General features: G+C 71.7%; 46 protein-coding genes and 1 pseudogene (1 of these 47 only partly in view). 25 read left to right on the forward strand and 22 right to left on the reverse strand.

Annotation, left to right across the window (positions count from 1 at the left end; genetic code table 11):
* The 4 genes and pseudogenes from ACZ5CZ_RS01695 to ACZ5CZ_RS01710 all read right to left on the reverse strand — a co-directional run.
* Nucleotides 1–1043: pseudogene (locus ACZ5CZ_RS01695) on the reverse strand (hypothetical protein); the annotation flags it as partial.
* A complete protein-coding gene (locus ACZ5CZ_RS01700; protein WP_385839678.1) occupies nt 1025–1765 on the reverse strand; it encodes an ABC transporter ATP-binding protein in 741 nt (246 codons plus the stop codon). The pseudogene ACZ5CZ_RS01695 and the gene ACZ5CZ_RS01700, both read right to left, overlap by 19 nt.
* Nucleotides 1766–1956: 191 nt before the next feature.
* The gene (locus tag ACZ5CZ_RS01705; RefSeq protein WP_385839677.1) at nt 1957–3321 is read right to left on the reverse strand and encodes an aspartate aminotransferase family protein; all 1365 of its coding nucleotides are present in this window, start codon (nt 3319–3321) and stop codon (nt 1957–1959) included.
* 19 nt (nt 3322–3340) lie between these two features.
* Nucleotides 3341–3859 (reverse strand): Lrp/AsnC family transcriptional regulator, encoded by a 519-nt coding sequence (locus ACZ5CZ_RS01710; protein WP_039656427.1) that lies wholly within the window; start codon nt 3857–3859, stop codon nt 3341–3343.
* A 171-nt stretch (nt 3860–4030) separates the two neighbouring features.
* Here ACZ5CZ_RS01710 and ACZ5CZ_RS01715 point away from each other — a divergent pair, with 171 nt between their 5' ends.
* On the forward strand, nt 4031–5470 hold the full coding sequence (locus ACZ5CZ_RS01715; RefSeq protein ID WP_450784318.1) for a gamma-aminobutyraldehyde dehydrogenase: 1440 nt from the start codon (nt 4031–4033) through the stop codon (nt 5468–5470).
* Nucleotides 5471–5796: 326 nt separating this feature from the next.
* Nucleotides 5797–6990, forward strand: coding sequence for an ABC transporter substrate-binding protein (locus ACZ5CZ_RS01720; RefSeq protein WP_468938252.1), 1194 nt, complete (start codon nt 5797–5799; stop codon nt 6988–6990).
* 4 nt (nt 6991–6994) lie between these two features.
* Here ACZ5CZ_RS01720 and ACZ5CZ_RS01725 read toward each other — a convergent pair whose 3' ends face one another.
* The 3 genes from ACZ5CZ_RS01725 to ACZ5CZ_RS01735 are packed head-to-tail and all read right to left on the reverse strand — an operon-like array spanning nt 6995 to nt 9257.
* The gene (locus ACZ5CZ_RS01725) at nt 6995–7855 is read right to left on the reverse strand and encodes an RNA polymerase sigma-70 factor (protein ID WP_385839673.1); all 861 of its coding nucleotides are present in this window, start codon (nt 7853–7855) and stop codon (nt 6995–6997) included.
* Nucleotides 7852–8403 carry a carboxymuconolactone decarboxylase family protein gene (locus ACZ5CZ_RS01730; protein ID WP_468938256.1) on the reverse strand — a complete coding sequence of 184 codons (552 nt, stop codon included), beginning with the start codon at nt 8401–8403 and terminating at the stop codon, nt 7852–7854. Before ACZ5CZ_RS01730 ends, ACZ5CZ_RS01725 begins: the two co-directional genes overlap by 4 nt.
* 11 nt (nt 8404–8414) lie before the next feature.
* Nucleotides 8415–9257 (reverse strand): polysaccharide deacetylase family protein, encoded by an 843-nt coding sequence (locus ACZ5CZ_RS01735; RefSeq protein ID WP_468938258.1) that lies wholly within the window; start codon nt 9255–9257, stop codon nt 8415–8417.
* A gap of 153 nt (nt 9258–9410) precedes the next feature.
* Between ACZ5CZ_RS01735 and ACZ5CZ_RS01740 the strand changes: the two genes are divergently transcribed.
* Genes ACZ5CZ_RS01740 through ACZ5CZ_RS01750 form a run of 3 tightly spaced genes read left to right on the forward strand, consistent with a single transcriptional unit; the run spans nt 9411 to nt 11969 of the window.
* Nucleotides 9411–10196, forward strand: coding sequence for a GntR family transcriptional regulator (locus ACZ5CZ_RS01740; RefSeq protein WP_468938261.1), 786 nt, complete (start codon nt 9411–9413; stop codon nt 10194–10196).
* Complete coding sequence (locus ACZ5CZ_RS01745; RefSeq protein WP_468938263.1) at nt 10147–11427, forward strand: MFS transporter; 1281 nt, start codon at nt 10147–10149, stop codon at nt 11425–11427. Before ACZ5CZ_RS01740 ends, ACZ5CZ_RS01745 begins: the two co-directional genes overlap by 50 nt.
* 17 nt (nt 11428–11444) lie before the next feature.
* Entirely contained in the window at nt 11445–11969 is a 525-nt protein-coding gene (locus ACZ5CZ_RS01750) for a hypothetical protein (RefSeq protein ID WP_468938266.1), read from the forward strand.
* Between the two features lie 30 nt (nt 11970–11999).
* Here the strand turns inward: ACZ5CZ_RS01750 and ACZ5CZ_RS01755 are convergent, their stop codons facing one another.
* On the reverse strand, nt 12000–12686 hold the full coding sequence (locus ACZ5CZ_RS01755; protein WP_468938268.1) for a glycerophosphodiester phosphodiesterase: 687 nt from the start codon (nt 12684–12686) through the stop codon (nt 12000–12002).
* A 19-nt stretch (nt 12687–12705) separates the two neighbouring features.
* The gene (locus tag ACZ5CZ_RS01760; RefSeq protein WP_385839665.1) at nt 12706–13899 is read right to left on the reverse strand and encodes an adenosine deaminase; all 1194 of its coding nucleotides are present in this window, start codon (nt 13897–13899) and stop codon (nt 12706–12708) included.
* Between the two features lie 33 nt (nt 13900–13932).
* Between ACZ5CZ_RS01760 and ACZ5CZ_RS01765 the strand changes: the two genes are divergently transcribed.
* Nucleotides 13933–14649, forward strand: a complete 717-nt coding sequence (locus tag ACZ5CZ_RS01765; protein ID WP_468938272.1) for a DUF4190 domain-containing protein — start codon at nt 13933–13935, stop codon at nt 14647–14649.
* A 62-nt stretch (nt 14650–14711) separates the two neighbouring features.
* On the opposite strand, the gene ACZ5CZ_RS01770 is transcribed toward ACZ5CZ_RS01765, so the two are convergent.
* Nucleotides 14712–15272 (reverse strand): NADAR family protein, encoded by a 561-nt coding sequence (locus ACZ5CZ_RS01770; RefSeq protein WP_468938275.1) that lies wholly within the window; start codon nt 15270–15272, stop codon nt 14712–14714.
* Between the two features lie 208 nt (nt 15273–15480).
* On the opposite strand from ACZ5CZ_RS01770, the gene ACZ5CZ_RS01775 reads away from it, so the two are divergent.
* The 7 genes from ACZ5CZ_RS01775 (at nt 15481) to ACZ5CZ_RS01805 (ending at nt 23355) form a co-directional block, all read left to right on the forward strand.
* Nucleotides 15481–17022 (forward strand): gamma-aminobutyraldehyde dehydrogenase, encoded by a 1542-nt coding sequence (locus ACZ5CZ_RS01775; RefSeq protein ID WP_468938277.1) that lies wholly within the window; start codon nt 15481–15483, stop codon nt 17020–17022.
* A gap of 116 nt (nt 17023–17138) precedes the next feature.
* Nucleotides 17139–18386 carry a polyamine ABC transporter substrate-binding protein gene (locus ACZ5CZ_RS01780; protein WP_385839661.1) on the forward strand — a complete coding sequence of 416 codons (1248 nt, stop codon included), beginning with the start codon at nt 17139–17141 and terminating at the stop codon, nt 18384–18386.
* 5 nt (nt 18387–18391) lie between these two features.
* Nucleotides 18392–19558: an ABC transporter ATP-binding protein gene (locus ACZ5CZ_RS01785; RefSeq protein ID WP_468938281.1), complete on the forward strand. Its 1167-nt coding sequence runs from the start codon at nt 18392–18394 to the stop codon at nt 19556–19558.
* Nucleotides 19558–20487 carry an ABC transporter permease gene (locus ACZ5CZ_RS01790; RefSeq protein ID WP_468938284.1) on the forward strand — a complete coding sequence of 310 codons (930 nt, stop codon included), beginning with the start codon at nt 19558–19560 and terminating at the stop codon, nt 20485–20487. Before ACZ5CZ_RS01785 ends, ACZ5CZ_RS01790 begins: the two co-directional genes overlap by 1 nt.
* On the forward strand, nt 20488–21288 hold the full coding sequence (locus tag ACZ5CZ_RS01795; RefSeq protein ID WP_385839657.1) for an ABC transporter permease: 801 nt from the start codon (nt 20488–20490) through the stop codon (nt 21286–21288).
* 36 nt (nt 21289–21324) lie between these two features.
* Nucleotides 21325–22755 carry an NAD(P)/FAD-dependent oxidoreductase gene (locus ACZ5CZ_RS01800; RefSeq protein ID WP_468938288.1) on the forward strand — a complete coding sequence of 477 codons (1431 nt, stop codon included), beginning with the start codon at nt 21325–21327 and terminating at the stop codon, nt 22753–22755.
* 141 nt (nt 22756–22896) lie between these two features.
* Nucleotides 22897–23355 (forward strand): hypothetical protein, encoded by a 459-nt coding sequence (locus ACZ5CZ_RS01805; RefSeq protein WP_385839655.1) that lies wholly within the window; start codon nt 22897–22899, stop codon nt 23353–23355.
* Here ACZ5CZ_RS01805 and ACZ5CZ_RS01810 read toward each other — a convergent pair.
* The gene (locus ACZ5CZ_RS01810; RefSeq protein WP_468938292.1) at nt 23352–24035 is read right to left on the reverse strand and encodes a phosphatase PAP2 family protein; all 684 of its coding nucleotides are present in this window, start codon (nt 24033–24035) and stop codon (nt 23352–23354) included. The two genes, ACZ5CZ_RS01805 and ACZ5CZ_RS01810, sit on opposite strands and share 4 nt — an antisense overlap.
* Nucleotides 24036–24415: 380 nt before the next feature.
* A complete protein-coding gene (gabT, locus tag ACZ5CZ_RS01815) occupies nt 24416–25750 on the reverse strand; it encodes a 4-aminobutyrate--2-oxoglutarate transaminase (RefSeq protein ID WP_385839653.1) in 1335 nt (444 codons plus the stop codon).
* A 283-nt stretch (nt 25751–26033) separates the two neighbouring features.
* On the opposite strand from gabT, the gene ACZ5CZ_RS01820 reads away from it, so the two are divergent.
* The 3 genes from ACZ5CZ_RS01820 to ACZ5CZ_RS01830 all read left to right on the forward strand — a co-directional run bounded on the left by ACZ5CZ_RS01820 (nt 26034) and on the right by ACZ5CZ_RS01830 (nt 31757).
* A complete protein-coding gene (locus ACZ5CZ_RS01820; RefSeq protein WP_468938295.1) occupies nt 26034–28460 on the forward strand; it encodes an ATP/GTP-binding protein in 2427 nt (808 codons plus the stop codon).
* 106 nt (nt 28461–28566) lie between these two features.
* Nucleotides 28567–30174: a PucR family transcriptional regulator gene (locus ACZ5CZ_RS01825; RefSeq protein WP_468938298.1), complete on the forward strand. Its 1608-nt coding sequence runs from the start codon at nt 28567–28569 to the stop codon at nt 30172–30174.
* Nucleotides 30175–30311: 137 nt separating this feature from the next.
* The gene (locus ACZ5CZ_RS01830) at nt 30312–31757 is read left to right on the forward strand and encodes an aldehyde dehydrogenase family protein (RefSeq protein WP_385839649.1); all 1446 of its coding nucleotides are present in this window, start codon (nt 30312–30314) and stop codon (nt 31755–31757) included.
* A 15-nt stretch (nt 31758–31772) separates the two neighbouring features.
* Here the strand turns inward: ACZ5CZ_RS01830 and ACZ5CZ_RS01835 are convergent, their stop codons facing one another.
* The 7 genes from ACZ5CZ_RS01835 to ACZ5CZ_RS01865 all read right to left on the reverse strand — a co-directional run bounded on the left by ACZ5CZ_RS01835 (nt 31773) and on the right by ACZ5CZ_RS01865 (nt 40904).
* Nucleotides 31773–32417 carry an isoprenylcysteine carboxyl methyltransferase family protein gene (locus ACZ5CZ_RS01835; protein ID WP_468938302.1) on the reverse strand — a complete coding sequence of 215 codons (645 nt, stop codon included), beginning with the start codon at nt 32415–32417 and terminating at the stop codon, nt 31773–31775.
* The gene (locus ACZ5CZ_RS01840) at nt 32414–34012 is read right to left on the reverse strand and encodes an MFS transporter (RefSeq protein WP_468938305.1); all 1599 of its coding nucleotides are present in this window, start codon (nt 34010–34012) and stop codon (nt 32414–32416) included. The genes ACZ5CZ_RS01835 and ACZ5CZ_RS01840 overlap by 4 nt, the downstream gene beginning before the upstream one ends.
* Nucleotides 34013–34070: 58 nt before the next feature.
* On the reverse strand, nt 34071–35195 hold the full coding sequence (locus ACZ5CZ_RS01845; RefSeq protein WP_468938307.1) for a type III polyketide synthase: 1125 nt from the start codon (nt 35193–35195) through the stop codon (nt 34071–34073).
* A 57-nt stretch (nt 35196–35252) separates the two neighbouring features.
* Nucleotides 35253–36515, reverse strand: a complete 1263-nt coding sequence (locus ACZ5CZ_RS01850) for a beta-ketoacyl-[acyl-carrier-protein] synthase family protein (protein ID WP_468938310.1) — start codon at nt 36513–36515, stop codon at nt 35253–35255.
* Complete coding sequence (locus tag ACZ5CZ_RS01855; protein ID WP_385839643.1) at nt 36493–36771, reverse strand: phosphopantetheine-binding protein; 279 nt, start codon at nt 36769–36771, stop codon at nt 36493–36495. Before ACZ5CZ_RS01855 ends, ACZ5CZ_RS01850 begins: the two co-directional genes overlap by 23 nt.
* 353 nt (nt 36772–37124) lie before the next feature.
* A complete protein-coding gene (locus ACZ5CZ_RS01860) occupies nt 37125–37904 on the reverse strand; it encodes a polysaccharide deacetylase family protein (RefSeq protein ID WP_385839642.1) in 780 nt (259 codons plus the stop codon).
* A gap of 168 nt (nt 37905–38072) precedes the next feature.
* Nucleotides 38073–40904 (reverse strand): glycoside hydrolase family 3 C-terminal domain-containing protein, encoded by a 2832-nt coding sequence (locus ACZ5CZ_RS01865; protein ID WP_468938314.1) that lies wholly within the window; start codon nt 40902–40904, stop codon nt 38073–38075.
* A gap of 367 nt (nt 40905–41271) precedes the next feature.
* On the opposite strand from ACZ5CZ_RS01865, the gene ACZ5CZ_RS01870 reads away from it, so the two are divergent.
* From ACZ5CZ_RS01870 to ACZ5CZ_RS01890, 5 genes are read left to right on the forward strand one after another with little or no spacing between them, the layout of a single operon-like run.
* Entirely contained in the window at nt 41272–42963 is a 1692-nt protein-coding gene (locus ACZ5CZ_RS01870; RefSeq protein WP_468938317.1) for an extracellular solute-binding protein, read from the forward strand.
* 27 nt (nt 42964–42990) lie between these two features.
* Entirely contained in the window at nt 42991–44037 is a 1047-nt protein-coding gene (locus tag ACZ5CZ_RS01875; RefSeq protein ID WP_385839639.1) for an ABC transporter permease, read from the forward strand.
* Complete coding sequence (locus ACZ5CZ_RS01880) at nt 44034–44972, forward strand: carbohydrate ABC transporter permease (RefSeq protein WP_385839637.1); 939 nt, start codon at nt 44034–44036, stop codon at nt 44970–44972. Before ACZ5CZ_RS01875 ends, ACZ5CZ_RS01880 begins: the two co-directional genes overlap by 4 nt.
* Before the next feature lie 35 nt (nt 44973–45007).
* On the forward strand, nt 45008–47257 hold the full coding sequence (locus tag ACZ5CZ_RS01885) for a glycosyl hydrolase family 95 catalytic domain-containing protein (RefSeq protein ID WP_468938322.1): 2250 nt from the start codon (nt 45008–45010) through the stop codon (nt 47255–47257).
* Between the two features lie 43 nt (nt 47258–47300).
* A complete protein-coding gene (locus ACZ5CZ_RS01890) occupies nt 47301–48014 on the forward strand; it encodes a glycoside hydrolase family 12 protein (RefSeq protein WP_468938325.1) in 714 nt (237 codons plus the stop codon).
* 56 nt (nt 48015–48070) lie between these two features.
* Here the strand turns inward: ACZ5CZ_RS01890 and ACZ5CZ_RS01895 are convergent, their stop codons facing one another.
* Both ACZ5CZ_RS01895 and ACZ5CZ_RS01900 read right to left on the reverse strand, forming a co-directional pair.
* Nucleotides 48071–50110: a glycoside hydrolase family 31 protein gene (locus tag ACZ5CZ_RS01895; protein ID WP_468938327.1), complete on the reverse strand. Its 2040-nt coding sequence runs from the start codon at nt 50108–50110 to the stop codon at nt 48071–48073.
* Nucleotides 50111–50196: 86 nt separating this feature from the next.
* On the reverse strand, nt 50197–51210 hold the full coding sequence (locus tag ACZ5CZ_RS01900) for a LacI family DNA-binding transcriptional regulator (protein WP_385839632.1): 1014 nt from the start codon (nt 51208–51210) through the stop codon (nt 50197–50199).
* Between the two features lie 386 nt (nt 51211–51596).
* Here ACZ5CZ_RS01900 and ACZ5CZ_RS01905 point away from each other — a divergent pair, with 386 nt between their 5' ends.
* Nucleotides 51597–53534, forward strand: a complete 1938-nt coding sequence (locus ACZ5CZ_RS01905; RefSeq protein WP_467547120.1) for an acyl-CoA dehydrogenase family protein — start codon at nt 51597–51599, stop codon at nt 53532–53534.
* Between the two features lie 24 nt (nt 53535–53558).
* On the opposite strand, the gene ACZ5CZ_RS01910 is transcribed toward ACZ5CZ_RS01905, so the two are convergent.
* Nucleotides 53559–54026 (reverse strand): hypothetical protein, encoded by a 468-nt coding sequence (locus tag ACZ5CZ_RS01910; RefSeq protein ID WP_385839630.1) that lies wholly within the window; start codon nt 54024–54026, stop codon nt 53559–53561.
* A gap of 224 nt (nt 54027–54250) precedes the next feature.
* Between ACZ5CZ_RS01910 and dxr the strand changes: the two genes are divergently transcribed.
* From dxr to ispG, 3 genes are all read left to right on the forward strand, one after another.
* Nucleotides 54251–55522, forward strand: coding sequence for a 1-deoxy-D-xylulose-5-phosphate reductoisomerase (gene dxr, locus ACZ5CZ_RS01915; RefSeq protein ID WP_468938333.1), 1272 nt, complete (start codon nt 54251–54253; stop codon nt 55520–55522).
* Entirely contained in the window at nt 55519–56820 is a 1302-nt protein-coding gene (locus ACZ5CZ_RS01920) for a M50 family metallopeptidase (RefSeq protein WP_385839627.1), read from the forward strand. Before dxr ends, ACZ5CZ_RS01920 begins: the two co-directional genes overlap by 4 nt.
* 194 nt (nt 56821–57014) lie before the next feature.
* Nucleotides 57015–57348, forward strand: partial view of a flavodoxin-dependent (E)-4-hydroxy-3-methylbut-2-enyl-diphosphate synthase gene (gene ispG, locus ACZ5CZ_RS01925; RefSeq protein ID WP_385839626.1) — the start only. Its footprint extends 824 nt past the window's final position; the window shows 334 of its 1158 coding nt (coding positions 1–334); it begins with the start codon at nt 57015–57017; the stop codon falls past the right edge of the window.

Raw genomic sequence — 57348 nt, forward strand, 5'->3', positions numbered from 1 at the left:
TCCGCGTCCGCACCTACCCCTCCGGTGAGGGAACCCGCGCGGGGCCGGGAGCCGCCCGCACCTCCCCGCCCGGCCGCGGAGCCCGCGTGGGCCGGGGTGTCGTCCGCGTCCGCACCTACCCCTCCGGTGAGGGAACCCGCGCGGGGCCGGGAGCCGCCCGCACCTCCCCGCCCGGCCGCGGAGCCCGCGTGGGCCGGGATGTCGTCCGCGTCCCTGCTTCCCCGCCCGGCCAGGGAATCCGCGTGGGCCGGGGAGCCGTCAGCATTCCTCTCTCCCCGCCCGGCCGCGGAGCCCGCGTGGGCCGGGGTGTCGCCCGCGTCCCTGCCTCCCCGCCCGGCCACGGAATCCGCGTGGGCCGCGGAGCCGTCGGCACCCCCGCGCGCCGGGGTGTCGTCAGCACCCCTCTTGCCGTTCGCCGGGCGGCGTGTGCCCGCGCGGAAGCGGCCGTAGGCGCCGAATGTCTCCTTCGGTGGGGTCTTGCTGGAGGCGCCGAAGCGGCCGAAGTGGCGGGGGTGCTGGGCCGGGGGCCGGGGGTCCTTGGGGCGGAGGGTCAGGGCCACCGTGACCGTGGCGGTCGCCGGGAGCAGGGCCAGCAGGGTGAGGGAGGCCGGGAGGGGCAGTGGGCGGCCCGCGGCCAGGAAGTCCGTGGCCGCGCCGTCGAAGGGCAGGCCCGTCAGATCGCCGCGGAGGTGGAGGAAGACGAGCAGGGCCAGCAGCGAGCCCAGGGTGCAGGACAGGGCCGTGGTCAGCGACGCGATCGCCATCATGCGGGCGGGGCCGAGGCCGACGGCGGACAGGCCGGAGCGCGGCCGGGTGCTCGGGTCGGTGCGGGCGACGGCGAGCGCGAGGTACACGGTGGCGGCCAGCGGCACCACGCACCAGGCCAGCCGCAGCGCGGCGGCGCCCGCGGCCTCGGGGTGGTTCAGGGCGTAGCCGAGGCAGGACAGCAGGAGGAAGCCGGTGCCGGCCGAGGCCGCGGTGACCAGCAGGCGGCGCAGCTGGACGGCGGGCCGGGCGGCGCGGGTCAGACGGAGAGCGAGCACGCGGCCCGGCCTTCCGGTTCGGCGGTGTCCGGCAGCTGGACGGTGTGCACGCGACGGCCGTCGAGCAGGGTCACCGTGCGGTCGGCGAGGGCGGCGGTGTCCGGGTCGTTCGTGGCGAGGACGACCGTGATGCCGTGCGAGCGGGCCGCCGTGGTGAGGGTGCGCAGCACATGGGTGCGGTCGGCGCGGTGCAGCGGGGCCGTCGGCTCGTCGGCGAACAACACGGTCGGGGTCGTGGCCAGCGCCCGGGCGATCGCCACGCGCTGGCGTTCGGCCTGCTGGAGTTCGTGCGGGCGGTTGCGGGCGCGGTCGCCGATGTCGAGGCGTTCCAGCCACTCCAGCGCCGCCACCTTGGCCCGGCGGCGGCCGGAGCCGCGGAGCATGAGGGGGAGCGCGGCGTTCTCCCAGACGTTCAGCTCGGGCACCAGGACCGGCTCGGGGTCGATCCAGCCGAAGCGGTTGCGGCGCAGCCGTTCGCGGGCGATCGGGCCGAGGGTGTGGACAGGCGCGCTGTTGAACCAGACCTCGCCGGTGCGCACCCGCACCAGCCCGGACAGACAGCGCAGCAGGGTCGTCTTGCCGCAGCCGCGCGGCCCGGTGACGGCGAGGATCTCGCCCTCCCGCACACCGAGCGAGACCCCGGCCAGCCCGGGGGAGCCGTCGGGGTGCCTGAAGTGCAGCGAGCGTGCCCAGAGCACGTCGTTGTCCGGCGGGGCCTCCATGGGCGTACACCTCGGTTCTGATCCGTTTCCCCGTGCCTTTTCCTCCGTGTGGGGGAACGAAAGGCTGGGCCGATCGGTCACTGGCACGCTAGGCAGGCGGCGACAGGAGCCCGGACAGCACACGGCCCCGGGCCGCCGTTCTCACTCGAACGGACGGCACCGGGGCCGGGGTCGATCAGCCGGTCGGATGATCAGAGCTTGGTCCACGCCTCCGTGAGGGTGGCCCGCAGGATCTGCTCGATCTCGTCGAAGGTCTCCTGGTTGGAGATCAGCGGCGGGGCGAGCTGGACGACCGGGTCGCCGCGGTCGTCGGCACGGCAGTACAGGCCGTTGTCGAACAGCGCCTTGGAGAGGAAGCCGTACAGGACGCGCTCGGTCTCCTCCTCGTTGAAGGACTCCCGGGTGTTCTTGTCCTTCACCAGCTCGATGCCGTAGAAGAAGCCGTTGCCGCGGACGTCGCCGACGATCGGCAGGTCGTGCAGCTTCTGGAGGGTCTGGAGGAAGGCGCCCTCGTTGTCCAGCACGTGCTGGTTGAGGCCCTCGCGCTCGAACAGGTCGAGGTTGGCGAGGCCGACCGCCGCCGACACCGGGTGGCCGCCGAAGGTGTAGCCGTGCAGGAAGGTGTTGTCGCCCTTGTAGAACGGCTCGGCGAGCCGGTCGGAGATGATGCAGGCGCCGATCGGGGAGTAGCCCGAGGTCATGCCCTTGGCGCAGGTGATCATGTCCGGGACGTAGTCGAACTTGTCGCAGGCGAACATGGTGCCGAGACGGCCGAAGGCGCAGATGACCTCGTCCGACACGAGCAGCACGTCGTACTTGTCGCAGATCTCGCGGACCCGCTGGAAGTAGCCGGGCGGGGGCGGGAAGCAGCCGCCCGCGTTCTGGACGGGCTCCAGGAACACGGCCGCGACGGTGTCGGGGCCCTCGAAGAGGATCTGCTGCTCGATCTGGTCGGCGGCCCAGCGGCCGAAGGCGACCGGGTCGTCACCGAAGATCGGCGCGCGGTAGATGTTGGTGTTCGGCACCTTGTGCGCGCCGGGGACCAGCGGCTCGAAGGGGGCCTTCAGGCCGGGCAGACCGGTGATGGACAGGGCGCCCTGCGGGGTGCCGTGGTAGGCGACCGCACGCGAGATGACCTTGTACTTGGTGGGCTTGCCGACCAGCTTGAAGTACTGCTTGGCGAGCTTCCAGGCCGTCTCGACGGCCTCGCCGCCGCCGGTGGTGAAGAAGACCTTGTTCAGGTCGCCCGGGGCGTAGTCGGCGAGCCGCTCGGCCAGCTCGACGGCCTTGGGGTGGGCGTACGACCACACCGGGAAGAAGGCCAGCTCCTGCGCCTGCTTGAACGCGGTCTCGGCGAGCTCCGTACGGCCGTGACCGGCCTGGACCACGAACAGACCCGCGAGGCCGTCGAGGTACCGCTTGCCCTTGTCGTCGAAGATGTAGGTGCCCTCACCCCGGACGATGGTGGGGACGGGGGACTTCTCGTACGAGGACATGCGGGTGAAGTGCATCCACAGGTGGTCGTACGCGGTGCGGCTGAGGTCCTTGGTGCTCACGGTTATCGGGTCCTCACGGTTATCGGGTTCCCCACATGTAGGTCTGCTTCTTCAGCTTCAGGTAGACGAAGCTTTCGGTGGAGCGCACCCCGGGCAGGGCTCGGATGCGTTTGTTGATGACGTCCAGCAGGTGGTCGTCGTCCTCGCACACGATCTCGGCGAGGATGTCGAACGAGCCCGCGGTCATCACCACGTACTCGACTTCCGACATGTCAGTCAGCGCGTCGGCGATCGACTCGACATCGCCCTCGACGTTGATCCCGACCATCGCCTGCCGGCGGAAGCCCACGGTGAGCGGGTCCGTGACGGCGACGATCTGCATCACGCCCTGGTCCAGCAGCTTCTGCACGCGCTGGCGCACGGCCGCCTCCGACAGGCCGACGGCCTTGCCGATCGCGGCGTACGGCCGGCGGCCGTCCTCCTGGAGCTGCTGAATGATGGCGAGGGACACGGCATCCAGCTGGGGGGTGCCGTTCCTGGACTCGCGGGACGAGTCCCTCTGGTCTGCGCTTCGACTGGCCACGACCTCACTGTGCACGAGGTCTCGACAGTTTTGCAAGCCCCAAGCGATGAAATTCGTTGTTTACGAGATCGAACCTTGCGGATTTCGCAGAACTGGTGGCGATGGGGGTGTTGAAAACGTGGACCGGGCGGCTAGGGTGGGTGTCTCAGTGAGTGGACAGTGTTGAACCAGATCAGGAGGCCGGCAGTGAGCACCGAGCTGCGTCGTCTGCGCAACTACATCGACGGTGAGTTCCGGGACGCCGCCGACGGACGGACCACCGAGGTGGTCAACCCCGCGACGGGCGAGGCGTACGCGACCGCGCCGCTGTCCGGCGAGGCGGATGTGAATGCCGCCATGGAGGCCGCCGCCCGCGCCTTCCCGGCCTGGCGCGACACCACCCCGGCCGAGCGCCAGAAGGCCCTCCTCAAGATCGCCGACGCCTTCGAGGAGCGCGCCGAGGAACTGATCGCGGCCGAGGTGGAGAACACGGGCAAGCCCATCGGGCTCACCCGCTCCGAGGAGATCCCGCCGATGGTCGACCAGATCCGCTTCTTCGCGGGCGCGGCGCGGATGCTGGAGGGCCGCTCGGCCGGCGAGTACATGGAGGGGATGACCTCGATCATCCGCCGTGAGCCGGTCGGCGTCTGCGCGCAGGTCGCGCCGTGGAACTACCCGATGATGATGGCCGTGTGGAAGTTCGCGCCGGCCATCGCCGCGGGCAACACGGTCGTCCTGAAGCCCTCGGACACCACCCCGGCGTCCACGGTCCTGATCGCGGACATCATCGGGTCCATCCTCCCCAAGGGCGTCTTCAACGTCGTCTGCGGCGACCGGGACACCGGCCGTCTGATGGTCGAGCACGACATCCCGGCGATGGCCTCCATCACCGGCTCGGTCCGCGCGGGCATGTCCGTCGCCGAGTCCGCCTCCAAGGACCTCAAGCGGGTCCACCTGGAGCTGGGCGGCAAGGCCCCGGTCGTGGTCTTCGAGGACACCGACATCGACAAGGCCGTCGAGGACATCTCGGTGGCGGGCTTCTTCAACGCCGGCCAGGACTGTACGGCCGCCTGCCGCGTCCTCGTCCACGAGTCCATCCACGACGAGTTCGTGGCCGCGCTGGCGAAGGCCGCGGAGGAGACCAAGACCGGCCGGCCGGACGACGAGGACGTGCTGTACGGCCCGCTCAACAACCCCAACCAGCTCAAGCAGGTCGAGGGCTTCATCGAGCGGCTGCCCGCCCACGCGCGCGTGGAGGCCGGCGGCAAGCGCGTCGGCGACAAGGGCTACTTCTTCGCGCCGACCGTGGTCTCCGGCGTCAAGCAGGACGACGAGATCATCCAGCAGGAGGTCTTCGGCCCGGTCATCACCGTCCAGTCCTTCTCGGACGAGGACCAGGCCGTCGCGTACGCGAACGGCGTCGAGTACGCGCTCGCCTCCTCGGTGTGGACCAAGGACCACGCGCGCGCGATGCGCATGTCCAAGAAGATGGACTTCGGCTGCGTGTGGATCAACACCCACATCCCGCTGGTCGCCGAGATGCCGCACGGCGGCTTCAAGAAGTCCGGCTACGGCAAGGACCTGTCGGCGTACGGCTTCGAGGACTACACGCGCATCAAGCACGTGATGACGTCCCTGGGCGAGTAGCGCTCCGCCGGGGTCGGCCGCTCTTCGGCTGTGGGTGCGCTGCGGCTTGTCGCGTCCGCGTGGCGGAGCCGCATGGCGACACAGCCCCGCGCCCCTGGATCGGCCGTCCCCACCGACACACAAAAGCGCGGTCCCCGGCAGGTTCACCTCCCTGCCGGGGGCCGCGCTGTCTCGTTTCCCCGCGGCGAAGTCCGGCCCCTGCCCGGTCGGTTCGAGCCGTGCCGCCCGCTCCCGGTCCGACTGATCGACAAGGTGTCCGGCAGGCCGGGGCTTGCTCGACGCAGCGTCGATTGTGACTCCGCCGCGGGGAGCGGCATCCTTCCGGGGTGCCCCAGACTCCTTCTCGTACGACCCCGATGTCCCGCCGCTCCCTCCTGCGCGCCCTCGGCGGCACCGCCGCGCTCGGTGCCCTGGCCGGCTGCGGGGTGCCCGCCGCCTATGTCGGGCCCGGCGACCGGGCCGTCGCCGACGAGTCCGTGGCCGACAAGAAGCTGACCTGGGCGAACTGGCCGCTGTACATCGACACCGATGACAATGACCCGAACCGGCGGCCCACCCTGGAGGCGTTCCAGAAGCGCACCGGGATCTCCGTGGACTACGCCGAGGAGATCAACGACAACGACGAGTTCTTCGGCAAGATCAGCCCCGCGCTGATGAACCACCAGTCCACCGGCCGCGATCTGATCGTCGTCAGCGACTGGATGTGCGCGCGGTTCGTCCGGCTCGGCTGGGTGCAGGAGATGGACCGGGCCCGGCAGCCGAACGTGGCGAGGAACCTGGACCCGCTGCTCCGCTCGCCCGCCTTCGACAAGGGCCGCCGCTTCACGGTGCCCTGGCAGTCCGGGATCACCGGCATCGCCTACAACCACCGCAAGCTCGGCCGGGAGATCCGGCGGGTGTCCGACCTGTGGGCGAGCGACCTCAAGGGCCGGGTGACCCTGCTGTCCGGCCTCGACGAGGCGTTCGCGCTGCTGATGCAGGGCAACGGCGTGGACATCACCCGGTGGACCGCCGACGACTTCCACCGGATCTGCGACCAGGTGGAGCGCGAGGTGCGCCGCGGCCAGATCCGCCGCTTCACCGGCAACGACTACACCAAGGACCTGGTCAGCGGGGACGTCCTCGCCTGCCAGGCCTACTCCGGCGATGTCATCCAGCTCCAGGCCGACAACCCCGACATCCGCTTCGTCGTCCCCGAGGAGGGCGCCGAGCTGTGGTCGGACTCCCTGATGATCCCCGACCGGGCCCGCCACAAGGCGGCCGCCGAGCGCCTGATCGACTACTACTACACCCCCGAGGTCGCCGCCCGGCTCGCCGCCTGGGTCAACTACGTCTGCCCGGTGCCGGCCGCCAGGGAGATCCTGGCGGCCGCCAAGGACAAGGACACGGCGGCCCTCGCCGACAACCCGCTCGTCTTCCCCGACTCCACGATGCGTCAGCGCCTCGCGATCGCCCGGGACATCACGTCCACGGAACGCCTGGAGTTCGCCAAGCGCTGGAACCGCATCGTGGGCCTGTGAGCAGCTACCGGGCCAGTGCCGTCGGCCGGTGCAGCCGGGTCAGCTTCCCGGGGTTGGCGACGGCGTGGATCCGGGTGATCCGGCCGTCCGCCACCTCCAGGGTCACCGCGGCCCGCTGACCGTCCGACTCGACCCGGGCCGCCGGGGCGCCGTTGAGCCAGACGGGCGTCACCGTGCGGCCCGGACGCGCGAGGACCGCCGCCACCAGCGCGGCGCCGTGCAGCGGAGCGGGGGCCGCGCTCGCCCGGCCGCCGCCGTCGGCGACGAAGACCACGTCCGGGGCCAGGACGTCCATCAGGTCCTGCACCTTGCCGGTGCGCAACGCGGCCAGGAACCGGTCCACGACCTGCTGCTGCTCCGCGCGGCTCACCCGCGTCCGGGGCCGCCGGGCCGCCACGTGCGTCCGCGCCCGGCGGGCCGTCTGCCGTACCGCGGCCGCGGACCTGCCGACGGCCTCGGCGATCTCGTCGTACGGCATCTCGAAGACCTCGCGGAGCACGAACACCGCCCGTTCCAGGGGCCCGAGGGTCTCCAGGACGGTCAGCATCGCGATCGAGACGCTCTCCGCGAGTTCGATGTCCTCGGCGACATCGGGGCTGGTCAGCAGCGGTTCCGGCAACCACTCGCCGACATAGTCCTCGCGTCTGCGGGACAGCGAGCGCAGCCGGTTGAGCGCCTGCCGGGTGACCACCCGGACCAGATAGGCCCGGGGGTCGCCCACTCGCGCCGGGTCCACGCCGGCCCACCGCAGCCAGGACTCCTGGAGCACGTCCTCCGCGTCGGCCGCGGAGCCGAGCATCTCGTAGGCGACGGTGAACAGCAGGCTGCGATGGGTGACGAAGGGATCCGCCGGTACGTCGGTCATGCCGTCGGGGCCAGCGGGATCGCACAGGGGTCGGAGAAGCCCTGCGAGGTGACGCCGTTGGCGACGTTGGCCCGGGTCGCCAGATTGACGAAGGCGACGAACGCGGTCAGCTCGGCCATCGCCGCGGGGCCGAGCCGCTCCAGCAGGTTCGCGTACTGCTCGTCGGTCACGGTCGGCGGGGTGTTCGTCATGGCCTCGGCGTACTCCATCACATCCCGCTCCAGCGGCGTGAACACGTCCGAGACCCGCCAGCGCGGCACCTGGCTCGCCTTGGTCAGGTCCAGGTTCTCGTTCTGTGCCTGGAAGTAGCCGACGTCCAGGCACCAGCTGCACCCGACCTGCGCCGCGACCGCCATGTGCGCGAACGACTTCAGGCTCGTGTCGGCCGCGCTCCAGGCTCCCACCTTGGCGCCGAACTCCAGGTTGGCCTGGGCGACTTCGGGGGCGTGCCAGGTCACCTCGACATTCTCCGGGACGGCACCCAACTGCTGGAGCATCATCTCCCGCAGCTCGGCGGGAAGCTCGGCCTTCGGAAGGCGTGGCGTCATCGTCTGTCTCCTCATGGCTGGTGCGTCCGACGCGTACGCCATGAAGACACCGCCCGGTCTGCGGATGTGACACACGGGGCAGTGAGCAGGGTGCGCAGATCCACGACCCGGTAGCCGCGGGCGGTGACCCCGTCGAGGATCAGCGGCAGCGCCCGGGCGTCGATCACCTCGCTTCCGCCGTCGGCCGCACCGACATGCATCTCCACGATCGCCCCCGGCCGCAGCGCCTCCCTCACCCGGCCCACCGCGCGGTCCACGGTCATCCCGCCCCCGCTGCCCATCCACCCGTTGGTGTCCTTGGTGAACTCGATGTCGGCGAAGCCGAGTTCGTTGACGTTGTGGATGTGGGCGGGCGTGGTCTCGCTGTAGGGGAAGCGGAAGAACGGGGTCAGCGCCCGGCCGGCCCCGGCCCGGCGCAGCGCGCGGTCCGCCGCCCGCACCTCCCGGGCACCGGCCGCGGCGGACAGGCCGGTGAAGTGGGGGTGGCTGTAGGAGTGGTTGCCGAGCCCGTGTCCCGCCGCCGCGATCCGCCGGACGGCCTCGGGGTGGCGGTCGGCGAAGTCGCCGGTCAGGAAGAAGACGGCCGGGGCGGACCGGCGGGCCAGCTCGCCGAGGACGCGGTCCAGTCCGGCCGTGTTCCAGGCCGCGTTGAAGCTCAGCGCGACGACCCGCTCCCGGGTGCGCAGGACGCGGTTCTCCGAGCCGAACAGGGACCGCAGACAGTCCTCGCCTTCGCCGGAGGCCGCTACCGGACCTGCCGTCACAGCCGTCAGTACGCCGGACAGCGCGGCCGTCACGAGGAGTCGGCGGGAGACAGCGGGGTGGCGCTCGGCGCCCGGGGATCGCGTCGTCATACCGGCACCATCGGACGCCCGTCGCCCTCCCTTGAGCACCCCCGCACCCAGCGTATTGCTGCTCCAGTAGCTTTCCCCGGCTGCATTAGCGTGCCGACACCGCCCGCACCCACCCGGGCGGCCGCCCAGCTGCCGAGCAACCGGAGGTCGTCCATGCCCCGAGAGGCGCCGTACCTGGCCGTGGCCGACGCGCTGCGCGCCCGGATCCTGGCGGGGGAGTGGGAGATCGGGGCGCGTCTGCCGTCCCGGGCGCGGCTCGCCGAGGCGTACGGGGTCGGGCGCAATGTGATGCAGCGGGCCGTGGACCGGCTGATCGGCGAGGGGCTGCTCGAAGGACGCGCGGGCTCCGGGACGTACGTCCGCGTCCCCCGCGAGCGCCTGCGCATAGTGCGCTCCCGCCACCGCGACCGCCCGGGCGGCTACCGCCCCTCCCCGCCCTGCACGGCGGAACGCGGCCGGGCCGGTGCCTGGGACGCGCACAGCCAGGTGCGGGTCCCGGCGCCCGAGGCGATCGCCGAGCGGCTGGCCGTCCGGCCCGGCGACCCGTGCGTCACCACGCACTACGAGTTCCTCGCCGACGGACTGCCCGTCCAGCTGTCCGAGTCCTGGGAACCCCTGGCGATCACGGGCGGCACCCCGGTCGTCCTCCCCGAGAAGGGCCCGCTCGCGGGCAAGGGCGTCGTCGCCCGCATGCGCTCCATCGGCGTCGTGGTGGAAACGGTCGTGGAACTGCCCCGCCCGGCCCGGGCCACCCCCGAGCAGGCGCATCTGCTGGGCATCGCCGTCGGGGACCTGGTGCTCCGGATCGAGCGGATCATCTACGACACCGGCGGCCGGCCGGTGGAGACCGCCGACATCGTGATCCCGGACGCGCGCCGGGAGGTGGTCTATGAGTTCGGCGTCGACACCCTCGCCCTCCCGACTCGGCCTTCTGCGTGACCACCGGGACTTCCGGCGCCTGTTCGCCGCGACGGCCCTCGGCCAGCTCGGCGACCGCGTCCTCTTCCTCGCCCTGCCGCTGGTGGCGGTCGAGGCGCTGCACGCGGGCGCGCTGCGGACCGGGCTGCTGAGTACGGCGACCATGGCGGGCTCGTTGCTGGTCGGCCTCCCGGCCGGCGCCTGGGTGGACCGCCGGCGGAAACGCACCGTCCTGATCGGCGCCGACCTCGTCCGCGCGCTGACCCTGCTGACCGTGCCGGTCGCCTGGGACACCGGCACGCTGACCATGGGACTGCTGTACGCCGTCGCCCTGGTCCACGGCCTGCTGACGGTCCTCTTCGACGTGGCCTACGTCAGTTGGCTGCCGCATCTGGTGGGGCGCCGGAACCTGGTCGAGGCCAACGCGCGGCTCTCCGCCGTCCGCTCGGCGACGAGCATCGGCGGACCGGCGCTGGCGGGGCCCCTGGTCGGCTGGTGCGGGGCGCCGCTCGCGCTGCTGGCGAGTTCGGCGGGGATGGCGCTGTCGGGCCTGCTGGCGACCGCCATCCGCGGACGGGAGGAGAAACCCGGGCCGGGTGAAGAGCAGCGTCGCCGCTTCGGCCGGGAGATCGCGGAAGGGCTCGCCTTCGTCCTCCGGTCGCCCGTGCTGCGGGCGACCATGGCGACGGACGCGGTGTTCAACGTCTTCCTCGCCCTCTACCAGGCCATGCTCGTGATCTTCCTCGCCCGGCAGTTGGGGCTCTCCTCCTTCGGCATCGGCCTGCTGCTGTCGGGGATGGGCTGCGGCGGACTGCTGGGCGCGCTGGTCGCGGGCAGGGTCGCGGCGCGGGTCGGACCGGGCCGCGTGATCGGCCTCGCCCCGCTGCTCACCTGCCCGTCGGCGGCCCTGCTGCCCTGGGCCCGCCCGGGGCACTGGACCCTGTACGCCGCCGGTGCCGGCCTCGCGCTCCTCTCCCTCGGCGGAGTCGTCCGCCTGGTGGCCCAGGCAAGCCTTCAGCAGACCGCCACACCGGACGCCCTCCTGGGCCGTATGAGCGCGACGGCCCGCTTCCTGTCCTGGGGCGGCCTGGCGCTCGGCGCTCTCGCGGGCGGAGCGACCGGGGCCGCCATCGGAACCGCCCCCACGCTCTGGCTCGGCGCAACCGGCATGACGTTGAGCGGACTTCCGGCGCTCCTCGGTCCCGTGCGGGCCCAGGCTCGGCGCAAGAGCCTTTTGAACACGTTCAATTAGGGGCGTACGCTGCCCTCATGAGCGACAGAGCCGCCCTGCTCAAGGGCATTCGCGTCTGGTTGGGCCTCTTCGTCGTGTGCCTCGTCCTCAGCGGGGCCACGGCCTTTCCCCTGGTTCACGAACTGCGCTGGACCGAGAGCGCGTTGCGGGCGTTGTCCGTGCCGGAGCATCTGCCCGGGCTGATGGCGTGGATCACCCGCGTCCGGCAGGGACTCGACTCCGTCGACGCCACGTACCCCTTCGTGCTGTACGGCACGGACTGGCTGGCCTTCGCCCATCTCGTCATCGCGGTCGCCTTCTACGGCGTGTACCGGGACCCCGTCCGCAACATCTGGGTCGTCGAGTTCGGGATGATCGCCTGCGCCGGGATCATCCCGCTCGCCCTCGCCTGCGGACCGATCCGGGGCATCCCCTTCTGGTGGAGCCTGATCGACATGTCCTTCGGGGTGTTCGGTGTGATCCCGCTGTACGTCCTGCGGAAGAAGATCAAGCGGCTGGAGGAGCTCGTCGCGCCGGACCCGGTCGGTGCTGTGGCTGCGTGAGGGCCGCGAGGGCGATCCGCGGCGCAGACTCTAGCCGCCGTTGCGCAGGGCGTGCAGCGCGTCGATGCGGTTGGTGGTGATGGAGTCGACGCCCAGGTCCAGCAGGCGGCGCAGCGAGCGGCGGGTGTCCGGGGTCCAGACGGAGAGGAGATGGCCGTCGCGGTGGACACGGGCCGCGAGGTCGTGGCTCACCAGCGAGAAGCGGTAGTTGAGCCAGCGCGGCCGGATCGCGGCCAGCAGCGCGGGCCGGGGCGGGGCGAGGGTCGTCCAGGTCAGGGCGATCTCGGCGGCCGGGTCGGCGGCCCGCACGGCGAGCATCGCCTCGGCGCCGGCGCAGTAGTAGACCCGCTCCCGCGCCCCGCTCTGCCGGACCACGTCCCTCACCCGGTCCACCACGCGCCGCGAGACCCGTCCGCACAGGTCCACCATCACCCGGCTCTCCCCGGTCGCGGCCAGCGCCTCCGCCAGGGTCGGCACCCCGCCCGCCGTGAGTCCGCGCACCTCCTCGGCGGACAGGGTGGTCAGCGGGCGGTCGATGTCCCACAGCCGCCGGAGGGTCTCGTCGTGCAGCAGCACGGGCACGCCGTCACGGGTGAGCCGTACGTCGATCTCGACCGCGTCCGCGCCCCGGTCGAGCGCGGAACGCAGCGAGGCGACGGTGTTCTCACGGAAGCGGTAGGGGTCGCCGCGATGGGCCACGGCGGTCAGCGTCTGCATGGCCCCATTGTGCGGTGCGTCAGGAGGCGAGCCAGGTGGCGGTGTACGTGTCGATCTCCGCGGCGATCCGCGCCTTGCCCTCCGGTTCCAGGAAGGACGCCTCGACCGCGTTCCTGGCGAGGTCGGCCAGGCCCCGCTCGTCCAGGTCGAGCAGGCGGGCGGCCACCGCGTACTCGTTGTTCAGGTCGGTGCCGAACATCGGCGGGTCGTCCGAGTTGATCGTCACCAGCACACCGGCGCGGACGAACTCCCTGACCGGGTGCTCGTCCAGGGTGCGCACCGCGCGGGTGGCGATGTTCGAGGTCGGGCAGACCTCCAGCGGGATGCGCCGCTCGGCGAGGTGCGCGAGCAGCTTCGGGTCCTGCGCGGAGCTGGTGCCGTGCCCGATGCGCTCCGCGCCCAGATGGGTCAGCGCGTCCCAGACGGTCTCCGGGCCGGTCGTCTCCCCGGCGTGCGGCACCGAGCGCAGTCCCGCGGCGATGGCCCGGTCGAAGTAGGGCTTGAACTGCGGCCGGGGCACCCCGATCTCGGGCCCGCCGAGACCGAACGACACCAGCCCCTCCGGCCGGAGCCGGTCGTCGGTGGCGAGCCGCGCCGTCTCCTCGGCCGCCTCCAGCCCGGCCTCTCCCGGGATGTCGAAGCACCAGCGCAGTACGGTCCCGAACTCGGCCTCGGCGGCCTTGCGGGCGTCCTCGATGGCGTCCATGAACGCCTTCGCGTCGATGCCGCGCCGGGTGGACGAGAAGGGGGTGAGGGTCAGCTCGGCGTACCGCACCTGCTGGCGGGCGAGGTCGCGGGCCACCTCGTAGGTGAGCAGCCGGACGTCCTCCGGGGTGCGGATCAGGTCGACCACCGACAGATAGACGTCGATGAAGTGGGCGAAGTCGGTGAAGGTGAAGTAGTCGGCCAGGGCCTCGGGGTCGGTGGGCACCCGGGAGTCGCGGTGCCGGGCGGCCAGCTCGGAGACGATGCGCGGGGAGGCGGAGCCGACGTGGTGGACGTGCAGTTCGGCCTTGGGCAGCCCGGCGATGAAGGTCCGCAGATCGCGGTCGGCCGTGCCGGTGGCGGGTACGGAGGTGTCGGTCAAGGGGGTCCTCCCCGGGACGGGCGCCCGCGCGGTGCTACTGCCGGCGGCGGGCGCGGTGATCGGCTGATCGGTTGCGCGCCAACATCGTAGGCCCCGGGCCGCGCCGTACCCCGCTGCCCGTAGCATGACGGGACGTCCAGCAACAGGGGGTCTTCCAGCATGTCCGACGAGTCGGCGTGGTCCGCGCCAGGCGAGTACGGCACCGGCGACCGGTCCACCGCGCCCGGCGTCTCCCTGGACAAGGGGGCGGCTTCCGCGCCCGGCCGGACGGGCCCGGCCCAGGACGCGGTGCACTACCAGGAGACGGTGACCTCGCTGCCCTCGGTACCGGACCCGGCCCCCTGGGCACCGCCCACGGCCGGCCCGTACCCATCCCCGGCACACCCCTCCGCACCCCCGGCGAACCCGTTCACGCCGCCGGCGCCGCAGCCCGCCGCCCAGCAGAACCCGTTCGCGCCGCCCGCCCCCATGGCGCCCGCCGCCGGTGAGCCGGTGCCTCCGCCGCCCATCGCCCCGACCGGCCCCGGCCCGGTGTCGTACGGCTATCCGCCGCAGGCGTCCTATCCGGGCGCGGGCGTGCCCGGCTACCCGATGGCGAACGGCTACGGCTGGTCCGGGATGCCTGCGCAGCCCAGCAACGGCATGGGCACGGCCTCCCTGGTGCTGGGCATCATCTCGGCGGTCGGCTTCCTGCTGTGGCCGGTGGCGCTGATCGTCGGCGTCCTCGCCGTCATCTTCGGCGCCGTCGGCCGGGCGAAGGTCACCCGGGGCGAGGCCACCAACCCGGGCATGGCGCTGGCCGGCATGATCTGCGGCGGCGTGGGCTTCGTCCTGGCCGCCGCCTTCCTCGCGCTCATCATCGCGATGAACGCCTGAGAGCCGCTGTGCACCGCTGAGGCGGGGCGGCGCTGACCCGCCCCCCCACGGCGCCCCCGGCGTCACCCCGCCGTGGCGAGCCGCTCTCTCGCCTCCATGAGAGCGAACCCCAGCAGGTTGGGCCCCCGCCACCGCTCCGGGTCCATGGCGGCCTCGTCGTCCGCGGTCAGGCCGATCCCCCAGACCCGGTCCACCGGACTGGCCTCCACCAGCACCCGGTCACCGGTGCCGAGCAGGAACCGACGCAGCTCCTCGTCGGCCGAGAACTTGTGCACGCTGCCCTCGACCACGATCCGGAACCGCTCCCGCTCCCACACCTCCTCGTCGAACCCGCGCACCAGTCGCCCGGCCTTCTTCGCCTCCGCGGGATGCCCGGCCGCCAGCACCCGCCGCAGCGCGTCGGCGTCCCCGAACAGCCGGGCCTTGCCGGCCATCATCCAGTGCTCGGCCGTCGCGTAGTGCTCCCCGTCCACCGCGAACGGTGACGGCCACCACTGACTCAGACAGCTCGCGCCGATCCTGCCGTCCGGCCGCGGCCGGTGCCCCCAGAAGTGGAGGTACTTCACTCGGGTCCCCGCTCCGACCTCCCTGATCAGCGCGTCCACCCCGTCGATCTTTCCCATGCACGCGAGTCTGGCACGCACCACTGACACTCCGTCCGCCCTTTTCCGCCGCGACTCGACACCTGGTCGACAGATTCCGTTGCGTAACCAAAAGGCAACAACGGAATCACTTGTTGCAGTCCTAGTGCTCTGTCAGGATCGGCACTCAAATCGAGCTGGAGCTACGCCACCCACCCCCGTCACGGGGCGTACGGCGGAGGAGAGCGACATGCACAACCCGGGCACCGCCACCCCGGACCGATTTCCCGCCGAGGACACATTCGCCGACGGCGCGCAGTTCATCGCGGGCCGGCTGACGAAGGGCACCTCGGGTCGTCACCACGCCGTGGTCGACCCGGCCACCGGCGCCGAGGTGTACACCTACGAGCTGGCCGGCACCGACGACGTCGACGTGGCCGTCGCCGCCGCCCGGGAGGCCTTCCCGGGCTGGTCCTCGGCCACCCCGGCCGAGCGCTCGGAGGCCCTGCACCGGTTCGCCGCCGTGCTCGCCGACGCCGGCCGTGCCGAGCAGCTGGCGCGCGCGGAGTCCCTCCAGTGCGGCAAGCCGCTCAAGCTCACCCGCGAGTTCGACGTGCCAGGCACCGTGGACAACACCGCCTTCTTCGCGGGCGCCGCCCGGCATCTGGCGGGGCAGTCGGCCGGTGAGTACTCCGGCGACCACACCTCGTACGTCCGGCGCGAGCCGATCGGCGTCGTCGGCTCCATCGCGCCCTGGAACTACCCGCTCCAGATGGCTGCCTGGAAGATCCTCCCGGCCATCGCCGCAGGCAACACGGTCGTACTGAAGCCCGCCGAGCTGACCCCGCTCACCTCGCTGCTGTTCGCGCAGGCCGCGACCGAGGCCGGGATCCCCGACGGGGTGATCAACATCGTCACCGGCACCGGCCGGGAGGCGGGCGAGCATCTCGTCGGCCACCCGGACGTGGCCATGACCTCCTTCACCGGCTCCACCGCGATCGGCAAGCGGGTCGCCGAGGTCGCCACCGCCACCGTCAAGCGGCTCCATCTGGAGCTGGGCGGCAAGGCGCCCTTCGTCGTCTTCGACGACGCCGACCTGACGGCGGCCGTGCACGGCGCGGTCGCGGGGGCGCTCATCAACAGCGGGCAGGACTGCACCGCCGCCACGCGCGCGTACGTCCAGCGACCGCTCTACGACGCCTTCGTCGAGCGGACCGCCGCACTGATGGAGACCGTACGGCTCGGCGACCCCTTCGCCCCCGGCACCGACCTCGGGCCGCTCGTCTCGCACGCCCAGCGGGACCGGGTCGCCGCTTTCGTGGACCGGGCACGCGCCTACGCGCGCGTGGTGACCGGCGGAGAGGCGCCGAAGGGCGAGCTGGAGCGGGGCGCCTACTACCGGCCCACCCTGATCGCCGACGCGGCCCAGGACAGCGAGATCGTCCAGTCCGAGATCTTCGGCCCGGTACTGGTCGTCCTTCCGTTCGACAGTGATGATGAGGGCATCCGGCTGGCCAACGACACCCCGTACGGCCTCGCCGCCTCCGCGTGGACCGGCAACGTCTACCGCGCCAACCGCGCCACCCGTGACCTCCGGGCCGGCTGCGTGTGGATCAACGACCACATCCCGATCATCAGCGAGATGCCGCACGGCGGCTACAAGGCGTCCGGCTTCGGCAAGGACATGTCGGTGTACTCATTCGAGGAGTACACGCAGGTCAAGCACGTAATGTTCGACAATACGGCGGTCGCCGAGAAGGACTGGCACCGCACGATCTTCGGGGACCGGTAGCAGCCGCCGTCCGGCGTCCGCGCCGGACAACGCAAGCGGCCCGGCTGCTGCCGGGTGTGACGTCCCGGCCCTCGACCAGGCCGACCACCCAACCCTCCCGAAAGGGCACCACGCGCATGGAGCAGTACGAGCCCGACCGCCTGACACCGGTCGAAGTCGCCGCCATACGGCGCAGCATGCGGAGCGGCAGGGCCGCCCTGACCCGCCGCTCGCTGCTGCGCGCCTCCGCGGGCGGCGCGCTCGCGGTCGGCGGACTCGGGGCGCTGAGCGCCTGCGGGATCCCCGCGGCGACCAAGACGCAAGGCGGCGTCTCCGCCGACGACCACTCGGCCAAGGAGAAGGTCGTCGACTTCTCCAACTGGCCCGAGTACATCGACGTGGACGACAAGGGCAAGCACCACCCCACGCTCGACGCGTTCGCCCGGCGGACCGGCATCCAGGTCAAGTACACCGAGGACATCAACGACAACGACGAGTTCTTCGGCAAGATCCAGCCGGAACTCGCCGCCGGCCAGGACACCGGCCGCGACCTGGTCGTCCTCACCGACTGGCTGGCCGCGCGCATGATCCGGCTGGGGTACGTCCAGAAACTGGACCCCGCCAACCTGCCGCACGCCTTCGCGAACCTGTCCGACCAGTTCCGCGCGCCCGACTGGGACCCGGGCAGGGCGTACTCGTACCCCTGGCAGGGCATCTCCACCGTCATCGCCTACAACAAGAAGGCGCTCGACGGCATCGAGGTGAAGTCGGTCTCCGACCTCCTCGACAACCCCAGGCTCAAGGGGCGCGTCGGCTTCCTCACCGAGATGCGCGACAGCATCGGCATGACCATGCTCGACATGGGCATCGACCCGGCGAAGTTCACCGCCGACGACTACGACAGGGTGACCGCCCGTCTCCAGAAGGCCGTCGACAAGGGCCAGATCCGCCGCTTCACCGGCAACGACTACACGTCCGACCTCAGCAAGGGCGACTTCGCCGCCTGCATCGCCTGGGGCGGCGACATCGTCCAGCTCCAGGCCGACAGCCCGGACATCGGCTACGTCCTCCCCGACAGCGGCTACATGACGTCGACCGACAACATGCTCATCCCCAACAAGGCGCGTCACAAGACGAACGCCGAGCGGCTCATCGACTACTTCTACGAGCCCGAGCCCGCCGCCGAGCTGGCCGCCTACATCAACTACGTGAGCCCCGTCGCGGGAGTGAAGCCCTATCTCGCGAAAATCGACAAGGAGGCGGCGAACAACCCGCTGATCCTCCCCGACAAGGCCATGCAGGCGAAGTCCCACGCCTTCCGCTCCCTGAGCGCGAAGGAAGAGACGACCTACCAGCAGAAGTTCTCGAAGCTCACAGGGGCGTGACGACGATGACGACACCAGACAACAGCGGCGACGTCCGCCTCTCCGGGATCACCAAGACGTACGGCGCCTTCACCGCCGTACACCCCCTGGACCTGACCGTGCCGCAGGGCTCCTTCTTCGCCCTGCTCGGCGCCTCCGGCTGCGGCAAGACCACCACCCTGCGCATGATCGCGGGCCTGGAGGAGCCCAGTGGCGGCACCGTGCGCCTCGGCGACCAGGACGTCACCCACCTGCCGCCGTACAAACGGCCGGTCAACACCGTCTTCCAGTCCTACGCCCTCTTCCCGCACCTCGACATCTTCGAGAACGTCGCCTTCGGTCTGCGCCGGCGCGGCATCAAGAGCGTGAAGAAGCAGGTCGAGGAGATGCTGGAGCTGGTCCAGCTCGGCGAGCAGGCGCGCAAGAAGCCGCACCAGCTCTCCGGCGGCCAGCAGCAGCGCGTCGCCGTGGCCCGCGCGCTCATCAACCACCCCAAGGTGCTCCTCCTCGACGAGCCGCTCGGCGCCCTGGACCTCAAGCTGCGCCGCCAGATGCAGCTGGAGCTGAAGCGCATCCAGACCGAGGTCGGCATCACCTTCGTCCATGTCACGCACGACCAGGAGGAGGCCATGACGATGGCCGACACGGTCGCCGTGATGAACGCCGGCCGCGTCGAGCAGCTCGGCTCGCCCGACGACCTCTACGAGAACCCGCAGTCGACGTTCGTCGCGAACTTCCTCGGCACCTCCAACCTCATCGAGGCCGAGGTCGACACCAAGAGCGGCGACGACATCGTGCTCAAGGCGGCCGATGGCAAGCTGGTGCTGCCCGCGGCGCGCTGTTCCGCGCCGGCCCGGACCGGCGGCAAGGTCCTGGTCGGCATCCGCCCCGAGAAGATCGCGCTCACGCACGCCGACGACGCGGGCTCGATCCCCGCGGGGCGCAACCGCCTGACCGGCAGGATCGCCGACGCCAGTTTCATCGGCGTCTCCACCCAGTACGTCATCGACAGCCCGGTCTGCGACGAGCTGGCGGTCTACGTCCAGAACGTCGAGCGGGACGGCCGGCTGGTGCCCGGCGCCGACGTCGTCCTGCACTGGAACCCGGCGCACACCTTCGGCCTCGACGCCGCCCAGTCCGTTCTCGATGGGACAGTGGGCTCCGCGGGCACCGAGGAAGAGGCGGCCGCCTGATGTCGACCCTCACCGAGGCGCCACCGCCGCTCGCCCCCGCCGAGCCGAAGCGCAAGCCACCGCGCAAGCGCGGCCGCTGGACGCCGTACTGGCTGCTGCTGCCCGGCATGCTCTGGCTGGTCGTGTTCTTCGCGCTGCCGATGATCTACCAGGCCTCCACCTCCGTGCAGACCGGCTCGCTGGAGACCGGCTACAAGGTCACCTGGCACTTCGCGACCTACTGGGACGCCCTGTCCGAGTACTGGCCGCAGTTCCTGCGGTCCGTCCTCTACGCTGCCGGGTCGACCCTGCTGTGCCTGCTGCTCGGCTATCCGCTGGCCTATCTGATCGCCTTCCGCGCGGGCCGCTGGCGCAACCTGATCATGGTCCTGGTGATCGCGCCGTTCTTCACCAGCTTCCTGATCCGCACCCTCGCCTGGAAGACGATCCTCGCCGACAACGGCCCGGTCGTGCACGCCCTGAACGCGGCGCACATCCTGGACCTGACCAACTGGCTCGGCTGGACGGCCGGCGACCGCGTCCTCGCCACCCCGCTGGCGGTGGTGTGCGGACTGACGTACAACTTCCTGCCGTTCATGATCCTGCCGCTGTACACCTCGCTGGAGCGGATCGACGGACGGCTGCACGAGGCCGCCGGCGACCTGTACGCGCGGCCCTGGACCACCTTCCGCAAGGTGACCTTCCCGCTGTCGATGCCCGGCGTGGTCTCCGGCACGCTGCTGACCTTCATCCCGGCGGCCGGTGACTACGTCAACGCGGAACTGCTCGGCTCCACCGACACCCGCATGATCGGCAACGTCATCCAGACGCAGTTCCTGCGGATTCTGGACTATCCGACGGCGGCCGCCCTCTCCTTCATCCTCATGGCCGCGATCCTGGCCATGGTCACGATCTACATCCGCCGGTCGGGGACGGAGGACCTGGTCTAAATGCCCTTCGTCAACTGGTTCAAGCGCCGTCTCGTCGTCATCGCGGGACTTCTCACGCTCGCGTATCTCCTGCTGCCCAACGTCATCGTGACGGTGTTCTCCTTCAACAAACCGAAGGGGCGCTTCAACTACGCCTGGCAGCAGTTCTCCCTGGACGCCTGGAAACAGCCGTGCGGCGTCGCCGACATGTGCGGCTCGCTGTCCCTCAGCCTCCAGATCGCGGTCTGGGCGACGGTCGGCGCGACCGCCCTCGGCACGATGATCGCCTTCGCGCTGGTCCGCTACCGCTTCCGCGCGCGCGGCGCGGTGAACTCGCTGATCTTCCTGCCGATGGCGATGCCCGAGGTCGTCATGGCCGCCTCGCTGCTCACCCTGTTCCTCAACATGGGGGCCCAGCTGGGCTTCTGGACGATCCTCATCGCCCACATCATGTTCTGTCTGAGCTTCGTCGTCACCGCGGTCAAGGCGCGCGTGATGTCGATGGACCCGCGCCTGGAGGAGGCCGCCCGGGACCTGTACGCCGGGCCCGTGCAGACCTTCCTGCGGGTCACCCTGCCGATCGCGGCACCCGGAATCGCCGCGGGCGCGCTGCTGTCCTTCGCGCTCTCCTTCGACGATTTCATCATCACCAATTTCAACGCCGGCTCGACGGTCACCTTTCCCATGTTCGTCTGGGGTTCGGCGCAGCGCGGAACACCGGTCCAGATCAATGTGATCGGCACGGCCATGTTCCTCGTCGCGGTGCTCATCACACTGACCTCGATGCTCATCACCAACCGCCGTAGCAAGCAAAAGGCATAAGCCTTTTCGGGGATTCCTCTGTAGGGAGTTGAAATCATGGCCCCAAGCGCCATGAGCCGTGGCCAAGACAACTGGATCGCCTCTCTCTCCGAAGCCCAGCCGGTCCCGTACTGGCTGGAAGACCCTGGCAAGCCCCACCCCGAGCCCGCGCTGACCACCGCCGAGACCTGCGACCTGCTGGTCGTCGGCGGTGGGTACAGCGGACTGTGGGCCGCGCTCAACGCCAAGGAGCGCGACCCGCAGCGGGATGTGGTCCTGCTGGAAGGCCGCGAGGTGGGCTGGGCCGCCTCCGGCCGCAACGGCGGCTTCTGCGCCGCCTCCCTCACCCACGGGCTGGCCAACGGCCTGGCCCGCTGGCCGGACGAGATCCACCGGCTGGAGGAGCTGGGCCGGCGCAACCTCGACGAGATCGAGGCGGCCGTCGCCCGGCACGGCATCGACTGCGACTTCGAGCGCACCGGCGAGATCGACGTCGCGACCGAGACCTACCAGGCCTGGGAGCTGCGCGACTGGCACCGGGAGCTGGAGCAGCGGGGCCTCGCGGACGGCGTCGAGTTCCTGGACGCCGACGCCGTGCGCGAACAGGTGAACTCGCCCACCTTCGAGGCGGGCCTGTGGGACCGCCGGGGCGTGGCCATGCTGCACCCGGCGAAGCTGGCCTGGGGCCTGAAGCGGGCCTGCCTCCGGCTCGGCGTGCGGATCCACGAGCACACCCCGGCCCTGACCCTGAAGCAGTACGGCGCCGGGATGGCCGTCACCACCCCGTACGGCTCGGTGCGCGCCCGCAAGGTCGTGCTCGCCACGAACATCTTCCCCAGCCTGCTGCGCCGGGTCCGCTCCTACACCGTCCCGGTCTACGACTACGCGCTGATGACCGAGCCGCTCACCGCCGACCAGCTGGCGGCGGTCGGCTGGAAGAACCGGCAGGGCCTCGGCGACTCGGCCAACCAGTTCCACTACTTCCGGCTGTCCGCCGACAACCGCGTCCTGTGGGGCGGCTACGACGCCATCCACCACTACGGCGGCCGGGTGCGGGCGGAGTACGACGACCGCCCGGAGACGTACGCCAAGCTCGCCGGGCACTTCTTCACCTGCTTCCCGCAGCTGGAGGGCGTCCGCTTCACCCACGCCTGGGGCGGCGCCATCGACACCTGCTCGCGGTTCTCGGCGTTCTTCGGCACCGCGCACCAGGGCCGGGTGGCGTACGCGGCCGGCTACACCGGCCTCGGGGTCGGCGCCACCCGCTTCGGCGCCGATGTGATGCTGGACCTGCTGGACGGCGAGGACACCGAGCGGACCCGGCTGGAGATGGTCCGCAAGAAGCCGCTGCCGTTCCCGCCGGAGCCGTTCGCCTGGACCGGGATCGCGCTCACCAAGTGGTCCCTGGCCCGCGCGGACGCCCACGGCGGCCGGCGCAATCTGTGGCTGCGGGCCATGGACCGGCTGGGCCTGGGCTTCGACAGCTGAAGCCGGTCACGGATGTGTGACCCAGCTCACACCTCCCGGCGCGCGGAAGTCGCGTAATGCTCCACGAGCGGCCTCCCTCTCTCCTCCCGACACCCCGGGCCCGACGGCCGGGCGCGGGAAGGAGCGAGAGGGAGGCCTTCGATGAGTGGGGCGAAGACGGCGGTCGAGTGGCTGGCATCGGTCGCGCCGGATCCCGACGCCTGCCGCTGGGAATGGGAGCGCAACCCGCTCGGGGTCGCGCTGCTGCCCGCCGGCCAGGCCTGGGACGTGCTGATCCTGCCGGGCGACCTCGGCTATCCGACCCTGGACGTGCTCACCCGCGTCCTCGACCGACCCGGCCCGGTGCTCGTCGACTTCGGCGACAACCGGGTCGGGTTCTTCGTGCCGCCGGGCACCGCGGCCCGCTGGCTCGGCACCGGTGTCCGGACCGCCGGGCCGGGCACCTGGATCGTCGTACCGTACCCGGGCCGGGCCACCCGGGGGGTGCGCTGGCTGGTACCGCCGGACGGCTCGGGCACGCTGACCGATCCGGCGCTGCTGGAGCTGGCGATGCACGAGGCCGCGGCGGGCCAGGCCGAACCGCGGGGCGAGCGCGACTAGGCGGCCTCGGAGGGCCGCCGCTTGCATTCCCCGCCCTCGACGGCTCCAGAAGACGTTCGACGCGTACTCCGGCTGATCACCAGGGCGAGGACGGCCAGCAGCACGGTGCACAGACACCAGCTGGCCACCACGTCCAGCGGCCAGTGGTAGCCGTGCCGGACCAGGCCGTACGACACCCCGAGCACCAGGAGCGCGCAGCCGGCGACCAGGCCTCGGCGGGCGGCCGGGGAGCGCAGCCGGGGGAGCAGCAGCAGGACCGCCGAGCCGTAGGCGACGGCCGCGGTCGCCGTATGGCCGGAGGGGTAGTAGCCGACGGCCGGGGGCACCACGGGGGTTCCCGGCCGGGCGGTCCAGTCCTTCAGCGGCACGACGATCGCCGGTACGACCGCCATCAGCACGGCGGCGCCGAGCGGCGGCACCCACCAGCGGGCGGCGCCGGTGGCCCGGCCCCGCCACAGGGCGTACCCGATGACGAGCGCGAGCACCGGGACGGCGACCTGGATGTCGCCGAGGTCGGAGAGCAGCTGGGAGAGGCGGTCCGGATGGACGAGGGCCCGGCTGAGCCGGGAGTCCAGCCGCAGCAGCGGGCCGTGACCGGCCACCTGCCAGGTGATCACGGCGAAGAGAACGGCCGGGACGGCGAGGAGAACGGCCGGGCGGAACGGGCGACGGGACGACACGGGCCCAGCTTCGCAGGTGCGGTGTCCCAGGAGAGGGAGCGGGGGAAGGAGGTCGGCCGCCCCGGAACAGGGGGGGATGGTTCCGAGGCGGCCGTCCGGACCGGAACGTCGCGCGCCCCGGGGGGTTTGGGGCGGCGACCGTCCGATCGGTGAGGAGATCCCGGAGCCGTCAGGCCCCGGTCGTGTGCGCGAGGGCACGGCCAGGTCGAAGCTGGGGAGGCCTCGGCCTGAGACCGCCCACAGTCCCCTGTGGGCGGGGTGTATCTCTCATCCCGAGAGAACCTACGGCAGGCGGTGGCGCTTGGGCAGACGGATCGGCCTTACGTCATCCACCTCGCACACCTTCTTCACACGCCCTGCCGCAGACGCTCAGGAACTGCTCAGACGGCCGCGAACGCCTGCTCGATGATGTCGAGACCCTCGTTCAGCAGGTCCTCGCCGATGACCAGCGGCGGCAGGAAGCGCAGCACGTTGCCGTAGGTGCCACAGGTCAGGACCAGCAGGCCCTCGGCGTGGCAGGCCTTGGCCAGCGCGGCGGTGGCCTCCGGGTTGGGCTGCTTGGTGGTGCGGTCCTTGACCAGCTCGATCGCGATCATCGCGCCGCGCCCGCGGATGTCACCGATGATGTCGAACTTCTCGGCCATGGCGGCGAGGCGACCCTTCATGATCTCCTCGATGCGCTTGGCCTTGCCGTTGAGGTCGAGCTCCTTCATGGTCTCGATGGCACCGAGCGCACCGGCGCAGGCGACCGGGTTGCCGCCGTAGGTACCGCCGAGCCCGCCGGCGTGCGCGGCGTCCATGATCTCGGCGCGGCCGGTGACGGCGGCGAGCGGCAGACCACCGGCGATGCCCTTGGCGGTGGTGATGAGGTCCGGGACGATGCCCTCGTCCTCGCAGGCGAACCACTGGCCGGTGCGGCAGAAGCCGGACTGGATCTCGTCCGCGACGAAGACGATCCCGTTGTCCGCGGCGAACTGGCGGATCGCCGGGAGGAAGCCCTTGGCCGGCTCGATGAAGCCGCCCTCGCCCAGCACCGGCTCGATGATGATCGCGGCGACGTTGTCCGCGCCGACCTGCTTGGTGATCTGGTCGATGGCCTGCGCGGCGGCCTCGGGGCCGGCGTTCTCCGCACCGGTCGGCCAGCGGTAGCCGTACGCCACCGGCACGCGGTACACCTCGGGCGCGAACGGCCCGAAGCCGTGCTTGTACGGCATGTTCTTCGCGGTGAGCGCCATGGTGAGGTTGGTGCGCCCGTGGTAGCCGTGGTCGAACACCACCACGGCCTGCCGCTTGGTGTACGCACGCGCGATCTTCACGGCGTTCTCGACGGCCTCGGCACCGCTGTTGAACAGCGCGGACTTCTTGGCGTGGTCACCCGGGGTCAGCTCGGCCAGCGCCTCGGCGACCTCCACGTACCCCTCGTACGGGGTGACCATGAAACAGGTGTGGGTGAAGTCGGCGAGCTGGGCGGAGGCACGCCGTACGACGGCCTCGGCGGAGGCGCCGACGCTGGTCACGGCGATGCCGGAACCGAAGTCGATGAGGCGGTTGCCGTCGACGTCCTCGATGATGCCGCCGCCCGCGCGCGTGGTGAACACCGGCAGCACCGAGCCCACGCCCTGCGCGACCGCGGCGGTGCGGCGGGCCTGCAGCTCCTGCGACTTCGGGCCGGGGATGGCGGTGACGACGCGGCGCTCCTGCGGAAGTGCGGTCATGGGGGCTCCCTGATGATCTTTCGGGCGGCGGTACGGGGTGCGTTTTTCGGACGCTTACCTACTCTTTCTTCGCAGGCTAGGGCCGGGGGTGGAGGCTGGGCATGCTCCATGTGGGCGTTGTCGGAGACCCGGCTTGTCCGCCGTGGACATAGTCGTGGGCCCGCGCACCACTCGCCCGGCGGCGCCTGTCGGCCGTGTAAGCGGTGAACTCCCCTTGTCGGGGCGTTAGATTGGCTCGCTGATGGCTGATGACGGACGGACCGGCTGGTCAGGGGGCAGACGGATGGACAGCAACAACACCCGCGACCCACGCGGCACCCATCCAACCCCCCTACCCCACCCCACACCCCCACGGGAAGCCCCTGCGGTGCCGCCACGGCCGACGAGGGCACCGGACATGCCGCCCTTGGCCGCCCAGACCCCCCGCCCCTCGCATCCACCACATCCCCGCCCGGCGGTCGCCGACTGGCTCGACGCGCCGCGCCCGTCCGCCGAGCCCGGCATCTGGCGCTACGGCTACCGTCAGGCCAAGGCCGCGTCGCAGGGACAGCGCCTGGCCCCCGTGACCATCGTCGGCTTCGTCGTCCCCCTGGTGGCGGGCCTGCTCCTGTGGTCCCTGTGGCGGCACGGCAGCATCCCCTACCAGTGGACCATCCTCAAGCTGCTCACCCCGGACGACTGGTGGTGGGGCGGCACGACGACACCCAAGACCTACCAGGGCGCCGAGGCCATCACGGTCGCCGACGGCGTGGTCTTCGCCCTCCTCGTCTACGCCATGGCGCGTCTGGGCAGCTGGTCCGACATCATCCGGCACCTGGTCGCCCGCCGTGAGCAACCCGCTCGGGCCCTCCTCGCCGCCCTCGGTGCACTGGTCGCACTGGCCTTCGTCTTCCCCAGCGCGTTCGGTCTCGGCTGGGACGCGCTGCCCGTCCAGGACCCGGTCTTCTCGCTTGTCGTCCTGGTCACCGGCGGCTATGCCGTGTTCGGCTCGCAACTGCTCACGGACGGGTTGTACCTGCTTGTCACGCTGCTGGTGCTGTGGCCGTTCGCCCGGCTCGGCGGCTGGTGGCCCCTTGCCAAGGAGGCGCTCGCCGCCCGGGAACGGGCGAAGACGGCCCAGACCACCCCCACGTCGTCCGTCGAGCGGCGGCCGTCGCAGTGGCCCGAACTGCGGGAGGCCGGTCAGCATCAGGCGGCGGACGTGCTCGCCGCCGAGGTGCACGCCGGCCGGATGAACGACGTGGACTGCGTCCGGATCGGCCACATGTGGACCGTGAGCCGTGCGAGGGCTCGGCTCGCCTCCTTCACCGACACGGTGGTGCGTGAGGGTGCCGCCGCCTGGACGCATCCCTCCGGTGTGCGCGATCTGCCGGGCCGGGCCGCCCGGCACGATCTGCTCGCCGGACAGGTGCGCATCGGACAGTGGGTGGCGGGGGATCGCACTCCGCCCGCCTACGGCGGTGCCGGGGCCGCGCTGGCACCGGAGACCCTCGGCACGTCACTGCTGGCCGTCGGGCCCTCGGGCTCCGGCAAGACGCACCACCTGATCCGGCCCGTCGTGGAGTCGCTCGGACTACAGGCGCTCGCCGGGCGGTGCGCCGTCGTCGCGGTCTGCGCGGCGGGTACTCCGCTCGGGCCGGACTCCGCCTATGACGTCGTCGTACGCCTCGGTGACCCCGCGTCCGTGCACGACCTCGACCCGTACGCGGAATCCGACGACCCGGACGAGGCGGCCGCCTTCCTGGCCGAGGGGCTGGCCGGCGACCTGGACGCGGCGAGCGGGCAGCGGGCGGCCACCGCACTCGCCCAGCTTCTCGGCCCCTACCGGGCGGCGTACGGACGTTTTCCGACGCTGCCCGTGCTGCGCGAACTCCTGGACGGGGAGCCCGTGGCGCTGGCCGCGCTGCACACGGCGCTGGAGGGGCCGGAGCATGCGGCGATGCGCCGCGAGCTGGATGCGCGTGCGCGGCAGGCGGGCAGCGCGGGCGATCCCGGCCCCGTCCTGGCCGACCGGCTCGCCGTGCTGGACCGTCCGGCGTTCGCCGAGTTCTTCGGCGCGGACGGCGGCAGCCCCCGGCCGTTCTCCCTGCGTGCCATCGCCCACCATCCGCTGCGGGTCCGTATCGACCTGCCCGAACGCGGCCACGAAGAGGCGTCCCGGATCGTCACCCGGCTGGTGCTCGCACAGTTCGGGTCCGTCGCGACGGCAGGCGAACGGGAGCATTTCGCATGCCTCGTCCTGGACGACGCCACCGGCGCGGTGACGACCGAGTCGGTCCGCCGCATCCAGCGGCTGCGCTCCCGGAACGCGGGCGTGGTGCTCGCCCTGCGCACGGTCGGTGACGTACCCGAGGCGCTGCACGGGCCGCTGTACGCGGCCGTCGGCTGTCGTATGGCGTTCTCCGGGGTCACCACATGGGACGGCAGCAGGTTCGCGGATGCCTGGGGGACCCAGTGGGTGGAGACCCGGGACATCGCCCGGCACACCGTCTTCGCGGACCAGCCGATGACCCGCGCGATCCACGCCCTGCGCAAGCTGGTGACCGGCAAGGCGGTGACCACGGAGGCCGTCACCGTTCGGCAGGTCGAGCGGGAGCGGTGGTCTGCTTCCGAGTTGGCGCATGGCGTTCCCGCCGGGCATGCCGTGTTGTCGTTGACCACCGTGCAGGGGGAGCACGCGCCGCCGTTGCTGGTGGATCTGCGGGGGTGAGGTGGCCGCCCGGGATCGTACGGTGAGGCAGAATCGGCTTAGGTTGTTCATACGTGACGGCCAATAGATCGCAACGATCACCGGATCTCCTCACCGTGAAGGCCCCATGCCCCTGACGCTCGCCTCCCTCGTCCACCACTCCGCGCTCAAGCTGACCGTGCGCGCGGGCGAGGACCGGCTCGACGTGCCCGTCCGCTGGGCGCACGTCAGCGAGCTGGCCGACCCCGTGCCGTACATGGAGGGCGGCGAGCTGCTGCTGATCACCGCGCTGAAGCTGGACGCGGAGGACCCCGAGGTGATGCGCCGGTATGTGAAGCGGCTCGTCGGGGCGGGGGTCGTGGGGCTCGGCTTCGCCGTGGGGGTGAATTACGAGGAGATTCCGGGGGCGCTGGTCGACGCGTGCGCCGCCGAGGGGCTGCCGCTGCTCGAAGTGCCGCGCCGTACCCCCTTCCTCGCCATCAGCAAGGCCGTCTCCGCCGCCATCGCCGCCGACCAGTACCGCGCGGTGACCGCCGGCTTCGCCGCCCAGCGCGAGCTGACCCGGCAGGCGCTCGGCTCCGGGCCCGAGGGACTGCTCGGCGCCCTCGCCGCCCAGGTCGACGGATGGGCCGCGCTGTACGACGCCTCGGGCGCCGTCGTCGCCGCCGCACCGGAGTGGGCCGGGCGGCGGGCCGCACGGCTCACCGCGGACGTGGAGCGGCTGCGCGACCGGCCCGCCCCGGCGTCGTCCGTGGTCGGCGGCCCGGACCACGAGGACCGGGTCGAACTGCACTCGCTGGGCACCGGACGGCGGCCCCGCGCCGCCCTCGCCGTGGGCACCGCCGCCGCCCTCGGCACCGCCGAGCGCTACGCCGTCCACTCCGCCATCGCCCTGCTCACCCTCACCACCGAACGCTCCCGCTCCCTGCACGCGGCCGAGCAGCGGGTCGGCGCGGCGGTGCTGCGCATGCTGCTCGCCGCCGAGCCCGACCACGCCCGGGCCGTCGCCGGGGACCTGTACGGCGGGCTGCTCGACGCGCCGTTCCGGATGATCGTCGCCGAGTCGGTGCCCGGTCCGGCCGCCGCCCGGGCGCAGGGCACCGCCGCGGCCGGGGATCCGCTGGGCGCGCTCGGCGAGACCGTGGAGTCCGCCGCCGCCCGGGCCGGCGAGGCCGTGCTGGTCGTACCCGAGGGGGAGCGGCTGGTCGTGCTGGCCGCGGACGGCGGCGCGGCCGCGGCGGCGTGCACGCAGCACGCGGCGACGCTGGAGGCGGCCCGCGCCGTACCGGAGAAGGCGGCCGCCGAGGAGCAGGAGCTGGTCGTCGGCCTGTCCGCACCGGCCGGGCCGATCGCCGCTGCCGCCGCCTACAAGCAGGCCGAGCAGGCGCTGTCGGTGGCCCGGCGGCGCGGCCGGGTGCTGGTCGAGCACGAGCAGCTGGCCGCCGGGTCCGTGCTGCCGCTGCTCGCCGACGACGCGGTGAAGGCGTTCGCCGACGGGCTGCTGCGCGCGCTGCACGAGCACGACGCGACCGGGCGCGGGGATCTGGTCGCCTCGCTGCGGGCCTGGCTGTCCCGGCACGGCCAGTGGGACGCGGCCGCGGCGGACCTCGGGGTGCACCGGCACACCCTGCGGTACCGGATGCGCCGGGTCGAGGAGATCCTGGGGCGCAGCCTGGACGACCCGGACGTCCGGATGGAGCTGTGGCTCGCCCTCAAGGCGACCTCGCCGGACTGACCAGGCCCTACTCCGCCAATCCGTAGCACCACCCGGCCCGACTGCTACTGCGCGGACAAACGACCTCCGGCCGGGCCCGCCCTACCGTGGACCACGAAAGACAAGCACCCCCAACGCGGAAGGGCCGGGACTCGCACATGACTTCCACCCATGCCTTCTGGCTCGCCGGCCGCCAGGTCACCGGCGACGCCGCCTTCGACGTCACCTCCCCGTGGGACGGCCGGCTCGTCGGCAAGGTCAGCGTGCCGAGCGACGCCCAGGTCGAGGAGGCCGTGGCCGCCGCGTACGCCGTGCGGGACGAGTTCGCCGCCACCCCGGCGCACGTCCGCGCCGCCGCCCTCGACCACGTCAGCAAGCGGCTGGCCGAGCGCACCGAGGAGATCGCCCAGCTGATCTCCGCCGAGAACGGCAAGCCCATCAAGTGGGCCCGCGGCGAGGTCGGCCGTGCCGTCTCCGTGTTCCGGTTCGCCGCCGAGGAGGCCCGGCGGTTCAACGGCGGCGAGGCCCAGCGGCTCGACACCGACGCCGGCGGCCAGGGGCGCCTCGCCCTCACCCGGCGCTTCCCGAAGGGTGTCGTCCTCGGCATCGCGCCGTTCAACTTCCCGCTGAACCTGTGCGCCCACAAGGTCGCCCCGGCGATCGCGGTCGGCGCGCCGATCATCCTCAAGCCCGCCCCGGCCACCCCGCTGTCCGGCCTGATCCTCGGCGAGCTGCTCGCCGAGACCGAGCTGCCGGCCGGCTCCTGGAGCGTCCTGCCGGTGCCCAACGACCGGATGCCCGCCCTGGTCCAGGACGAGCGCCTGCCGGTGATCTCCTTCACCGGCTCCGACAAGGTCGGCTACGCGATCATGGACTCGGTGCCGCGCAAGCACTGCACCCTGGAGCTGGGCGGCAACGGCGCCGCGGTCGTCCTCGGCGACTACGCCTCCGACGCCGACCTGGACTGGGCCGCGAGCCGCATCGCGACCTTCTCCAACTACCAGGGCGGCCAGTCCTGCATCTCCGTGCAGCGCGTGATCGTCGACGCCTCCGTCCACGACCGTCTGCTGCCGCGCATCGTCGCCGCCGTCGAGGCCCAGGTCACCGGCGACCCGAGCGACGCCAAGACGGACGTCGGCCCGCTGGTCAGCGAGGACGCCGCGAAGCGCGTGGAGTCCTGGGTGAAGGAGGCCGTCGAGGCCGGCGCCACGCTGCTCACCGGCGGTGACCGCGACGGCGCCTCCTACGCGCCGACCGTCCTCACCGACGTACCGGAGAACGTCACCCTCGCCTGCGAGGAGGTCTTCGGACCGGTCCTCACCGTGCAGAAGGTGGACGGCGAGGACGAGGCCTTCGCCGCGGTCAACAGCTCCAAGTACGGCCTCCAGGCGGGCGTGTTCACCCACGACCTCCAGACCGCCTTCCGTGCCCACCGCGCCCTCGAGGTCGGCGGTGTGGTGATCGGCGACGTCCCGTCCTACCGCGCCGACCAGATGCCGTACGGCGGCGCCAAGCAGTCCGGTGTGGGCCGCGAAGGCGTGCGGTTCGCGATGGAGGACTACACCTACGAGCGCGTGCTGGTCCTGACCGGCCTCGCGCTCTGACCTGCCACGGACAGGTCAGAAAACAGAACGGCCGGAGCCCACTGTGCGGGGGCTCCGGCCGTTCGCCTTTCCGGCACCCCGGCGGCCCGGTGACAGAGGGCGGCCCGCCCCGCTCCCGCACCCGCTCGCCGCGAGCGCCAGCGCCCGCTCCTCCAGCCGCGCCCAGGAGACCAGGAAGACCGTGTTGACGACGGTGAACAGCACGGCGGTCAGCCAGGCGGTGTGCACCATCGGCAGGGCCATGCCCTCCAGCACCACGGCGCAGTAGTTGGGGTGCCGCAGGAACCGGTACGGCCCCCGGCGCACCCGGGCCAGACCGGGGACCACGACGATCCGCGTGTTCCAGCGCGGCCCGAGGGAGCGCATGCACCACCCGCGCACGCCCTGTACCAGCACCAGCACGGCCACCGCGGACCAGCCGACCGGCGGCACGAACGGACGGCGGGCCAGGGTGACTTCGAGCAGCAGCCCGGCGAGCAGGCAGGTGTGCAGCACGATCACCAGCGGATAGCGCCGGTGCCCGTACTCCACACCGCCGTGGGCGGCGGCCCAGCGGGTGTTGCGCCGGGCCACCGACAGCTCGGCCACGCGCACACAGCAGACGGCGGCGACCAGGAGCAGCGCCCCGAGCGGGACCGCCGCCGTGCCGGGGGCGGTCACTCGACCGCTTCCGAGTCCTCCGCGGTCACGGGCACGGCCGTCCGCTCCGCCCCGGGCGCGGGCCGGCCGGAGCCCTCCCGCCGCCCGCTCAGGGCGAGATGACAGATCGCCGCGGCGGTGACCACGGCCACCGCGAGGAGCGCCGCGGACATGCCGTTCATGAACGCGTTCCGCACGTCCGCGGCGAGCGTCGCGCCCCGCGGCCCGAGCAGCTCCGCGACGTACAGCCCGCCGACCGGCGAGCGGCGCACCGCGGCGGCCGCGGCTTCGGGCAGCCGGCCGAGGTCCACCGTCAGCGAGGACCGGTAGTGGCTGCCGAAGACCGAGCCCATGAGCGCGATGCCGAGGGACGCCCCGACCTCCCGGGTGACGTCGTTGGCGGCCGAGGCCACGCCCTGCCGGTCGGGGGGCAGCGAGCCGGTCAGCGCGGAGGTGCCCGCGGCCCCGATCAGGCCGATGCCGAGACCGGCCGGCAGCAGACTGCCGAGGAACGGTGGATACCCGGAGGCGGCCGTCAGCAGCGACATGGCGATCAGCCCGGAGGCGAGCAGCATCAGACCGCACGTCATCACCACCCGGCTGCCCACCCGCCGCACCAGCGGCGGAGTGGCCAGCGAGGTCGGTACGACGACCAGGGCGACCGGCACCAGCGCGACGGCGGACTTCAGCGGGCCGTAGCCGAGGATCAGCCGCAGGTACTGGAGGCCCACGAAGTAGAAGCCGAACAGGATCATGAACTGCACGGTGAGCGCCACACTGCCCAGGGAGAACTCCCGCACCCGGAACAGCCGTGGGTCGAGCAGCGGGTTCTCGGCGCGCAGCCCGAGCAGGGCGTAGGCGGTGCCGGCCGCCACCGCGACGACCAGGGCGACGACGACCTCGGGCGTGCCCCAGCCCTGGTCGCTGCCCGCGATCAGCGCGTACACCAGCGCGCCCGGCGCGAGAGCGGTGCACACCGCTCCGGCGGCGTCGAACCGGCCGGGGGAGGCGTCCTTGGACTCCGGGGCCCACACCCCGGCCGCCACCGCCGCGGCCAGGGCGCCGCAGCCGAGGGCCACGAAGATCGACCTCCAGGAGAAGTACTCCAGCAGGGCTCCGGAGGCGAGCATGCCGAGGATGGACCCGGCGGCGGCGCAGCCGGACCAGATCGCCACCGCCTTGGCGCGCCGGTGCGCCGGGAAGACGCCGGTGATGGTCGACAGGGTCCCCGGCATGATCATCGCGGCGCCCAGGCCCATCACCGCCCGGCACCCGACGAGACCGGTGCTGCTGGAGGACACCGCCGCGGCGAAGGCGGCCCCGCCGAAGACGAAGGTTCCGGCGATCAGTACGGCACGGCGGCCGACCCGGTCACCGAGGGCGCCCAGCGGCAGCACCAGGCCGGCGAGGGCCACCGTGTAGCTGTCGACGATCCAGGTGAGCGAGGTGAAGGAGGCCGACAGGTCGAGGCCGATGTCCGGGAGGGCCAGATTCAGCGCGGACATGGAGGCGGTGACCAGCATCAGCGCCAGGCACATCACGCACAGCACCCGGCGGTGCGCCACCTGGTCCGGTCCGGCCGCCGCTCCTTCGTGGCGCGCGGGGGTGAGGGTCATGGGCGGTCGGCATCCTTGTCTCGTCGTACGGCGGAGGGACTCCCCGGACTCACCGCACTCACCAGCGGGTGAGCACCAGCTCGATGGCGAACCCGGGACCCATGGCGGCGACCAGGCCGGGCGCGCCCGGCGGCGGTGGTGCCGCCATCGCCGTGTGCAGCACGTGCAGCACGGAGGCGGAGGAGAGGTTGCCCTTGTCGGCCAGGGACCGCCGGGTCGGTTCGAGTGCCCGCGGGGGCAGGTCGAAGGCGCGCTCCGCCGCGGTGAGCACCTTCGGCCCGCCGCCGTGCACGATCCAGGTGGCGATCTGCCCGGGGGTGAGCGCGTGCCGGCCGAGCAGGTCGTATACGGCCTTCGGCAGATGCTCCGCGGTGAGTTCCGGGACGTCCTGGGAGAGCAGGATGCGCAGGCCGTGGGAGCCGATGTCCCAGCCCAGCACCTCCTCGGTACCGGGCACCAGTCGGCTGTGGCTGTCCACCAGCTCCGGGCCGCCGCCGGTGCCGCCGGCCTGCCGGTGCCGCTGCGCGCCGAACGCCACGACGGCCGCCGCGCCGTCCCCGAAGAGACTTCCGGCGACGATGTTCGCCATCGACGTGTCGTCGGTCCGGTAGGCCAGGGAGCACAGTTCGACGGAGAGCAGCACCGCGATGTGGCCGGGGTGGCCGAGCAGGTAGTCGCGCAGCAGGGCCAGGCCCGCGGCGCCGCCCGCGCAGCCGTTGCCGAACAGGGGGATGCGCCGGACGTCCGGGCGCAGACCGACCCGCTGCGCCAGCCGCGCCTCGATCGACGGCACCGTCAGCCCGGTGACCGTGGTGCTGATCACGGCGTCCACCTCCGAGGGCCGTACGCCGGCCGCCTCCAGTGCCTCGGTGAGGACCTGTTCGCCGAGGTCCAGCGCGGTCTCGAGCCAGGCCCGGTTGGCGTCGGTGAAGTCGGTCAGGCCGCTCAGCTCTTCGAGCGGCCGCGCGAAGTGGCGGGTCGTCACCCCCGCGTTGGCCTGGATCTTGCGGAGCATCAGCCGGCCGGTTCGGGAGCGCCCCAGCGTGGTGCCCGCGATGGCCTCCATGATCTCTTCCTGGGTGAACCGGTGCTCCGGTACGGCGGTCCGGACCGCCGTGATCCGTGGCCCCGGCTCGGCCGGCCCCCACCCCCCGCGCCCCACCGTCGTCCGACCTGTCGGCATACGGCTTCCACCCCTTTCTGCTGTCTGCGTCGGTGTGCTGTGGCTGTCCCGCGGCGGCTACGCCGGGGTGAGGAGAAGGACGGCGTTCTGGCCGCCGAAACCGAAGGAGCAGCTGAGCCCGGCGCCGGTGACCGGGCGGGGCCGCCCGGCGACGATGTCGAGTTTGTGATCGCCCTCCTGCCCCTCGAAGTTGGCGACCGGAGGCACCAGGCCGTGGCGCAGGGCGAGGACCGTGTACGCCGCCTGGATCGCCCCGGCCGCCCCCAGGGCATGTCCGATCACCCCCTTGGCCGCGGTGACCGCGGGCATGGCCTCGCCGAAGACCCGCGTCAGGGCGGCGGCCTCCGCCGCGTCGTTCAGCGGGGTGCCGGTGCCGTGCGCGTTGACGTGTGCGATGTCCCCGGGGCCGCAGCCGGCGTCCCGCAGCGCGGCGGTGACGGCCCGTACGGCGCCGTCGCCGTCCGGGTGCGGGGCCACCGGGTGGTGGGCGTCGGCACCGGCGCCGTACCCCCGCAGCAGGGCCAGCGGGCGGGCGCGGCGGGCCCGCGCGTCGGCGGCGCGCTCCAGGACGAGGACGGCCGAGCCCTCGCCGAGCACGAAGCCGTCCCGCCGGGCGTCGAACGGCCGGCTGGCCAGCTCCGGCTCCTCGCGGCGCCGGGACAGCGCCCGCATCCGGGTGAAGCAGGTGGCCGTCATCCGGGAGCGGGCCGATTCGCTGCCGCCCGCCAGCACGATGTCGCAGGTGCCCGAGCGGAGCAGATCGCGGGCCACGCCCAGCGCGGTCGTGCCGGAGGCGCAGGCGCTGGCGGTGGTGAAGTTGGGGCCGCGCGCGCCGAGGTCGATGGCGACCTCGCCGGCGGCCATGCTGGGCACGCTGCGCGGCAGGGCGAGCGGCGAGACCCGCTCCGGGCGGCCCGCGCCGAGGTGGCCGAACTCGGTGACGTACGTGCTCAGGCAGTTGGACCCGACCCCGAGGACGACCCCGACCCGGTCGCCCAGCCCGCCGTCGGTACCGCGGCCGGTGCCGGTGCCGGTGCCGGTGCCGAGTCCGGCGTCGGCGACGGCCCGGCGGGCGGCGACCAGGGCGAACTGGATGAACCGGTCCACCCGCCGGGCCAGCGGCCGGCCGAGTTCCGCCGCGGCGTCGAAGCCGGGCACCTGGCAGGAGAAGTCGACCGGGAGCCCGGCGAGTTCGGGATCGGGTGCGGCGAGCGAACGTCCCCGGCACAGGCCCGCCCAGTTGTCCTCGGCGGTGTGTCCCGCCGGGGTGACGAGACCGAGGCCGGTGACGGCGATCTCAGCGCGCGTCGTCGGCGGCACAGGCCGCCTCCTCGAAGACTCGGGCCGCGTCCGCGAGCGTGGAGGCCGGGGAGAGGTCCAGGGTGTCCTCGGGCAGGACGATGCCGAACTCGTCCTCCGCCGCCACCACCAGCTCCATCAGCGACAGGGAGTCCACGCCGAGGCTCTTGAAGGTGGCCGTCGGGGCCAGGTCCCCGGGCTCCAGCCGGACCTCCATGTGCTGGGTCAGCAGGGTCACGAGCTGTTCGGGCAGCGCGCCCCGGGCGGCCTGGGTCATACCGGTGCCTCCTGTTCACGTTCCGCAGCCATCGCGGAACTCCTCTCGGTCCCTCGACGGGCGCGGCAGGCGACCCCGCGTACTACATGATCGTCCGAGCGCCCCTCTGTGAACGCGCTCCGCGGGAGCGGGAAACGTGGTTTCACCCGTTCGAAGACGCTCGACGGCCGATGCCCCTCGGGGCCGGTCCACGGGCGCGGGTACGCGAAGGCGCACACCGGTACATACCGGCACAGCTGGTCGGCGTGTACGGCCTCGGGCAGCCGGCCGGCCAGCACGCCCGCGAGCTTCCAGGAGAACGGCGGGGGCAGATGGGCGGCGTCTCTACGCCCGAAGGCGTGCAGAAACGGTTCTCACGGCCGGTAGACCATGCCCGGCTCCGGCTTGGCCGGGGCGAGCAGCTGGGAGACCGTGACGATCGTGTAGCCGCGCTCCTTGAGCGCCTTGAGGATGCCCGGTACGGCGGGGACGGTGCCCTTGTGCAGGTCGTGCAGGAGGATGATGCCGTCGCGCTGGGTCTGGTCGAGCACCCGCTTGGTGATCAGCGCGGAGTCCGTCGTCTCGTAGTCCTTGGCCGTGACGCTCCACAGCACCTGCGCCAGCCCCAGCTCCTTGCAGATCTCGGCGACCTTGCGGCTGGTACGGCCCTGCGGGGGGCGCATCAGGATGGGCTTCTTGCCGGTGATCCGCTCGATGGCGGTCTGCGTGCTGGTCAGCTCGCTCCGGACGTCCTTGTCGTCGATCTCCGTGAGGACCTCGTGGTACCAGGTGTGGTTGCCGATCTCGTGCCCCTCGTCAGAGATCCGGCGGAGGATCTTGGGGTACGTGTCGATATGGCCCCTGCCCTGGACGAAGAACGTCGCGTGCAGATGGTTCTCCTTCAGGATGTCCAGCAGCCGCGGGGTCGTCGCGCTGGGGCCGCCGTCGAAGGTGAGGGCCACGCACTTCGCCTTGCGGCAGTCGACCGGCCCGGTCACCGTGCCCTTCGCCTTGTCCCGGGCGGCACGCGGCGACGTGTGGTCGAACGTGGTGATCGTCAGGGACACGATCAGCGCCGCCACCAGGGCGGCGATCACGGCCGTCCCGGCGGCGATGAGTATCCGGGGCCGTCGTATTCGCGCGAACGCAGGCATGCGGGGGCCTTTCCAGTGCCAGTGCTTGGTGCCGACGCTTATTAGTGAGGCGTTTTCCGGCCCTCCGGTTGCTCCGCCCGCCGCACCGCACCCGCCCTGCCCGAAGGGGTCCGGCACCGCTGCCTGCCGGTGCCGGACCCCTTCCCCTCGTCGGCCTCGTCCGGACCCTCAACCGGAGAAGCCGACGTGCGCGAGCCGCAGCGGGCCGCGCAGTCTCAGCCGGACGTCATGGACGCCCTCGGCGTCGAGCGCGGCGCCGGTGCTGGTGTAGGCGTAGGGGCCCGCGGTCGGGGTGTCGAGGGCCAGCTCGGCCAGGACCGGGCCGCCGTCCAGGGAGACCTCCAGGACGCCCTGGCCGGCCAGTTGCGCCGTCACCTCGCGCACCCCGGAGCCGAAGTCACAGGCCCGGTAGAGGAGTTCCGCCGTGCCGTCGTGCGCCGGGGTGACCGCGTCGCCAGCCGTCTTCGTGCGGTCCACGATCGCGACGCCGGACTGCTCGTCGAAGTCGGCCGCCGGCAGGCCCCGCCGGACCACCGGACGCGGCGCCGGGGGCTCGCCGTCCAGTACGACGGTCGTGCGCAGCCGGATGTCCTGGCTGGACGCCCCCACAAGAATCTCGTACACGCCCTGCTCCAGCCGGCGCCGGCTGTGCGCGACGTCCCAGAACTCCCAGGCGGACAGGGGGACGTCGAAGGAGACCTGCCGGGTCTCGCCCGGGTCCAGGGCGATCCACTCGTGGGCCAGGAGTTCCCGGCGCGGGCGGGCCGCCGACGGGTCCACGGCCCGGGTGTACAGCTGGACCACCTCGGCCGCCGGGCGGTCCCCGGTGTGGGTGACCGCGCAGTCGACCACGACCGAGCCCGGGCCGACGCGGACCACCAGGTCGGAGTAGGCGAAGGTCGCGTACGACAGGCCGTGGCCGAAGGGGAACAGCGGGGTGCCCTCGAAGTAGAGATAGGTCTGCCGGCCGCCGATCACGTCGTAGTCGAGCAGATCGGGCAGATCGGCGTCCGAGGCGTACCAGGTCTGCGGGAGGCGGCCCGAGGGGGAGACGTCACCGGCCAGCACCCGGGCCAGGGCGGTGCCCGCCGCCTGGCCGCCGTGGGCCGTCCACAGGGCGGCGGGCAGCGAGGTGACGTCCACCGCGTAGGGGTACGCCGACACCAGCACCAGCGCCGTGCGCGGGTTCGCGGCGCGGGCCGCGCGCAGCAGCCGCTGCTGGTGGCCGGGCAGGTCCAGGGTCGTACGGTCCTCGGTCTCGCGGCCGTTGATGTGCGGGTCGTTGCCCGCGACGACGAGCACCACGTCCGCCCCGGCCGCGGCCCGGGCCACGGCCTCCTCGCCGCGCTCGACCGTGATCACCTCGAAGATGTCGCCGGTCTCGGCAACCTGCACGCCGTCGGCGGCGACTCGGACATGGCGGCCCGTGCCGAGATGGGTGAGGAGGTGACCGCCGTGGTGGGGTTCGAGGCGGAAGGTCTCCTGGACCACCCAGCCGCCGGGCTGGTCCGCGGCGGCGCGCAGGTACCCGTCCTCGGCGACGGTCAGATAGCGGCCGTCGGGGGCGCGCAGGGTCAGCACCCCGTCGCCCCACTCGGCCAGGGCGAACTCGGTGCCGGTCGCATCGGTGGTGAGCGGCGGCAGATCGGTGCGGCCGGCGAGCAGCGCCGGGTCGAGGGCGCCCTCGGCGCCGCGCACCTCGTCGGGCGCCTCGGACGGCGGCACGTGCAGGAAGGCGCCGGCGGCGGTGCGCAGCCGGACGCGGTCCACGCCCTCCGTGAACTCCACCCGCTCGGCCCCGAACCGCTCGTACAGGCCCTCCAGCGGGGTGCAGCGGTGGATCAGACTGCCGCTGTACCAGTCGAGCTTGCACTCGTCGGCGAGCGGACCGACCACCGCGATCCGGGTGTCCGGCGCGAGCGGCAGCAGATCGTCGTTCTTCAGCAGGACCACCGCCTGCTCGGCGGCCTCCCGGGCGAGCGCCCGGTGCGCGGGGGTGTCGAACTCGCCGGTGCCCGCGTGCGGGTCGTAGTGCGGGTCGAACTCGCCGAGCCGGAAGCGCACCGAGAGCTGGCGGCGGACGGCCGTGTCGATGTCCGACTCGGTCAGCAGCCCCCGCGCCAGCGCCCCCTTGATGCGGGCGGTGATCTGCGAGGAGTCCGTGCCGTGGTCGGTGAAGCTGTCCACACCGGCCAGCACGGCGGCCGCGGTGGCCTCCTCGTGGGTGTCGAAGTAGTGCTCCGGGTCGACCAGGTTGGACGGCGCGGTGGCGTCCGAGCAGACCATCAGGTCCTCGTCCGTCCAGGTGCGCAGATGCTCGCGCAGATACGGGGAGACGTGGTTGGGGCGGCCGTTGACCAGGCTGTAGGCGGGCATCACGCCGGCCACGGCGCCCGCCTCGACCGTTTCCCGGAAGGCGCGCAGGTCGTACTCGTGCAGCACCCGCGGCCGGACGGAGGCGGAGGAGGTCGCCCGGTCCGTCTCGTTGTTGTGGGCCAGCCAGTGCTTCAGCACGGGTGCGGTACGCCAGTACACCGGGTGGTCGCCGCGCAGCCCGTGGGTGTACGCCGTGGCGATCGCCGAGGTCAGCTTCGGGTCCTCCGAGTAGCCCTCCTCGTTACGGCCCCACAGCGGATGGCGCAGCAGATTGACCGTCGGCGCCCAGACGTTGAGGCTGATCCGTTCGTCGCGGGCGCGCATCGCGCGGATCTCCTTGGACACCGCCTCGCCGACCCGCCGCACCAGCTCCGGGTTCCAGCTCGCGCCCAGGCCGACGGCCTGCGGGAACACCGTCGCCGGGCCCGTCCAGGCGACGCCGTGCAGGGCCTCCTGGCCGGTGCGGAAGGCGGCGATGCCGAGCCGCTCCACGGCGGGCACGAACTGGTGCAGGAACGCCACCTTCTCGTCCAGGGTGAGCCGCGCCAGCAGGTCGTCGATGCGCTTGGCGAACGGCAGGTTCGGATCGCGGAAAGGCGGCGTGGTCGGCGAGTCAACGGTCACGAGCGGTTCCCCTTGCGACGGGAGCGACGAGAAGCTTTCGAAGCGCTTCGATGCTCATTCGACGGTGGGGTGGGTGTCAAGGTCCCGGACCCGAAAAGAGCGGACTTCTCGCCTGCCCCGCAAGGGTGGATCGGCGATGTGCAGGGGGCGCGCCGCATCCCGGGAACTTTCGTAACGACCCTTGTGCGCCCCCAGGGGTTCACTTAATCTCACAGCAACATCGAAGCGCTTCGACTGTGCGGAGCGCTCGATCTGCTCCTCACCCGGGTGTCCTGATCCGGGCGCTTCCGCTCAGCCAGATCCACTCGAGACACCGCAGCCGACGGCCACCGCCGGGTGTCCTGGTGCGCCACGAAGGGTTGACGCAATGACGCCGAACGCCGACTTCGCCCCCACCGGAACCAGCAGGAGAAGCTTCCTCGCCTCCACGGCGGTCGCCGCAGTGGCGGTGGCCGGGGGGATGCCGCTGCTCACCGCCTGCGGCGGGTCGGACAGCAGCTCGGGCGGCGGCTCCTCCTCGGGCAAGGACGCGAAGAAGCTGCTGCCGTCCTACGTCGCCGCCAACGTGGTGACCCCGGACATCCCGGCGAAGAACGGCTCGGCGATCGGCTTCACCGGCAAGCTCGACCTCGCCGGCCTGAAGACCTCGGTGCCCAGGAAGCTCGGCAAGGGCGGCAGGGTCACCGTCATGTCGCCGTTCTGGGGCACCCCGCCCAAGCAGGGCAACGCCTACTACAAGGCGATGAACGACCTGATCGGCGTGGACGTCGTCTGGCAGAACCAGGACGGCAACACCTACGACCAGAAGCTCGGCGCGGTCCTCGCCTCCAGCGACGTACCGGACGTGGTGGTCGTCCCGAGCTGGAACATGGGCGGCAGGATACCCACCGCCATCATCAACAAGTTCGCCGATCTCGGGCCGTACCTCTCCGGCGACAAGGTCAAGGACTACCCGAACCTCGCGGCCATCCCCACCGACGCCTGGCAGCGCTGCATCATCGGCGGCAAGCTGCGCGGCCTGCCGCAGCCCTCCCCGTACGTCACCGGCATCGTGCCCTTCTACCGCAAGGACATCTTCGACAAGAAGGGCTACCAGGTCCCGCGCTCGGCGGACGAGTTCATGTCCCTGGCCAAGGAGATCACCAACGCCAGGGCCAAGCGGTGGGCCTGCCTGGACATGAAGTGGACCGCCTTCCAGATGTTCGGGGTGCTCTCCGGCAGCGAGAAGCCGCTGGGGTGGAACCTCGTCGACGGCAAGATGATCTGCCGCGTCGAGACCGAGGAGTACCTCGAGGCCCTGGAGTGGACCCGCAAGCTCTTCGCCGCCGGGTACGTCCACCCCGACGCCATGATGGGCAAGAACGCCCCCGACGCGGGTCCCAAGTTCGCGGCCGGCGAGTTCCTGATCTACCCCAACAACATCAGCCAGTGGTGGGGCCGTACCGCCGAACAGGCAGCCCAGAACCCGGAGTTCAAGATCTGGGGCATGGACATCTTCGGCCACGACGGCGGCGCCCCGAAGCTGTGGGCCGAGCAGCCCGCCGGCATCTTCGCCTTCATCAACAAGAAGGCATCCGAGTCCGTGATCCGGGACGCGCTCGCCGTCGCCAACGTCACCGCCGCGCCGTACGGCACCAAGGAGTACATGCTCACCAACTACGGCGTGGAGGGCGCCGACTACACGGTCAAGAACGGCGTGCCCAGCAAGACCACCCAGGGCAACAACGAGGTCCTCAACGCCTACGTCATGGTCGCGAGCCCGGCCGCCACCATCGCCCACCCCGACTTCCCCGCCGTCGCCGAGGCCCAGGTGGAGTGGCAGCAGCGGATGGGCGCCTTCACCAGGAAGTCCAGCTTCTACGGCCAGATGATCACCGAGCCGACCCGCTACACCAACCTCGGCAGCGACTTCGAACAGCTCGAGGACGACATCACCCGCGGCCGCAAGAAGATCAGCGACATGCAGCAGGCCGTCTCGGACTGGAAGAGCCAGGGCGGCGACAAGCTGCGCGACTGGTACAAGAAGCTGCTCGACGAGAACGGTCCGGCGGCCGGCTGACCGGGCACCGAGGCAAGGAGGACGGCCGTGTCCCACAGCACCGTGTCCCGCAAGCCGGCCGGAGCGGACGACAGGACGGGCAGGACCCGGGCCGCGTCCGGCGCCGCCGGCGCAGCCCGGGCGGACCACGCCAGGACCAGGACCGGGAAGCCGGGGCTGCGCCAGAGATTCCGGCGCGACCGCATCCTGCTCCTGATGACCCTGCCGGCCGTCCTGCTGCTCCTGGTCTTCAACTACCTGCCGATCCTCGGCAACGTCGTCGCCTTCCAGGACTACGACCCCTACGTCAGCGACAACGGCATCGTCTCGATCCTGCACAGCCCCTGGGTCGGCTTCGACAACTTCCAGCGCATGTTCGACGACCCGGCCTTCTGGAACGCGGTCAAGAACACGCTGGTGCTGTTCTTCCTCCAGCTGGTGCTGTTCTTCCCGGTCCCCATCCTGCTCGCGCTGCTCATCAACAGCGTGGTCAGGCCGCGGCTGCGCTCGCTGTCCCAGGCGATCCTGTACCTCCCGCACTTCTTCTCCTGGGTGCTGGTCATCTCCGTCTTCCAGCAGATCTTCGGCGGCGCGGGCGTCCTGTCGCAGCTGCTGCGACAACACGGGTACGACGGCCTGGACATCATGAGCGACCCGTCCACCTTCAAGTTCCTCGTCACGGCCGAGGGCGTCTGGAAAGACGCGGGCTGGGGGATCATCGTCTTCCTCGCGGCGCTGGCCTCCGTCAGCCCCGACCTGTACGAGGCCGCCGCGATGGACGGGGCGGGCCGCTGGCGCCGGATGTGGCACGTCACGCTGCCCGCGCTGCGCCCGGTGATCGCACTGCTGCTGGTGCTGCGCGTGGGCGACGCCCTGACCGTCGGCTTCGAACAGATCCTGCTCCAGCGGCAGGCCGTCGGGCCGGGCGCGGCGGAGGTCCTCGACACCTTCGTCTGGTGGAACGGCGTACGCAACCAGGACTTCGGTTACGCGGCCGCCGCCGGTCTGATCAAGGGCGTGGTCAGCCTCGGGCTGGTCCTCGCCGCGAACAAGGTGGCCCATCTCATGGGCGAGCAGGGGGTGTACAAGAAGTGACCGAGGTAGTCGACAAGCCTCCGGTACGGCGGCCGTCCCGCTGGACCGCTCCGCCCCGGCCGGTGTGGGAGGAGGAGCCGAGCAGGGCCGGCCTGGCGGGCAAGGGCCTGGTGCTGACCCTGGCCTGCCTCGGCATCCTCTTCCCGCTCTGGATCGTGGTCGTCACCAGCCTGTCCTCCCGCCGGACGATCGACCAGGCGGGCGGGCTGGTGATGGTCCCCAAGGGCGTCACGTTCGTCGCGTACAAGGAGTTGCTGAGCGGCGGCCAGGTCACCCGGGCCACGGTCATCAGCGCCCTCGTCACCCTCGTCGGCACGCTGTTCTCGATGGCGGTGTCCGTCCTGTGCGCGTACGGCCTCTCGCGCATCGGCTCGCTCGGGCACCGCTGGCTGCTGATGCTGCTGCTGGCGACGATGTTCTTCAGCGCGGGTCTGATCCCGACGTACCTGCTGGTGCAGTCCCTGGGGCTGACCGACAGCTATCTCGCGCTGATCCTGCCGAGCGCGGTGAGCGTCTTCAACATCCTGGTCCTGCGCGGGTTCTTCATGGGCATCTCGCAGGAACTGATCGACAGCGCGCGGATCGACGGCGCCGGCGACGTCCGGATCCTGTGGCAGATCGTCATGCCGCTGTCCCGGGCCGTCCTCGCGGTCATCACGCTCTTCTACGCGGTCGGGTACTGGAGCGCCTGGTTCAACGCGTCGCTGTACCTCAACGACCAGGACATGATGCCGTTGCAGAACGTCCTGATCCAGCTGGTGCAGAAGCAGGAGGCGCCGGTGGGGCTGAGCCAGGCGATCAAGACGGGCCAACTGTCCGGTCTGGCGGTGCAGATGGCGGTGATGGTGATGGCGCTGCTGCCGGTCGCGGTGTTGTCGCCGTTCGTCCAGAAGCACTTCAAGAAGGGGATGCTGACGGGGGCGGTGAAGGGTTGAGCCGGCAGTCTTCCCAGGGGGCATCCGAGGCATCCGTGGTGCACGGTACCTGGGAGCCTGCTCCGGCTGCCCGCTGGGAGGACGCCTTCCTGACCGGGAACGGTCACCATGGCGCCCTGGTGTTCGGTGATCCGAACGACGACCGTGTCATCGTCACCCATCACACCCTGGTCCGCCCCAACGGCTCCGAACACGCCCGGCCGCCCCGGCTCGCCGACCGGCTCCCCGCCCTCCAGGACCGGTTGCTCGCCGGTGACCTCACCGCCGCCGAGGAGTTCACCGACGGCCGCCCGCTGCACTGGGTGCAGCCCTTCCACCCGGCCTTCCAGCTGCGGGTGCGCGGCACCGGGGAGACCGGGGGCGGCCACCGGCGGACCCTCGACTTCAGCACCGGCGAGGCCGCGGCCGGCTGCGCCGGCGCGCGCAGCCGGGTCTTCGTCTCCCGCGCGGACGACGTGATCGTGCACGAGGTCACCGGCGGCACCCTCGACATCTGCCTGGACCACCGGCTGCCCGGCGTCCCGGCCGGGCTGCGGGTCGGCCAGGGCACCGTGCTGATCCCCGAGGGCGCCCTGCTCAGCCTGCGCGCCCGCTACCCGGGCAGCGACCGCGCCTACACCGGGGTGACCGTCGTCGTGCTCGACGGCGGCAGCGCGGAACTCACCCCGCCGGCCGTGCGCGTCACCGGCGCCCGCTCGGTGCTGCTGCTGACCCGGGTGCACCGGCACACCGGCGAACTGGACGTCGTCGCCGCAGGCCGGGAGCTGCGCGACCTCGTCACGGGCGCCGAGACCGGTGCCAAGGCCGGTGCCGAGACGCGTGCCAAGGCCGGTGCCGAGACCGGCGGGCGGCCGTACGACGATCTCCTCGCCCGGCATCTCGCCCTGCACCGCACCGCCTACCAGCGGGTGACGCTCGACCTCGACGCCGACCCCGCCGAGCGCGCGCTGCCCGGCTCCGAGCTGCTGAGCCGCCCGCACAGCCCGGCGCTGCTGGAGCGGCTCTTCGCCGCCGGCCGCTATCACCTGCTGTCCAGCAGCGGCCTGCTCCCGCCCCGGCTCACCGGGCTGTGGACGGGGGAGTGGGACACGGCGTGGTCCGGCGCCCTCACCACCAACGCCAACCTCAATCTCCAGACCGCCAGCGCCCCCGCCGCCGCGCTGCCCGAGGTCACCGAGGCGCTCGCCCGGTTCGTCCAGCGGCAGCTGCCCGACTGGCGGGAGAACGCCCGGGCGATCTTCGGCGCCCGGGGTGCCGTCGTGCCCGCGCACACCGACGGCGAGTCCGGGCTGACGTACCACTTCAGCCGCGAGTACCCGCTGCACCTGTGGACCGCCGGTCTGGACTGGCTGCTCAAGCCGCTGCTCGACCACGACGAGATCCACCGCCCGAGCGGCGCCGAGCCGGATCCGCGCACCGTCACCGCCCTCGCCGAGGCGGCCGCCTTCTACGCCGACTTCCTCACCCGCACCGACGCCGACGGACACCTCGTCGTCGTCCCCTCCTACTCGCCGGAGAACCGCCCCGCCAACGGCGGCTGGGGCGTGCTGAACGCGGCCATGGATCTCTCGGCCGCCCGGCACGCCCTGCGCACCGCCGCCCGCCACCACCCCGAACGGGCGGGCCAATGGCTGGCGTTGGCCGACCGGCTGCCACCGCACCGGATCAACCGGGACGGAGCGCTGGCCGAATGGGCCTGGCCCGGACTCGACGACACCTACGACCACCGCCACCTCAGCCATCTGTACGGCGTCTGGCCCCTGGAGGAGATCACCCCCCACGACACCCCCGAGCCGGCCGCCGCCGCCCTCCGTGCCCTCGAACTGCGCGGCGCCGAGAACGACTCCGCCCACGGCCATCTGCACCACGCCCTGGTCGCCGCCCGGCTCGGCGCCGCCGACCGGGTCGCGCACGCCCTGGACCGGGTCCTCGGCGGCGACTACTTCCACGCCTCCCTGATGAGCGCCCACTACCCGGACCGCCGCGTCTACAACGCGGACGCGGCGCACACCCTGCCCGGCGTGCTCATCGAGGCGCTGGTGCAGTCCACCCCGGACCGGCTGGTCCTGCTCCCCGCCGTCCCGGCCGGCTGCCCGCGCGGTGAACTGCGCGGTGTCCAGGCCCGGTTCGGGGCGGAGATCGACCTCAGCTGGCGTCCGGACGGGGCCCGAGCCGTCGTGAAGCCCCGGCGCACCCACCGCATCGAACTGCGGACTTCCTCCGGCACCGAGCCGCTCGACCTCGTCGCCGGAGAAGACCGCGTCCTCACCCTGGGGGCGCGGTAGCCGAGAAAACCCCACACTCCCCCCCACCCATGGAAGGGACACCATGGCAACGAGAACCCTGAGCGGGGTCGCCAAGGCCCTCATAGCCCCCACACTGGCCCTCGGCGCGACCGTCGGCCTCGCCTCCGCCCCCGCCTCCGCCGCCGTCTGGTCCTCCTGCGACCAGTGGGCCTCCACCACGCTGAACGGCTACACCCTGTACAACGACATCTGGGGCTCCGGCGCCGGCAGCCAGTGCATCTGGGCCAACTCCGGCACCAACTGGGGCGTCTGGGCCAACCACCCCAACACCGGCGGGATCAAGTCCTACCCCAACGCCGACAAGGTGATCAACAAGTCGATCACCTCCCTCTCCTCGCTGACCAGCAGCTACAACGTCAGCGTCCCCTCCTCCGGCGCCTACGAGACGGCGTACGACATCTGGGACACCAACCACAAGTACGAGATCATGCTCTGGCTCAACAAGACCGGACCCGTCGGCCCGCTCGGCACCTCGCAGGGCACCGTGACGCTCGGCGGCTCGACCTGGACGGTCTACAAGGGCACCAACGGCTCCAACGACGTGTTCTCGTTCCTCCGCACCTCCAACTCCAGCTCCGGCACGGTCGACATCCTGCCGATCCTGAAGTGGATCAAGGACACCAAGGGCTGGTTCGGCAACGTCACCATCGGTGACCTCCAGTTCGGCTTCGAGATCACCTCCTCCTCCGGCGGCCTGAACTTCACGGTCAACAGCGAAAGCGTCACCAGCAGCTGACCCGGCAGCCGGTCCGGCAGGGGGCGCGGCTCCCCGCGCCCCCTGCTCGCCACCCCTCACCCGTTGATCGGCAGCTCTGCCCCGTCCCGCAGGAACAGCGGGATCCGGTCCAGCGGCGCGTCCACCGTGACCTCCGTACCGCCCTCGTACGACTCGCCCGTCCACGCGTCCGTCCAGAGCGCGCCCGCCGGCAGATACGTCGTACGGACCCTCTCACCCGACGTCAGCACCGGGGCGACCAGCAGGTCCCGGCCGAACAGGTAGGCGTCGTCCACGGACCAGGCCGCACCGTCCTCCGGGAACTCCAGGAACAGCGGCCGCAGCACCGGCAGACCCTCCTCGTGCGCCTGTCGCATCGCGTCGAGGATGTACGGCCTGAGCCGCTCGCGCAGCCGCAGATAGCGCTCCAGGATCGCGCCGGCCTCCTCGCCGTAGGACCACACCTCGTTGGGGCCGCCGGTCATCTCCGGGCCCAGCGGCATCCCCGGGTCCCGGAAGCCGTGCAGCCGCATCAGCGGGGACAGCGCGCCGAACTGGAACCAGCGGATCAGCACCTCGCGGTAGGCCGGGTCGTCCGGGTCGCCGCCGTGGAAGCCGCCGATGTCCGTGTTCCACCAGGGGATGCCGGACAGCGCGGTGTTCAGGCCCGCCGCGATCTGCCGGCGCAGGGTCGCGAAGTCGGTGCCGATGTCACCCGACCACAGCGCGGCGCCGTACCGCTGGCTGCCCGCCCACGCCGAGCGGTTGAGGGTGAGGACCTCCTCGCCCTCGGCGCGCAGCCCGTCGTGGAAGGTGCGGGCGTTCTCCGCCGGGTAGAGGTTGCCGACCTCCAGGCCGGGGCCCGCCCAGTAGCGCAGGTTCTCGGGGAAGCCGGGCTTCAGCTCGGGCTCGCAGGCGTCCAGCCAGAACGCCGAGATGCCGTACGGAACCAGGTAGTTGTCCCGCACCTTCGACCACACGAACTCCCGGGCCTCCGGGTTGGTGGCGTCGTAGAAGGCCACCTGCACGGTGGAGGCGACCTCCTTGTCCGGCCAGTCGGCGTGCGCCATCGGCCCGTACTGCGTGCCGATGAAATAGCCGCGCTGCTCCATCACGGGGTGGTTCTCCGACAGCGGCGACACCGACGGCCACACCGACACCACCAGCTTGATGCCCAGCTCGTCCAGCTCGCGGACCATCGCCGCCGGGTCGGGCCACTCCTTCGGGTCGAACTTCCACTCGCCGAGGTGCGTCCAGTGGAAGAAGTCGCACACGATCGCCGAGATCGGCAGGTTCCGCCGCTTGTACTCACGGGCCACGGCGAGCAGCTCGTCCTGGGTGCGGTAGCGCAGCTTGCACTGCCAGAAGCCGGCCGCCCACTCCGGCAGCATCGGCGTGCGGCCCGTCACCGCGCTGTAGGAGCGCTGCCCGTCGGCCGGGGTGCCCGCCGTGATCCAGTAGTCGATCTGCCGCGCCGAGTCCGCGACCCAGCGAGTGCCGTTGCCCGCCAGCTCCACCCGGCCGATCGCCGGGTTGTTCCACAGCAGGGTGTAGCCCCGGCTGGACACCAGCACCGGCACGCTCACCTCGGCGTTGCGCTGCACCAGGTCCAGCACCAGACCCTTCTGGTCCAGCCGCCCGTGCTGGTGCTGGCCCAGGCCGTACAGCTTCTCGCCCTCGTACGCGGCGAACCGCTGCTCCAGCCGGTGGTGGCCGTTGCCGACCGCCGTGTACAGCCTGGGCCCGGGCCACCAGAAGTGGGCCCGCTCCTCGGCCAGCAGCTCGCTGCCGTCGTCGGTGCGCAGGAACCGGATCAGACCCTCCGCGGTCACCTCCACGGTCAGCGCGCCCACCGTCAGCCGGGCCAGCTCGCCATCGGTCTTGACCGTGCCGGCCCGCTCCGGCGGGGTGTCGAGGAGCGCCCCCGGCAGCCCCTCCAGCACCGGGCCGCCGAGCCGGGCCCGTACCCGGACCGCGTCCCGGCCCCAGGGCTCGATCCGCACCGTCTCCTGACGGCCGCTCCACTCCAGCGCGCCGTCCCGCTCACGGAAGGTGCCGACGGTGGGGGAGGACTGGGCGAGAGAGACCTTCGACTGCACGACGCCAGGCTGATTCACTGCATGCTCCTGAAAGAGTGCGGGACAGGGACAAGGCAGGCAGAGGTGTGCCCCGGACGCACCGGAGCACGGGGAGGAGGGGTGGGTCAGGAGGCGGCCGGAGCCGGTCCCGAACTCGCCCGTACCGTCAGCTCGGGCGCGATCAGCACGACCTCGTCGCCGCCCCGCCCGTCCAGCTTGGCCACCAGATGCTCCACGGCGTGCCGGCCCATCTCCTGCGCCGGTACGGCGACCGAGGTCAGCCGCACCGAGGCCTGCACGGCGACCTGCTCCGGGCAGATCGCGACCACCGAGACGTCCTCCGGCACGGCCCGGCCCTGCTGGCGCAGCAGCGCGAGCAGCGGTTCCACCGCCGACTCGTTCTGCACCACGAACCCGCTGGTCCCGGGCCGCTCGTCGAAGATCCGGGCCAGGGTCAGGGCCATCGCGTCGTACCCGCCCTCGCACGGGCGGTGCAGCACCCGCACATCCGTCGCGCGGGCACGGGCGCGCAGACCGTCGAGGGTGCGCTCGGCGAAGCCGGTGTGCCGCTCGTAGACGGCCGGGGCCTCGCCGATGACCGCGACATCACGGTGACCGAGCCCCGCCAGATGCTCCACACAGAGCGCGCCGGTCGCCGTCCAGTCCAGGTCCACGCAGGTCAGTCCGGTGGTCTGGGCGGGCAGGCCGATGAGCACGGAGGGCTGGTCGGTCTCCCGCAGCAGCGGCAGCCGCTCGTCCTCCAGCTCGACGTCCATCAGGATCATCGCGTCCGCGAGCCCGCTGCCGGTCACCCGGCGCACCGCGTCCGGCCCCTCCTCGCCGGTGAGCAGCAGTACGTCGTACCCGTGGGTCCGGGCCGTGGTGGCCACCGCGATGGCGATCTCCATCATCACCGGCACATACATGTCGGTGCGCAGCGGGATCATCAGCGCGATGATGTTCGACCGGTTGCTGGCCAGGGCGCGGGCGCCCGCGTTCGGGTGGTAGCCCAGCTCCCGGATGCTCTGTTCGACCCGCTGCCGGGTGGTCGCGGAGATCGACCGCTTGCCGCTGAGGACATAGCTCACCGTGCTCGCCGAGACTCCGGCGTGCTGGGCGACCTCGGCGAGGGTGACCATCCGGCTCTCCAAGCTGTTGTGAAGCGCTTCGACACGGGCGCATAGCCGACGGGGATGAATGAGGGTGGCATTGACACTAGCCCCAGCGAGGGCAGGGTGTCCAGAGGATGTCGAAGCGCTTCGACAGCGATTTCCCCCGCGCGTGTCCGGGACCCGCTGTGGCTCCCTCCCCGGCGAGCGACGGCCGCACCGGAGCGGTGCACGAACCGTCCCCCCGGAAGGACCCCCGGCGCAACACCCCGGACCACGCCCGGCGGAGACGAAGCATGGGCCGATCGGACGCGCGAGGGGTGGTGGGGTCGCCCCGTTTCGGGTACCAACGATCCAGTAGCACCGGTCGGTACGAACGACCCGAAAACATCCCTCTTCGCGGCGAGGTGAGCCTCATGTCCGCCCCCACCACTCCTCGTACCAACGTCACCGAGCGGGAGGCCCGCCAGGTGGCGGAGGCCGCCCGGGAACAGCACTGGCGCAAGCCCAGCTTCGCCAAGGAACTCTTCCTCGGGCGATTCCGGCTCGACCTCATCCACCCCCACCCCCTGCCCGGCGACGAGGCCGTACAGCGCGGCGAGGAGTTCCTCGCCAAGCTCCGCGCCTTCTGCGAGTCCACCGTCGACGGCGCCCGCATCGAGCGCGAGGCCCGCATCCCCGACGAGGTCGTCGCCGGGCTCAAGGAACTCGGCGCCCTCGGCATGAAGATCGACCCCAAGTACGGCGGCCTCGGCCTCACCCAGCTGTACTACAACAAGGCCCTCGCGCTGGCCGGCTCTGCGAGCCCCGCCGTCGGCGCGCTGCTCTCCGCCCATCAGTCGATCGGCGTACCGCAGCCGCTGAAGATGTTCGGCACCCAGGAGCAGAAGGACGCCTTCCTGCCCCGCTGCGCCCGCACCGACATCTCCGCCTTCCTGCTCACCGAGCCCGACGTCGGCTCCGACCCGGCCCGGCTCGCCACCACCGCCGTGCCCGACGGCGACGCCTACGTCCTCGACGGGGTGAAGCTGTGGACCACCAACGGCGTGGTCGCCGACCTGCTCGTCGTCATGGCCCGCGTGCCCGTGTCCGAGGGCCACCCGGGCGGCATCACCGCCTTCGTGGTGGAGGCGGACTCCGAGGGCATCACCGTGGAGAACCGCAACGCCTTCATGGGGCTGCGCGGCATCGAGAACGGCGTGACCCGCTTCCACCGGGTCCGGGTGCCGGCCGCCAACCGCATCGGCCCCGAGGGCGCCGGCCTGAAGATCGCGCTGACCACCCTCAACACCGGCCGGCTGTCGCTGCCCGCGATGTGCGCGGGCGCCGGCAAGTGGTGTCTGAAGATCGCCCGCGAATGGTCCGCGGAGCGTGAGCAGTGGGGCAAGCCGGTCGCCCTGCACGAGGCCGTCGGCGCCAAGATCAGCTTCATCGCGGCCACCACCTTCGCCCTGGAGGCCGTCCTCGACCTGTCCTCCCAGATGGCCGACGAGGACCGCAACGACATCCGCATCGAGGCCGCTCTCGCCAAGCTCTACGGCTCCGAGATGGCCTGGAAGATGGCCGACGAACTGGTCCAGATCCGCGGCGGACGCGGCTACGAGACGGCCGAGTCGCTCAGGGCACGCGGCGAACGCGCGGTCCCCGCCGAGCAGATGCTCCGCGACCTGCGCATCAACCGCATCTTCGAGGGCTCCACGGAGATCATGCACCTGCTGATCGCCCGCGAGGCCGTGGACGCCCACCTCTCGGTCGCCGGTGACCTCATCGACCCCGACAAGACCCTCGCCGACAAGGCGCGGGCGGGCGCGAACGCGGGCGTCTTCTACGCCAAGTGGCTGCCGAAGCTGGTCGCCGGACCCGGACAACTCCCCACGTCGTACGGCGAGTTCAAGCACGGCATCGATCTGTCCGGGCATCTGCGCTATGTCGAGCGCACCGCCCGCAAGCTGGCCCGCTCCACCTTCTACGCCATGTCCCGCTGGCAGGGCCGGATGGAGACCAAGCAGGGCTTCCTCGGCCGGATCGTGGACATCGGCGCGGAACTCTTCGCCATGAGCGCGGCCTGTGTCCGCGCCGAGCGGCTGCGCACCCGCGGCGAACACGGCCGCGAGGCCTACCAGCTGGCCGACGCCTTCTGCCACCAGGCCCGCATCCGGGTGGACGAGCTGTTCGGCCGGCTGTGGACCAACACGGACGGCCTCGACCACAAGGTGGTCAAGGCCGTCCTCGCCGGGTCCTACACCTGGCTGGAAGAGGGGATCATCGACCCGTCCGGCGACGGCCCGTGGATCGCCGACGCGACCCCCGGACCCGCGACCCGGGCGAGCGAACGCCGACCCTTCGGCGACTGACCCCCGCCGGGCGCCTGGGGCGGGTCAGTTGCCCCAGGTGCCCTGGTTCACGGCGCAGTTCCAGCCCGTGCCGTGGAGCGTGAACTTCACCTGGTAGGTACGGGTGTTGAGCAGATGCGTCGGAATCCTCATGCCGAGGCTCTTCTTCGCCTTCAGCGTGCCCGTGTACACGGACACCGACTGGGTCGAGTTGTGGGTGATCCGGCCACCCGTGGCCCTCGCCGTGCCGAAGCGGAGGTACTTCACGTTGGTGACGCTGAAGGTGACCTTCTTGAAGGACGTGGTCGTGCTCTTGTTCTTGATGCCGAAGTACAGGCCGCCGTTGGTCACCCAGTGGTGCGAGTTGATGTAGAAGCGGCTCGGGTAGACCAGGTCCACCGGGCAGCCGGCGCCGGCCGACGTGCGGGTGGCGGCGGACGCCGTACCGGCGATCCCCAGCTGAGCGGTGGTCAGGACGGCTGCTCCGGCCAGGACGGCCGCGGTGGTGCGCATACGGTTCATCGTGGTGGTACTCCCCCTTTGAGGCCCGACGTGACGGGCTGCACCGGAAGGATGCCACTGCCGGCCGCCGTCCGCGCGCGATTTCCGTGCCTTTCCGACGGGACCGGTACAAGGTAGTGACACAACGGGTGGCCTGTGTCACATGATCGTCACGGAGCCGCCCTTCCGAGGGACACCCTGTCCGGGCGCCGGACGGGTGCGGCCACAATGGAGGGATGACCGACAGTCCCGCCCATCCGGCACCCCTCGCCGATCCGCACCTCGTCTACGACCCCGTGGCCGGCGACGGCCCCAAGGACGTGGTGATCCTCGGCTCCACCGGATCCATCGGCACCCAGGCCATCGACCTCGTGCTGCGCAACCCCGACCGCTTCCGGGTCACCGCCCTCTCCGCGAACGGCGGCCGCACCGCCCTCCTCGCCGAGCAGGCGCACCGGCTGCGGGTGCGCACCGTCGCGGTCGCCCGCGAGGACGCCGTACCCGCGCTGCGCGAGGCGCTCGCCGCGCACTACGGCCCCGGCGAGCCGCTGCCCGAGATCCTCGCCGGACCCGACGCGGCCACCCAGGTCGCCGCCTCCTCCTGCCACACCGTGCTCAACGGCATCACCGGCTCCATCGGCCTCGCGCCGACGCTGGCCGCGCTGGAGGCGGGCCGTACCCTCGCGCTCGCCAACAAGGAGTCGCTGATCGTCGGCGGACCGCTGGTCAAGGCGCTCGCCAAGCCGGGCCAGATCATCCCGGTCGACTCCGAGCACGCCGCCCTCTTCCAGGCGCTGGCGGCGGGCACCCGGGCCGACGTCCGCAAGCTGGTGGTGACGGCGTCCGGCGGCCCCTTCCGCGGCCGGACCAAGGCCGAGCTGGCCCGGGTCACCGTCGAGGACGCCCTCGCCCACCCCACCTGGGCGATGGGCCCGGTGATCACGATCAACTCCGCGACCCTCGTCAACAAGGGCCTGGAGGTCATCGAGGCGCACCTCCTCTACGACATTCCCTTCGACCGCATTGAGGTCGTCGTGCACCCCCAGTCGTATGTTCACTCGATGGTCGAGTTCACCGACGGATCCACGATCGCCCAGGCGACGCCCCCCGACATGCGCGGGCCGATCGCCATCGGTCTGGGCTGGCCCGAACGCGTGCCGGACGCGGCGCCCGCCTTCGACTGGAGCAAGGCCTCCACCTGGGAGTTCTTCCCGCTGGACAACGAGGCGTTCCCCTCGGTGGACCTCGCCCGGCACGTGGGGCAGCTCGCGGGCACGGCTCCGGCGGTGTTCAATGCGGCCAACGAGGAGTGCGTCGACGCCTTCCGCGGCGGCGCGCTGCCCTTCAACGGGATCATGGAGACCGTCACCCGGGTGGTGGAGGAGCACGGCACCCCCGGCACGGGAACCTCACTCACGGTGTCGGACGTCCTCGAAGCGGAGACCTGGGCCCGCGCCCGGGCCCGCGAACTCACAGCCACGACGGCGACCGCGGAGGCGCGTGCATGACGACCTTGATGTTCATCCTCGGCATAGTGGTCTTCGCGGTCGGCCTGCTCGTCTCCATCGCATGGCACGAGCTGGGACACCTCTCCACGGCCAAGCTCTTCGGCATCCGCGTCCCGCAGTACATGGTCGGCTTCGGCCCGACCATCTGGTCGCGGAAGAAGGGCGAGACCGAGTACGGCATCAAGGCGGTCCCGCTCGGCGGCTACATCCGCATGATCGGTATGTTCCCGCCCGACGACCAGGGCCGGGTCTCCGCCCGCTCCACGTCGCCCTGGCGCGGCATGATCGAGGACGCCCGCTCGGCCGCCTTCGAGGAGCTGAAGCCCGGCGACGAGACGCGCATGTTCTACACGCGCAAGCCGTGGAAGCGCGTCATCGTCATGTTCGCCGGCCCCTTCATGAACCTGATCCTCGCGATCGCCCTGTTCCTCACCGTGCTGATGGGCTTCGGCGTCCAGGAGCAGACCACCACCGTCCGCTCGGTCTCGCCCTGCTCCATCGCGCAGAACCAGAACCGCGACACCTGCAAGAAGTCCGACCCGGTCTCCCCGGCGGCCCAGGCCGGTCTGAAGGCGGGCGACAAGATCGTCTCCTTCGCCGGCACCCCCACCAAGGACTGGAACACCCTCTCGGACCTCATCCGGGACAGCGCGGGACAGAACGTCACGATCGTCGTCGACCGCCACGGCCGGCAGCTCACCCTGCACACCACGATCAAGACGAACCTGGTCGCCAAGAAGGACGCGAACGGCCAGTACACCAAGGGCTACGTCAAGGCCGGCTTCCTCGGCTTCAGCGCCGCCACCGGTGTCGTCCACAAGGACTTCGGCGAGTCCCTGACCTGGATGGGCGACCGGGTCGGCGACGCCGTCGACTCCCTCGCCGCACTGCCCGGCAAGATCCCCGCCCTGTGGAACGCCGCCTTCGGCGACGGCCCGCGCGAACCGGACTCCCCGATGGGCATCGTCGGCGCGGCCCGGGTCACCGGCGAGATCGCCACCCTCGACATCCCCGCCTCCCAGCAGGTGGCGATGTTCGTGATGCTCCTCGCCGGCTTCAACCTCTCCCTCTTCCTGTTCAACATGCTCCCGCTGCTCCCGCTCGACGGCGGGCACATCGCGGGCGCCCTGTGGGAGGCGCTGCGCCGGAACCTGGCCCGGGTGCTGCGCCGCCCGGACCCCGGCCCGTTCGACGTGGCCAAGCTGATGCCCCTGGCCTACGTGATCGCCGGGATCTTCGTCTGCTTCACCCTGCTGGTGCTGATCGCGGACGTCGTCAACCCGGTGAAAATCTCCTAGCCACGGGCCGTTCACGGACGGCCCGGAAACCCCTGTGTTCCGGGCCGTCTTCCATCGAGTGGGTTTACCGGTCTGATGTGCCGGGGCACGGGGCGGTGCCGTAATCTCGGAGCCTCGGGTGCCGTAATCTCGGAGCCTGGAGCCCACTGTTCACAGGGCCGGACCTTGATCCACGACTTGGGGTTGCACAGCAGATGACTGCGATTTCTCTCGGCATGCCGTCCGTTCCGACCAAGGTTGCCGAGCGCCGGAAGAGCCGGCAGATCCAGGTCGGCAGCGTGGCGGTCGGCGGAGACGCGCCGGTCTCGGTGCAGTCGATGACCACGACCCGTACGTCGGACATCGGCGCCACCCTCCAGCAGATCGCCGAGCTGACCGCGTCCGGCTGCCAGATCGTCCGCGTGGCCTGCCCCACGCAGGACGACGCGGACGCCCTGGCGACCATCGCCCGCAAGTCGCAGATCCCCGTCATCGCGGACATCCACTTCCAGCCGAAGTACGTCTTCGCCGCGATCGAGGCCGGCTGCG

The sequence above is a fragment of the Streptomyces sp. NPDC031418 genome (assembly GCF_055581605.1).

Bases quoted from the DNA above. Each gene is read 5' to 3' on its own strand.
- ACZ5CZ_RS01900 (WP_385839632.1), bottom strand. From the start codon at position 51,210: ATGGTCACCCTCGCCGAGGTCGCCCAGCACGCCGGAGTCTCGGCGAGC.
- gabT (WP_385839653.1), bottom strand. From the start codon at position 25,750: ATGACCGCACTTCCGCAGGAGCGCCGCGTCGTCACCGCCATCCCCGGC.
- ACZ5CZ_RS01855 (WP_385839643.1), bottom strand. From the start codon at position 36,771: ATGACCCAGGCCGCCCGGGGCGCGCTGCCCGAACAGCTCGTGACCCTG.
- ACZ5CZ_RS01700 (WP_385839678.1), bottom strand. From the start codon at position 1,765: ATGGAGGCCCCGCCGGACAACGACGTGCTCTGGGCACGCTCGCTGCAC.
- ACZ5CZ_RS01740 (WP_468938261.1), top strand. From the start codon at position 9,411: ATGCCCCGAGAGGCGCCGTACCTGGCCGTGGCCGACGCGCTGCGCGCC.
- ACZ5CZ_RS01735 (WP_468938258.1), bottom strand. From the start codon at position 9,257: ATGACGACGCGATCCCCGGGCGCCGAGCGCCACCCCGCTGTCTCCCGC.
- ACZ5CZ_RS01765 (WP_468938272.1), top strand. From the start codon at position 13,933: ATGTCCGACGAGTCGGCGTGGTCCGCGCCAGGCGAGTACGGCACCGGC.
- ACZ5CZ_RS01825 (WP_468938298.1), top strand. From the start codon at position 28,567: ATGCCCCTGACGCTCGCCTCCCTCGTCCACCACTCCGCGCTCAAGCTG.
- dxr (WP_468938333.1), top strand. From the start codon at position 54,251: ATGACCGACAGTCCCGCCCATCCGGCACCCCTCGCCGATCCGCACCTC.
- ACZ5CZ_RS01785 (WP_468938281.1), top strand. From the start codon at position 18,392: ATGACGACACCAGACAACAGCGGCGACGTCCGCCTCTCCGGGATCACC.
- ACZ5CZ_RS01870 (WP_468938317.1), top strand. From the start codon at position 41,272: ATGACGCCGAACGCCGACTTCGCCCCCACCGGAACCAGCAGGAGAAGC.
- ACZ5CZ_RS01745 (WP_468938263.1), top strand. From the start codon at position 10,147: ATGAGTTCGGCGTCGACACCCTCGCCCTCCCGACTCGGCCTTCTGCGT.
- ACZ5CZ_RS01760 (WP_385839665.1), bottom strand. From the start codon at position 13,899: ATGCTACGGGCAGCGGGGTACGGCGCGGCCCGGGGCCTACGATGTTGG.
- ACZ5CZ_RS01790 (WP_468938284.1), top strand. From the start codon at position 19,558: ATGTCGACCCTCACCGAGGCGCCACCGCCGCTCGCCCCCGCCGAGCCG.
- ACZ5CZ_RS01770 (WP_468938275.1), bottom strand. From the start codon at position 15,272: ATGGGAAAGATCGACGGGGTGGACGCGCTGATCAGGGAGGTCGGAGCG.
- ACZ5CZ_RS01830 (WP_385839649.1), top strand. From the start codon at position 30,312: ATGACTTCCACCCATGCCTTCTGGCTCGCCGGCCGCCAGGTCACCGGC.
- ACZ5CZ_RS01920 (WP_385839627.1), top strand. From the start codon at position 55,519: ATGACGACCTTGATGTTCATCCTCGGCATAGTGGTCTTCGCGGTCGGC.
- ACZ5CZ_RS01910 (WP_385839630.1), bottom strand. From the start codon at position 54,026: ATGCGCACCACCGCGGCCGTCCTGGCCGGAGCAGCCGTCCTGACCACC.
- ACZ5CZ_RS01730 (WP_468938256.1), bottom strand. From the start codon at position 8,403: ATGACGCCACGCCTTCCGAAGGCCGAGCTTCCCGCCGAGCTGCGGGAG.
- ACZ5CZ_RS01820 (WP_468938295.1), top strand. From the start codon at position 26,034: ATGGACAGCAACAACACCCGCGACCCACGCGGCACCCATCCAACCCCC.
- ACZ5CZ_RS01905 (WP_467547120.1), top strand. From the start codon at position 51,597: ATGTCCGCCCCCACCACTCCTCGTACCAACGTCACCGAGCGGGAGGCC.
- ACZ5CZ_RS01805 (WP_385839655.1), top strand. From the start codon at position 22,897: ATGAGTGGGGCGAAGACGGCGGTCGAGTGGCTGGCATCGGTCGCGCCG.
- ACZ5CZ_RS01725 (WP_385839673.1), bottom strand. From the start codon at position 7,855: ATGACCGACGTACCGGCGGATCCCTTCGTCACCCATCGCAGCCTGCTG.
- ACZ5CZ_RS01890 (WP_468938325.1), top strand. From the start codon at position 47,301: ATGGCAACGAGAACCCTGAGCGGGGTCGCCAAGGCCCTCATAGCCCCC.
- ACZ5CZ_RS01750 (WP_468938266.1), top strand. From the start codon at position 11,445: ATGAGCGACAGAGCCGCCCTGCTCAAGGGCATTCGCGTCTGGTTGGGC.
- ACZ5CZ_RS01840 (WP_468938305.1), bottom strand. From the start codon at position 34,012: ATGACCCTCACCCCCGCGCGCCACGAAGGAGCGGCGGCCGGACCGGAC.
- ACZ5CZ_RS01845 (WP_468938307.1), bottom strand. From the start codon at position 35,195: ATGCCGACAGGTCGGACGACGGTGGGGCGCGGGGGGTGGGGGCCGGCC.
- ACZ5CZ_RS01755 (WP_468938268.1), bottom strand. From the start codon at position 12,686: ATGCAGACGCTGACCGCCGTGGCCCATCGCGGCGACCCCTACCGCTTC.
- ACZ5CZ_RS01780 (WP_385839661.1), top strand. From the start codon at position 17,139: ATGGAGCAGTACGAGCCCGACCGCCTGACACCGGTCGAAGTCGCCGCC.
- ACZ5CZ_RS01860 (WP_385839642.1), bottom strand. From the start codon at position 37,904: ATGCCTGCGTTCGCGCGAATACGACGGCCCCGGATACTCATCGCCGCC.
- ACZ5CZ_RS01775 (WP_468938277.1), top strand. From the start codon at position 15,481: ATGCACAACCCGGGCACCGCCACCCCGGACCGATTTCCCGCCGAGGAC.
- ACZ5CZ_RS01800 (WP_468938288.1), top strand. From the start codon at position 21,325: ATGGCCCCAAGCGCCATGAGCCGTGGCCAAGACAACTGGATCGCCTCT.
- ACZ5CZ_RS01795 (WP_385839657.1), top strand. From the start codon at position 20,488: ATGCCCTTCGTCAACTGGTTCAAGCGCCGTCTCGTCGTCATCGCGGGA.